The 52,504-nt window shown below is 72.0% G+C and carries 51 protein-coding genes, 3 tRNA genes and 2 pseudogenes; 27 read left to right on the forward strand and 29 right to left on the reverse strand.

The features are described 5' to 3' along the window. Nucleotides 1-699, forward strand: a 699-nt coding sequence (locus AB0O67_RS14790) for a hypothetical protein (RefSeq protein WP_365449876.1), incomplete at its 5' end; no start/stop codon positions are given. Beyond that, entirely contained in the window at nucleotides 696-1,574 is an 879-nt protein-coding gene (locus tag AB0O67_RS14795; protein WP_365449878.1) for a DUF6339 family protein, read from the forward strand. The genes AB0O67_RS14790 and AB0O67_RS14795, both read left to right, overlap by 4 nt. Nucleotides 1,575-1,592: 18 nt before the next feature. Here the strand turns inward: AB0O67_RS14795 and AB0O67_RS14800 are convergent, their stop codons facing one another. The 4 genes from AB0O67_RS14800 to AB0O67_RS14815 form a co-directional block, all read right to left on the reverse strand. Then, nucleotides 1,593-2,942: a DNA cytosine methyltransferase gene (locus AB0O67_RS14800; protein ID WP_365449880.1), complete on the reverse strand. Its 1,350-nt coding sequence runs from the start codon at nucleotides 2,940-2,942 to the stop codon at nucleotides 1,593-1,595. 11 nt (nucleotides 2,943-2,953) lie between these two features. Beyond that, entirely contained in the window at nucleotides 2,954-3,949 is a 996-nt protein-coding gene (locus AB0O67_RS14805; RefSeq protein ID WP_365449882.1) for a DNA cytosine methyltransferase, read from the reverse strand. After that, a complete protein-coding gene (locus AB0O67_RS14810; protein ID WP_365449971.1) occupies nucleotides 3,946-4,347 on the reverse strand; it encodes a very short patch repair endonuclease in 402 nt (133 codons plus the stop codon). Before AB0O67_RS14810 ends, AB0O67_RS14805 begins: the two co-directional genes overlap by 4 nt. A gap of 577 nt (nucleotides 4,348-4,924) precedes the next feature. Beyond that, the gene (locus AB0O67_RS14815) at nucleotides 4,925-5,941 is read right to left on the reverse strand and encodes an SEC-C metal-binding domain-containing protein (RefSeq protein ID WP_365449884.1); all 1,017 of its coding nucleotides are present in this window, start codon (nucleotides 5,939-5,941) and stop codon (nucleotides 4,925-4,927) included. A 259-nt stretch (nucleotides 5,942-6,200) separates the two neighbouring features. Here AB0O67_RS14815 and AB0O67_RS14820 point away from each other — a divergent pair, with 259 nt between their 5' ends. The 5 genes from AB0O67_RS14820 (at nucleotide 6,201) to AB0O67_RS14840 (ending at nucleotide 9,712) form a co-directional block, all read left to right on the forward strand. Then, a complete protein-coding gene (locus AB0O67_RS14820) occupies nucleotides 6,201-6,626 on the forward strand; it encodes a VOC family protein (RefSeq protein WP_365449886.1) in 426 nt (141 codons plus the stop codon). 114 nt (nucleotides 6,627-6,740) lie between these two features. Continuing rightward, entirely contained in the window at nucleotides 6,741-7,520 is a 780-nt protein-coding gene (locus AB0O67_RS14825; RefSeq protein WP_365449887.1) for a class E sortase, read from the forward strand. 49 nt (nucleotides 7,521-7,569) lie between these two features. Further along, nucleotides 7,570-7,887: a DUF6412 domain-containing protein gene (locus AB0O67_RS14830; RefSeq protein ID WP_365449889.1), complete on the forward strand. Its 318-nt coding sequence runs from the start codon at nucleotides 7,570-7,572 to the stop codon at nucleotides 7,885-7,887. Between the two features lie 113 nt (nucleotides 7,888-8,000). Continuing rightward, a complete protein-coding gene (yidC, locus tag AB0O67_RS14835; protein WP_365449891.1) occupies nucleotides 8,001-8,723 on the forward strand; it encodes a membrane protein insertase YidC in 723 nt (240 codons plus the stop codon). 131 nt (nucleotides 8,724-8,854) lie between these two features. Beyond that, nucleotides 8,855-9,712, forward strand: coding sequence for a fumarylacetoacetate hydrolase family protein (locus tag AB0O67_RS14840; RefSeq protein ID WP_365449893.1), 858 nt, complete (start codon nucleotides 8,855-8,857; stop codon nucleotides 9,710-9,712). A 64-nt stretch (nucleotides 9,713-9,776) separates the two neighbouring features. On the opposite strand, the gene AB0O67_RS14845 is transcribed toward AB0O67_RS14840, so the two are convergent. The 3 genes from AB0O67_RS14845 to AB0O67_RS14855 all read right to left on the reverse strand — a co-directional run bounded on the left by AB0O67_RS14845 (nucleotide 9,777) and on the right by AB0O67_RS14855 (nucleotide 12,343). After that, nucleotides 9,777-10,652 (reverse strand): LLM class F420-dependent oxidoreductase, encoded by an 876-nt coding sequence (locus AB0O67_RS14845; protein ID WP_365449895.1) that lies wholly within the window; start codon nucleotides 10,650-10,652, stop codon nucleotides 9,777-9,779. 93 nt (nucleotides 10,653-10,745) lie between these two features. Continuing rightward, complete coding sequence (locus AB0O67_RS14850) at nucleotides 10,746-11,261, reverse strand: heme-degrading domain-containing protein (protein WP_365449897.1); 516 nt, start codon at nucleotides 11,259-11,261, stop codon at nucleotides 10,746-10,748. Further along, entirely contained in the window at nucleotides 11,258-12,343 is a 1,086-nt protein-coding gene (locus AB0O67_RS14855; protein ID WP_365449899.1) for a Gfo/Idh/MocA family oxidoreductase, read from the reverse strand. The genes AB0O67_RS14850 and AB0O67_RS14855 overlap by 4 nt, the downstream gene beginning before the upstream one ends. A gap of 133 nt (nucleotides 12,344-12,476) precedes the next feature. On the opposite strand from AB0O67_RS14855, the gene AB0O67_RS14860 reads away from it, so the two are divergent. The 7 genes and pseudogenes from AB0O67_RS14860 to AB0O67_RS14890 all read left to right on the forward strand — a co-directional run bounded on the left by AB0O67_RS14860 (nucleotide 12,477) and on the right by AB0O67_RS14890 (nucleotide 18,345). Beyond that, a complete protein-coding gene (locus tag AB0O67_RS14860; protein WP_365449973.1) occupies nucleotides 12,477-13,565 on the forward strand; it encodes an ROK family transcriptional regulator in 1,089 nt (362 codons plus the stop codon). A 149-nt stretch (nucleotides 13,566-13,714) separates the two neighbouring features. Further along, complete coding sequence (locus tag AB0O67_RS14865; RefSeq protein ID WP_365449901.1) at nucleotides 13,715-14,587, forward strand: hypothetical protein; 873 nt, start codon at nucleotides 13,715-13,717, stop codon at nucleotides 14,585-14,587. A 31-nt stretch (nucleotides 14,588-14,618) separates the two neighbouring features. Further along, nucleotides 14,619-14,849 (forward strand): annotated as a pseudogene (locus AB0O67_RS14870) (GntR family transcriptional regulator); the annotation flags it as partial. A 217-nt stretch (nucleotides 14,850-15,066) separates the two neighbouring features. Beyond that, nucleotides 15,067-15,846, forward strand: coding sequence for an HAD-IIA family hydrolase (locus AB0O67_RS14875; protein WP_365449903.1), 780 nt, complete (start codon nucleotides 15,067-15,069; stop codon nucleotides 15,844-15,846). Nucleotides 15,847-15,978: 132 nt separating this feature from the next. Further along, nucleotides 15,979-16,545, forward strand: coding sequence for a hypothetical protein (locus AB0O67_RS14880; RefSeq protein WP_365449905.1), 567 nt, complete (start codon nucleotides 15,979-15,981; stop codon nucleotides 16,543-16,545). A 6-nt stretch (nucleotides 16,546-16,551) separates the two neighbouring features. Further along, a complete protein-coding gene (locus tag AB0O67_RS14885; RefSeq protein WP_365449907.1) occupies nucleotides 16,552-17,217 on the forward strand; it encodes a class F sortase in 666 nt (221 codons plus the stop codon). Nucleotides 17,218-17,310: 93 nt separating this feature from the next. After that, nucleotides 17,311-18,345, forward strand: a complete 1,035-nt coding sequence (locus AB0O67_RS14890) for a glycoside hydrolase family 6 protein (RefSeq protein WP_365449909.1) — start codon at nucleotides 17,311-17,313, stop codon at nucleotides 18,343-18,345. 8 nt (nucleotides 18,346-18,353) lie between these two features. On the opposite strand, the gene AB0O67_RS14895 is transcribed toward AB0O67_RS14890, so the two are convergent. The 4 genes from AB0O67_RS14895 to AB0O67_RS14910 form a co-directional block, all read right to left on the reverse strand. Continuing rightward, on the reverse strand, nucleotides 18,354-20,291 hold the full coding sequence (locus AB0O67_RS14895; RefSeq protein ID WP_365449911.1) for a kelch motif-containing protein: 1,938 nt from the start codon (nucleotides 20,289-20,291) through the stop codon (nucleotides 18,354-18,356). After that, nucleotides 20,288-22,207, reverse strand: a complete 1,920-nt coding sequence (locus AB0O67_RS14900) for a glycosyltransferase family 2 protein (protein WP_365449913.1) — start codon at nucleotides 22,205-22,207, stop codon at nucleotides 20,288-20,290. Before AB0O67_RS14900 ends, AB0O67_RS14895 begins: the two co-directional genes overlap by 4 nt. A 256-nt stretch (nucleotides 22,208-22,463) precedes the next feature. Then, complete coding sequence (locus AB0O67_RS14905) at nucleotides 22,464-23,177, reverse strand: FadR/GntR family transcriptional regulator (RefSeq protein ID WP_365449915.1); 714 nt, start codon at nucleotides 23,175-23,177, stop codon at nucleotides 22,464-22,466. 88 nt (nucleotides 23,178-23,265) lie between these two features. Next, nucleotides 23,266-23,339: transfer RNA gene (locus tag AB0O67_RS14910), tRNA-Lys, on the reverse strand. A gap of 207 nt (nucleotides 23,340-23,546) precedes the next feature. Here AB0O67_RS14910 and AB0O67_RS14915 point away from each other — a divergent pair. From AB0O67_RS14915 to AB0O67_RS14925, 3 genes are all read left to right on the forward strand, one after another. Then, entirely contained in the window at nucleotides 23,547-24,680 is a 1,134-nt protein-coding gene (locus AB0O67_RS14915; protein ID WP_365449917.1) for a peptidoglycan-binding protein, read from the forward strand. A 49-nt stretch (nucleotides 24,681-24,729) separates the two neighbouring features. Beyond that, nucleotides 24,730-25,860 carry an SPFH domain-containing protein gene (locus tag AB0O67_RS14920; RefSeq protein ID WP_365449919.1) on the forward strand — a complete coding sequence of 377 codons (1,131 nt, stop codon included), beginning with the start codon at nucleotides 24,730-24,732 and terminating at the stop codon, nucleotides 25,858-25,860. Nucleotides 25,861-25,956: 96 nt separating this feature from the next. After that, on the forward strand, nucleotides 25,957-26,562 hold the full coding sequence (locus AB0O67_RS14925) for a lytic polysaccharide monooxygenase (protein WP_365449921.1): 606 nt from the start codon (nucleotides 25,957-25,959) through the stop codon (nucleotides 26,560-26,562). A 54-nt stretch (nucleotides 26,563-26,616) separates the two neighbouring features. Here AB0O67_RS14925 and AB0O67_RS14930 read toward each other — a convergent pair. The 6 genes from AB0O67_RS14930 to ehuB all read right to left on the reverse strand — a co-directional run bounded on the left by AB0O67_RS14930 (nucleotide 26,617) and on the right by ehuB (nucleotide 30,819). Next, a tRNA-Lys gene (locus AB0O67_RS14930) sits at nucleotides 26,617-26,690 on the reverse strand. A 100-nt stretch (nucleotides 26,691-26,790) separates the two neighbouring features. Beyond that, on the reverse strand, nucleotides 26,791-27,549 hold the full coding sequence (locus AB0O67_RS14935) for an IclR family transcriptional regulator C-terminal domain-containing protein (protein ID WP_365449923.1): 759 nt from the start codon (nucleotides 27,547-27,549) through the stop codon (nucleotides 26,791-26,793). 205 nt (nucleotides 27,550-27,754) lie between these two features. Beyond that, nucleotides 27,755-28,543, reverse strand: a complete 789-nt coding sequence (gene ehuA / locus AB0O67_RS14940; protein ID WP_365449925.1) for an ectoine/hydroxyectoine ABC transporter ATP-binding protein EhuA — start codon at nucleotides 28,541-28,543, stop codon at nucleotides 27,755-27,757. Then, complete coding sequence (ehuD, locus tag AB0O67_RS14945) at nucleotides 28,533-29,183, reverse strand: ectoine/hydroxyectoine ABC transporter permease subunit EhuD (protein WP_365449927.1); 651 nt, start codon at nucleotides 29,181-29,183, stop codon at nucleotides 28,533-28,535. The genes ehuA and ehuD overlap by 11 nt, the downstream gene beginning before the upstream one ends. Then, entirely contained in the window at nucleotides 29,180-29,881 is a 702-nt protein-coding gene (gene ehuC / locus AB0O67_RS14950) for an ectoine/hydroxyectoine ABC transporter permease subunit EhuC (RefSeq protein ID WP_365449929.1), read from the reverse strand. Before ehuC ends, ehuD begins: the two co-directional genes overlap by 4 nt. Further along, a complete protein-coding gene (gene ehuB / locus AB0O67_RS14955; RefSeq protein ID WP_365449931.1) occupies nucleotides 29,878-30,819 on the reverse strand; it encodes an ectoine/hydroxyectoine ABC transporter substrate-binding protein EhuB in 942 nt (313 codons plus the stop codon). Before ehuB ends, ehuC begins: the two co-directional genes overlap by 4 nt. A gap of 119 nt (nucleotides 30,820-30,938) precedes the next feature. Between ehuB and AB0O67_RS14960 the strand changes: the two genes are divergently transcribed. After that, complete coding sequence (locus AB0O67_RS14960) at nucleotides 30,939-31,433, forward strand: DUF3830 family protein (protein ID WP_365449933.1); 495 nt, start codon at nucleotides 30,939-30,941, stop codon at nucleotides 31,431-31,433. On the opposite strand, the gene AB0O67_RS14965 is transcribed toward AB0O67_RS14960, so the two are convergent. Continuing rightward, nucleotides 31,414-32,817 (reverse strand): amidase, encoded by a 1,404-nt coding sequence (locus tag AB0O67_RS14965; protein ID WP_365449935.1) that lies wholly within the window; start codon nucleotides 32,815-32,817, stop codon nucleotides 31,414-31,416. The genes AB0O67_RS14960 and AB0O67_RS14965 overlap by 20 nt on opposite strands. A 17-nt stretch (nucleotides 32,818-32,834) precedes the next feature. Continuing rightward, nucleotides 32,835-33,782 (reverse strand): D-2-hydroxyacid dehydrogenase, encoded by a 948-nt coding sequence (locus AB0O67_RS14970; protein WP_365449937.1) that lies wholly within the window; start codon nucleotides 33,780-33,782, stop codon nucleotides 32,835-32,837. Nucleotides 33,783-33,991: 209 nt separating this feature from the next. Here AB0O67_RS14970 and AB0O67_RS14975 point away from each other — a divergent pair, with 209 nt between their 5' ends. The 3 genes from AB0O67_RS14975 to AB0O67_RS14985 all read left to right on the forward strand — a co-directional run bounded on the left by AB0O67_RS14975 (nucleotide 33,992) and on the right by AB0O67_RS14985 (nucleotide 36,771). Then, nucleotides 33,992-34,807 (forward strand): aspartate/glutamate racemase family protein, encoded by an 816-nt coding sequence (locus AB0O67_RS14975; RefSeq protein WP_365449939.1) that lies wholly within the window; start codon nucleotides 33,992-33,994, stop codon nucleotides 34,805-34,807. Further along, nucleotides 34,804-35,535, forward strand: a complete 732-nt coding sequence (locus tag AB0O67_RS14980; protein WP_365449941.1) for an aspartate/glutamate racemase family protein — start codon at nucleotides 34,804-34,806, stop codon at nucleotides 35,533-35,535. Before AB0O67_RS14975 ends, AB0O67_RS14980 begins: the two co-directional genes overlap by 4 nt. Nucleotides 35,536-35,640: 105 nt before the next feature. Beyond that, nucleotides 35,641-36,771, forward strand: coding sequence for an LLM class flavin-dependent oxidoreductase (locus tag AB0O67_RS14985; RefSeq protein WP_365449943.1), 1,131 nt, complete (start codon nucleotides 35,641-35,643; stop codon nucleotides 36,769-36,771). Here the strand turns inward: AB0O67_RS14985 and AB0O67_RS14990 are convergent. Next, entirely contained in the window at nucleotides 36,750-38,585 is a 1,836-nt protein-coding gene (locus tag AB0O67_RS14990; RefSeq protein WP_365449945.1) for an EAL domain-containing protein, read from the reverse strand. The two genes, AB0O67_RS14985 and AB0O67_RS14990, sit on opposite strands and share 22 nt — an antisense overlap. Nucleotides 38,586-38,922: 337 nt before the next feature. Here AB0O67_RS14990 and AB0O67_RS14995 point away from each other — a divergent pair, with 337 nt between their 5' ends. Further along, a complete protein-coding gene (locus AB0O67_RS14995; protein ID WP_365449947.1) occupies nucleotides 38,923-40,266 on the forward strand; it encodes a M6 family metalloprotease domain-containing protein in 1,344 nt (447 codons plus the stop codon). A 58-nt stretch (nucleotides 40,267-40,324) separates the two neighbouring features. On the opposite strand, the gene AB0O67_RS15000 is transcribed toward AB0O67_RS14995, so the two are convergent. The 7 genes from AB0O67_RS15000 to AB0O67_RS15030 all read right to left on the reverse strand — a co-directional run bounded on the left by AB0O67_RS15000 (nucleotide 40,325) and on the right by AB0O67_RS15030 (nucleotide 46,690). Continuing rightward, nucleotides 40,325-40,398 (reverse strand) — tRNA-Lys (locus AB0O67_RS15000). Then, nucleotides 40,389-40,970 carry a hypothetical protein gene (locus AB0O67_RS15005; RefSeq protein WP_365449949.1) on the reverse strand — a complete coding sequence of 194 codons (582 nt, stop codon included), beginning with the start codon at nucleotides 40,968-40,970 and terminating at the stop codon, nucleotides 40,389-40,391. Before AB0O67_RS15005 ends, AB0O67_RS15000 begins: the two co-directional genes overlap by 10 nt. A 165-nt stretch (nucleotides 40,971-41,135) precedes the next feature. Beyond that, complete coding sequence (locus tag AB0O67_RS15010; protein WP_365449951.1) at nucleotides 41,136-41,498, reverse strand: hypothetical protein; 363 nt, start codon at nucleotides 41,496-41,498, stop codon at nucleotides 41,136-41,138. Between the two features lie 99 nt (nucleotides 41,499-41,597). Beyond that, nucleotides 41,598-42,938, reverse strand: coding sequence for an AAA domain-containing protein (locus AB0O67_RS15015; RefSeq protein WP_365449953.1), 1,341 nt, complete (start codon nucleotides 42,936-42,938; stop codon nucleotides 41,598-41,600). Continuing rightward, nucleotides 42,935-44,581, reverse strand: coding sequence for a hypothetical protein (locus AB0O67_RS15020; RefSeq protein WP_365449955.1), 1,647 nt, complete (start codon nucleotides 44,579-44,581; stop codon nucleotides 42,935-42,937). Before AB0O67_RS15020 ends, AB0O67_RS15015 begins: the two co-directional genes overlap by 4 nt. Further along, nucleotides 44,572-45,786: a hypothetical protein gene (locus AB0O67_RS15025; RefSeq protein ID WP_365449957.1), complete on the reverse strand. Its 1,215-nt coding sequence runs from the start codon at nucleotides 45,784-45,786 to the stop codon at nucleotides 44,572-44,574. Before AB0O67_RS15025 ends, AB0O67_RS15020 begins: the two co-directional genes overlap by 10 nt. Then, on the reverse strand, nucleotides 45,737-46,690 hold the full coding sequence (locus tag AB0O67_RS15030) for a phosphatase PAP2 family protein (RefSeq protein WP_365449959.1): 954 nt from the start codon (nucleotides 46,688-46,690) through the stop codon (nucleotides 45,737-45,739). Before AB0O67_RS15030 ends, AB0O67_RS15025 begins: the two co-directional genes overlap by 50 nt. 204 nt (nucleotides 46,691-46,894) lie before the next feature. Here AB0O67_RS15030 and AB0O67_RS15035 point away from each other — a divergent pair, with 204 nt between their 5' ends. After that, nucleotides 46,895-47,491 (forward strand): histidine phosphatase family protein, encoded by a 597-nt coding sequence (locus AB0O67_RS15035; RefSeq protein WP_365449961.1) that lies wholly within the window; start codon nucleotides 46,895-46,897, stop codon nucleotides 47,489-47,491. Nucleotides 47,492-47,537: 46 nt separating this feature from the next. Here the strand turns inward: AB0O67_RS15035 and AB0O67_RS15040 are convergent, their stop codons facing one another. Continuing rightward, nucleotides 47,538-48,989, reverse strand: a complete 1,452-nt coding sequence (locus tag AB0O67_RS15040; protein ID WP_365449963.1) for a hypothetical protein — start codon at nucleotides 48,987-48,989, stop codon at nucleotides 47,538-47,540. Between the two features lie 280 nt (nucleotides 48,990-49,269). Here AB0O67_RS15040 and AB0O67_RS15045 point away from each other — a divergent pair, with 280 nt between their 5' ends. Beyond that, entirely contained in the window at nucleotides 49,270-49,686 is a 417-nt protein-coding gene (locus AB0O67_RS15045; RefSeq protein WP_365449965.1) for a hypothetical protein, read from the forward strand. A gap of 112 nt (nucleotides 49,687-49,798) precedes the next feature. After that, nucleotides 49,799-50,668 (forward strand): fused MFS/spermidine synthase, encoded by an 870-nt coding sequence (locus AB0O67_RS15050; RefSeq protein WP_365449967.1) that lies wholly within the window; start codon nucleotides 49,799-49,801, stop codon nucleotides 50,666-50,668. A gap of 39 nt (nucleotides 50,669-50,707) precedes the next feature. On the opposite strand, the gene AB0O67_RS15055 is transcribed toward AB0O67_RS15050, so the two are convergent. Further along, nucleotides 50,708-51,232: a hypothetical protein gene (locus AB0O67_RS15055; RefSeq protein WP_365449975.1), complete on the reverse strand. Its 525-nt coding sequence runs from the start codon at nucleotides 51,230-51,232 to the stop codon at nucleotides 50,708-50,710. A 129-nt stretch (nucleotides 51,233-51,361) separates the two neighbouring features. On the opposite strand from AB0O67_RS15055, the gene AB0O67_RS15060 reads away from it, so the two are divergent. Together AB0O67_RS15060 and AB0O67_RS15065 are read left to right on the forward strand one after the other, a co-directional pair. After that, nucleotides 51,362-52,066, forward strand: coding sequence for a response regulator transcription factor (locus AB0O67_RS15060; RefSeq protein WP_365449969.1), 705 nt, complete (start codon nucleotides 51,362-51,364; stop codon nucleotides 52,064-52,066). Next, a pseudogene (locus AB0O67_RS15065) lies at nucleotides 52,063-52,504 on the forward strand (two-component sensor histidine kinase); the annotation flags it as partial. The gene AB0O67_RS15060 and the pseudogene AB0O67_RS15065, both read left to right, overlap by 4 nt.

The following is a 52,504-nucleotide window of genomic DNA, read 5'->3' on the forward strand; positions in this document are numbered from 1 at the left end:
TGTGACAAGCAGGACGGCCGGGATTGGTCGGGCTCAGTGGAAGTGCTCCGAGACGACCACCTGGGGCGAGCCTCCCTCGCGGTGTACGCCGTCGGGACCGTGGACGGAGTACACGGTAGATCGATTGCCGAGACAGACCGGAGCTGGATCGTCGACACCGTCTCCGACGAGCCGGTCCGCGGTCTCCAACTGGACGTCCAGACGACGTCGTTCCGGAAGAGCTCCCGGGAATGGCTACAGGCCTACGCCGATGCGCCCTGGATCGTAGACGCGTCGGCCAGGGTCCCCACCGTGTTCGTCAACACCGATGTAGAGGGCGTCATCGATCTGTTGGACAGCAACAGCTCGGGTGTGGACAGCAAGGTGCGTGACCTCCTGGTCGCGCAGATGGCCACCGATGTGTGGACTGCGGTGTTCCACGGTGCCATCGGTGACCTGGAGGTGGAGCCCGGCGGCGGCCCTGTCTTCCCGACCGACTGGCAGGGCGAGGTGCTCCGGGAGATGCTTCCGGACATCGTTCCCGGCGTCCATGTCGAGGAGGCTCTGCGACAGGTCCATCGTCGGCGCACCGGGGACTCGGGCTGGGTCGAGCTCCAGACCCGTATCCACTACGCGGCGATCCGTCGTGCCGATGCCACCAAGGCGCTCGCCTATGTCATCCGCAGTCTGGAACAGATGAACCGGGAGAGCGAGACGTGATCACCCAACCGAACCACGTACCAGAGCGCCTGGCACTGCTCGCCACCTCGGCCGTAGATCCGTTCCTGACCGAGGAACTGCTCAAAGGCGAACAGGTCCACGGCGGCATCGATCTCGCCAAGGTCGTCGAGCCGCTTCCCGAGGACGACGCCAGGTGGTGGGTCGAGCCGCTCCGAAGCCTGGTGGAGGACGCCATGTTCGAGTTCCGGGAGGACCGTACCCGAGCCGACGCATGGCTCGCGCCACGTCTCCATGCCACGCTGCGCCTGACGCGGCGGGAAGCGGCCGACAAGCGTCTGTGGAACCACCTGGCCCTGGCGGTGGCCCCCGACTACGTCGCGTGGCGGCACTTGTCGGAGCCGACGGCGAGGAGGCCGGAAAGGCGCATCGCCGCGGAACGCTTCCGTGGCCCCGCGGACCGTCAGTGCTTCTCCCGTCTGTGGTGGGCGGCTGAGCTCTTCCGGAACGGACCGGACTATGGGTCGGTCGAGGCCGCCTGTGGGAACCAGGACCTCATCCACACGGTTCTGCGGATGGAGCTGATCGACCACCGACCTACCGCCCAGGCCCTGGTCCGCCTTCTGCAACGGGGGCAAGTCACCACCGGGCGAGAGATCTTCGGCCTCAGCGTCGCGATCAACGCGGCCGGCGCGACCCTGATCTACGACATCCTCGGGCCGGACGCGCCTCGTGATCCCGCCCATCTCCGGGATTGGATCGCGGAAGCGGAATCGGCACCCCCGGTCGAGCGGTACGAACTTCCGAAGGGGCCCGACGAGGACCCTGTCCCGGAGAAGTCCGTGGCCGCGCTCACCAGCTACTTCGCAGAGCTCTTCGAGACGGCGCCGGTCAGGGGGAGGAAGCTCGGCGATTGACCCGGTGCCTGGCTCGGACTACTTCGCTGACGTCTTCTTGCTCCTGGGTAGGCGCATGGATGAGGGCGGCGGCACCTGGTCCTTGGCCTGCGGGCACCTGTCGGTGCAGTTGTCGGCAGTCCCGCAGCCATTGCTTCGCAGCTTGGCCCGCTGCTCCTCCGTGGCCGGCTGCCAGGGCTTTCTCAGCGCCTCCGGAGTCGGCCTGGGGAGCCCGAGAGCGGCGCTGAGCAGGTGTGCACCGAAGAGGGGCGGTACGGCGTTGCCCACCTGTTGGGCCTGAGCCGTACCCGACCACGGGTAGTCCGGCGGAAAGCTTTGCAGCATCCCCGCTTCGTTCATGCTGAACCGCGGACCTTCGTAGACGATGTTGTCGTCGAGGTGCTCGAAGACCACGAAGCGGGAAATGCGGCCGGTGACGGTGGCGGCGGGCTGCCTGTCCGTGCGCACGCCGCGCCTCCCTGGGTTTCCGGAGCTCCCGTAGTTCGAGCGGACCAAGAAGGGAGTGACCCGCCCGGGGTGCGAGCCCACCGGATCCGAGAGGGCATCACGCATCGACCTCCAGGGGAGCCTGTTCTCGTCGTTCGCCGACATGTTGCCCTCGTCGAGGGTCGGCTGACGGACCTGGTCAGGTGCGCTCGTCCCGTTCTTCCGATTCCATTCCTTCGCATCGTAGGAACGGTGCGTAGGGGAGGGGAGCGAGGGCTCACCGAGCCCTTCGCGCCGAGCGATCAACACCGCGCGAGATCGCGTCTGCGGTACCCCGTAGGTCTCGGTGTCGAGAACATCGACGACAACCTTGTACTTGGTTCCGTCGGGAAGCCCTGTGTCGGCCAGCACCTTGGCGTAGTGCTCCCAGAGCGGGGCCACCGCTGGCACCTGTTCCAGGACGATGACGTCGTACGGTCGGTTCTCACGGCTCGGGCTCCGCGTTGCCTGGATCGCGTATCGGAGAGGTTCGAGCACCAATCCGGTACGTGGATCGGAGCCGGGCCTTCCGAGCTTTTCGTCGATCTCCTTGTCGAGGGCGCCGGCCATCAGCTTGTCGATGTACTCCTTGACCCTTTCCAAGGCTTGGCGGCCGGCACCGTGCCCGGCCACTGAGTACGTCTGGCACGGAGGACCACCGGCGAGCACGTTGATCTCCGGCGGCAACGACTCGAAAGCTTCATTGCGTACCGCGCTCACGTCGGCGTGAAGGGTGTCCAGCCCGGCAGCGTACCGGGTCAGACACGCGCTCCTGTCCCACTCGATACCGAGACTCGGGATGTCTAGCGAGTGACCGGCGACGTCCAGCCCGCCCGGACCTGCGAAGAGGTCAAGGACGAAAGGCTGGTCGAGGATGGGCTTGTGGGACGCCGTGCTGGTCATGTGGCGGAAGTCTAGCCAGCAGCGGGGACCGCTGGATCCGGAATCAGCGCTGCGGCGACAGCCCTGCCCAGTACCTCTCCCACCGGCGGTGGTGTCGCGTGCCCGACCTGGCGGTATCGGGCGGTCTTGCGCCCGGTGATCTCCCATGTCTCGGGGAAGCCCTGGAGCAGTGCGGCCTGCTCAACCGTGATCTTCACCATGTTGTCTCTGCCGAGCTGGGGGTCCCACAGGAAGTTGGCGTCGGGCACCTGGTCGCCCACGGTGTGACCGTTGACACCCATGGTGGCCCAGGTCCGCTTGGCGCCCGTCGGTCCCAGGTCGGCGCCGCCCCGGTTCTTCGAGCCGCCGACGAGGGTCGGTGCTGGTCGATCGGCCTGGGCGACCCAACGGGCGGCGTCCGGCCAACCCCGTGCGGCCATGGTCGGTCCCAGAACGGCACCGACCGTCGTGGGCTGCTCCACGGTTGGTGCCGGTGGCCGGAATGCCGCGGCCCACTGCCGCTCGATGGCGACGAGGACACCCTGCTTGCGGTTCTGAGGCACGCCATGGTCGACCGCGTTTACGACGAACCAGCTGAATTCATATCCCAGGTGGGCCAGTTCGGCTCGCGCGAAATCACGGAACTGCTGATATGCGTCCGAGTGCGCGAGCCCGGGAACGTTCTCGATGAGCACCGCGCGAGGCCTGATCGCATGAACGAGATAGACCGTGGCCGTCAGCAACCGCTCTTCGGTTCCCGAATCCGCCCGTCCGACGGTCGCACTCGACTTCACCCTCGGCAGGCCGGCCGAGAGGAGATCCACGTCGAGGCTCTCGGGATGCTCCGCCGGGTCGAAGTCCATCAGGTCGGCGTGAAGCACGTTCCAGTGCGGTCGGTTGACCCGAAGAGTGTTGACGGCGAGGTCGTCCTCGTCCAGTAGCAGGCGCGGCTCGAAGCCCGCCTGTTCCAGTCCCAGGGCGAGCCCTCCCGCCCCGGAGCACACATCGACGAAGGTCAGTCCGCTCATTCTCTTTTCCCCCGCGTCCCTTCCGCCCGATGCCGTTCCACGGCCGCCGCCACGCGCATGGCCACTTCGCCGGGAGCCTCATGCTCCCAGAAACGCAGCACCGTCCAACCCTCCGCGATGAGATGCTCCGTCGTCTCCCGGTCGCGAGCCATGTTCCGGTCCAACTTGCGGCGCCACCAGTCCGCGTTGGTCCTCGGCTGAGTGGCGTGCTGAGGGCAGCCATGCCAGAAGCACCCGTCGATGAGGATCGCGATCTTGGCCCGGGGGAACGCCACATCGATCCGCCTCCTGGACATGCCCGGCACGGGGTACTCCACGCGATAACGCAGACCGGCTGCATGCAGCAGGCGTCGCACGGCGAGTTCGGCACCCGTGTCCTTGCTGAGTTGCCTGCTCATGCGTGCCGAGACGGCTGGCGACAACGGCTTCATCGTGCTCAAGGCGACTGTGCCTCACGATCGTGACTCGGTCCGTTCGATTGACCGCCGCGTCCGCCAAGCCCGTCTCGACCCGCGATGTTCAGCCCCGGCCTGCCTGACCACATGGGACCGGTGCGCGTGGCGAGACCCAGCACCATTGCCAGCTGCGCGGATCGATCGAGCCTTGGGACTGCGGCTGCACGTCGATTCCACCACGGGGGCGAGCTCGATTGCATCAGGGTGTCGGAACGGTGGCCGTCGGGCCGCCCGCTTCTTGGTCAGTGTCGTGCTTCCGCGGTCCGCGTCAAGGGCGCTCCGCTGACGCTTCGCGTCGGCTTCGCCGATGGCCCTTCGGGCCACCCTTGACCCGGACCGCTCCAGCGCGGGGAAGAAGCGAGCGAGCGGCCCCGGGAAAGCGGGCCCAGAGGTAGCCGGCGCTCCAGCTCGTTCCCAGTGGGCCTGTGGAGCCGGGACGCGTCAGGATCTCGGGGCACGCCGGGTGGGCTTAGCGGCTGTCGGCCGGTGGACGGGGCAAGAAGGAGTGAGGGCGGTGGCCCTAGGCCTCCAGCCCGTGGCACTCCCCGTACGCCCGTCCCGACCCGCACCAGCAAGTCGCCGTCCCCTCCGGGGGCCAGGCCACCGCTCGGCCTCGGGCCGCCAGGGTCGTGGCGTACTGGGGGAGCAGGGTCGGGTCGTCCGGGGTCGTGCCCTCCGATGCCGCGAAGGCCTCGAAGGAGGGGACCGTGCCCGTGACCACGCCCAGGTTCGCCGTGCCGGAGGACGACAGTTCCCGCAGCGACGTCTCTATCGTCGTCAGGTGCTCCTGGTGGGACGGGTACTCCGCGGACAGGGCCGGGTACGCCGAGAGGAGTTCCGTCAGTTCGCCCTGCGGCCAGTGCAGGACCGCGACGGGGAACGGGCGGGAGAGGGCCTCCCGGTAGGCGCCGAGCTCCGCGCGCAGGCGCGAGATCTCGGCCTCCAGCTCCGCCGGGTTGTCCGAGCCCAGGGACCACACCCGCTTCGGGTCGTGGAGTTCGTCCAGGGAGACCGGCATGGAGTGCAGGGTGTCGGCCAGGGTGTCCCACTCGTCGTGGGGGAGGCCCAGCATCCGGCGCACCCGGTGGCGGCCGAAGAAGAGGGGGTGGGTGGGCTGCGGGGGCCGCGCACCGTCCGTCACGAGGAGCCGCGTGGCCTGCGTGAGGACCTCCTGCGCCGTCTCCAGCTCGTCGTGGGCCTCCAGGGCCTCGGCCACGATGACCCAGGGGGCCGCGTCGCGCGGGGACGCCGTGCGGATGCCGTCGATGATCGCCCGGGCCTCGGCCTCGTGGCCGTACTCCCAGAGGTTCGAGGCCTTCAGGGCCCGGACCAGATAGGGGTCCTCCAGGCTGTCGCCGGAGGAGAGCAGGCGGTCGTAGAGCGCGGTCGCGGCGGGGCGGTCGCCGGACAGTTCGAGGTGGGCCGCGGCCCGCAGCAGCAGGGCTTCGGCGTCCTCGGGGTACAGGCCGGCGGTTCGCTCCAGGCGGGCCGCCTCGGTGGCGTGGTCGACGTTTTCGGCAGGCGTGTCGGGGCGCATGGGGGACACCGTACTGCCGAGTGGTGACAAAGGAGAGTCCGTCCCACCCCAGGCCGTCCGGGGGGCGGGACGAGGGGAGCGCTGCGCCCCGGTCCGTCCGGCGGGCGGGACAAGGCGGGCCCCCGCGTTTCCGGCCGACGGGCGGGGTGAGGGGGAGCCCGGGGCTCAGGCCGTTCCTCCGGCGGGACGAGGAGAGCACTGGCCCGGACGTCCGGCCGCCTGGCAGGACCCGGTCGCCCCCCTGCGGCACAGTGAAGGTATGGATGACAGGGACACCGGTCTCGCCGGGGGCCGTCCGGCCACCCGGCTGCCCGCGCAGGATCTTGAGCGGGCCCGCCGCTTCTACGCCGAGAAGCTCGGTCTCGAACCCGTCGACGAGCGGCCCGGTGGGCTGCTGTACCGGAGCGGGGGCGTGGAGTTCGCCCTGTTCCGGTCGGCGGGAGCCTCGCCGGGGACCTTCACGCAGATGGGCTGGCAGGTCGACGACATCGACCGCGTCGTGGCGGATCTACGACGGCGCGGTGTCGTGTTCGAGGTCGTCGACCTTCCGGGGTTGCGGACGTCCGAGGACGGGATCGCCGACGTCGAGGGGCACTATCCGAGCAAGGGGGCGCGGGGGGAGCGGGCCGCCTGGTTCCGGGACAGCGAGGGGAATCTGCTCGGGATCGGGGAGCCCGTCGTGTGACCGGCCCTCCCGGGACGGTGTGCGAAAGGGGCCGCGCGGGTCTGGAGACCTCAGGCCCTGGCCCTTATCGTGCGGGCGGCCCGTCCCGTACGACGGTGGAGGAGGCGTCCGCCCATGCGTGTGCCCGTCGTGCAGCACACGGAACGGCGGCGGCGCGCCCGGCGCCGTCGCGCGCTGTGGACGGGTGCCGAGGCCCTCGTCACCGTCGGGGTCGTCGTACTGCTCCTGGTGGTCCACCAGCTGTGGTGGACCAACCGGCAGGCCAGGCACGGAGCCGAGCGGGAGCTGGAGCGGGAGTGGGGCGGGGCCGCCGGCCTCGGGCGGGTTCTGGAGGGTGATGTACCGACGGACAGCGGCGACGGAGACCTCCCGGCGCGGCAGCGCACCGGCGCCCCGCCCCCCGACGCCGCCTCCGCACAGGTATCCGCGTCGGCGCCCCTGCCCTCCCAGGCCTACGCCATCCTCGCCATCCCCCGCCTGAACCTCCGTGTCCCCGTCGCCGAAGGCATCAGCAAACCCGAGGTCCTCAACAAGGGACATGCCGGTCACTACCCGGGGACCGGACAGCCCGGTCGCGCCGGGAACTTCGCGCTCGCCGGGCATCGCAACACCCACGGCGAGCCCTTCCGGTACCTCGACCGGCTCGGCGACGGCGACCGGATCGTCGTGGAGACGCGGGCCGCGGTGTACACGTACGCCGTCGACCAGACCGTCCCGCGGACCTCCACCCGCGACACCGGGGTGATACGTCCCGTGCCGCGCAGCCTCGTCCACCCCGGGCGGGGCTACAGCGAGCCGGGGTACTACATCACCCTCACCACGTGCACCCCCGAGTACACGTCCAAGTACCGCCTGGTGGTGTGGGGGACGCTCCTTTCCCCGCGCCCGCGGTGAGGTATAAACGAGCGACAGTACTCATGCGTACGAGGAGGGGGGAGCCGCGATGATCCAGCGCTGCGCGAAGCCGCGCCCCGCCGTCCTGCTCCTGATCCTCTTCGTCTTCCTCGAATTCGCGCTGCTGGACGCCGGCACCCTCACCGCCACCGTCGCGCTCGCCGCGACCGCCGCGGCCGGGTCGGCGTTCGCCCTCTCCCTGCTGGTCGCCGCGCGCTGCGCGCCCGCCGTGCCGCCCACGCGGGTGCGTACGGCCATCCGCGACCGGGACCGGCGTACGGCCTTCCTGCCGCAACGCGACCCCGACGCCAAGGGGCGCACCCGCCCCCGAGCGCCCGGACACGCCCTCCTGACGACCGTCGCGTAGGGCACGCCGCTCCGAGCCATCTCGGCCGAGCACCTCACCGTGACCCCGCGCGGGTCGTCATGCCGCCATCCCATGTCCCGGCACGACGAGACCCACGACGGAGGGCTCACCCCATGTCCGTTTTCGCCAACGTTTTCGCCAACCTGGTCGAGCAGCTCGCGGAGTTGCTCCAGCCGTTGTTCCACGCCTCCGCGGCCGCCGCCGCGATCGTCCTGTGCACCGCGTTCGTACGACTGCTGGTGCTGCCGCTGTCGCGGGCGTCCGCGCGGGGGCAGAAGGCGCGCACCGCGTTGCAGCCGAAGATCGCCGAGTTGCGCGAGAGGTACCGCAAGAACCCCGAGCGGCTTCAGCAGGCCGTGCTGGAGCTGCACGCGCGGGAGAAGGTGTCCCCGCTGGCGGGCTGCCTGCCCGGTCTGATGCAGCTGCCCGCCTTCTTCCTGCTCTACCACCTGTTCTCGAACCCGACGATCGGCGGCGAGACGAACGCCCTGCTCGGCCATGAGCTGCTGGCCGCGCCCCTGGGGGGCCGGTGGCTGGACGCACTGGGCGACGGCGGGGCGTTCGGCGCCGCCGGGCTGGTGTACGTCGCGCTGTTCGCCGTCGTCGCGGTCGTCGCCGCGTTCAACTTCCGCCGTACCCGGCGCATGACGGCCGCCGGCCGTCCGGTGCCGGCCGACGGTGAGCAGCTGCCGGGGCTCGGCGCCGTCACCAAGGTCATGCCGTTCATGTCCTTCTTCGCGCTGATCACGGTGGCGGTGGTGCCGCTGGCGGCCGCCCTCTACGTGGTCACCAGCACGACGTGGAGCGCGGTGGAGCGGGCCGTGCTGTACCGGTGAGCGGAGCGCCTCCGCACGGTCCAGTACGTGAACGGGGTATTGCGGACTGGACCGCCACCTTGGAGGATCGACCAGTCCTCCGATGGCTGCACACGTCGGGAGGCGCCCCACGATCGAGGGAGATTGTGACCATGAAGCTGCTGCGAGTCGGAACGGCCGGGTCGGAACAGCCCGCGCTGCTCGACGCCGAGGGCGTGTTGCGGGACCTGTCCGGACTCGTGCCGGACATCGACGGCGCGCTGCTCGCCGACGACGCGGCGCTCGGGCGGGTCCGTGCGGCCGCCGGCGCCGGGGAGCTCCCGGTGCTGGACGGGGCGGGGCTGCGCATCGGGCCGCCGCTGGGGCGGATCGGGAAGGTCGTGTGCATCGGCCTGAACTACTACGACCACGCCCGCGAGACCGGGGCCGAGCCGCCCGCCGAGCCGGTGGTCTTCTTCAAGGCGGCGGACACGGTGGTCGGCCCGAACGACACGGTGCTGGTGCCGCGGGCGTCCCGCAAGACCGACTGGGAGGTGGAGCTGGCGGTCGTCATCGGCCGCACGGCCCGCTATCTGGAGTCGGCCGAGGAGGGGCTCGCGCATGTCGCGGGGTACGCGGTGGCGCACGACGTGTCCGAGCGGGAGTTCCAGATAGAGCGGGGCGGGACCTGGGACAAGGGCAAGAACTGCGAGACGTTCAACCCGCTGGGCCCGTGGCTGGTGACGGCGGACGAGGTGCCGGATCCGCAGAACCTGTCGTTGCGGCTGTGGGTCAACGGCGAGCTGAAGCAGGACGGGTCGACCGGCGAGCAGATCTTCCCCGTGGGGGAGGTCGTGCGGTACGTGAGCCAGTTCATGACCCTGTACCCCGGCGATGTGATCAACACCGGTACGCCCGCCGGGGTGGCGATGGGGCGGCCGGAGCCCAAGCCGTACCTGCGGGCCGGGGACGTGGTGGAGCTGGAGATCGAGGGGCTGGGGCGCCAGCGGCAGGAGCTGAAGGACGCCTAGAAGGACGCCTTGGGCGCGAACGCCGGGAGGGCGGCGCCGCCGCCGCCCTCGCCGGACGCCGCCGTCACGCCAGCAGGCCCGCCAGCCTTCGCCATTCCTCCCGCGGGAGTGTGTCGCCGGGCTCGGTGCCGACCACTTGGAGCGCCACATGGTCCGCGCCCGCCGCGTGGAAGGCGGCGACGCGTTCGCGGATGTGGTCCTCGTCGCCCCAGGCGTACACCGCGTCGATGAGGCGGTCGCTGCCGCCGTCCGCCAGGTCCGACTCGGTGAAGCCGTGCCGGAGGAAGTTGTTCGTGTAGTTCGGGAGCGCCAGATACATGGCCAGGTAGTCCCGGGCGGCGGCGCGGGCCCGGTCCGGGTCCCGCTCCAGGACGACCTTCAGCTCGGGGGCCAGAATCGGCGCCTCGCCCAGGATCTCGCGGGCGTAGGCGGTGTGCTCCGGTGTCACCAGGTAGGGGATCGCGCCGGCCGCGCGGTCGCGGGAGAGCTCCAGGGTCCTGGGGCCGAGTGCGGCCAGCAGGCGGCGCTCGGCGGGTACGCCGGCGGCGTCCAGCCCGTCGAGGTAGTCGACGAGGGCCGTGTACGGGCGCCGGTATTCTTCCGTGAACTTCGCGTGGCTGACCCCGAGGCCCAGGACGAAGCGGCCGGGGTGGGCGGCCTCCAGGTCCGTGAAGGCCGCCGCGCTGTCCTTGGCCTCGTACTGCCAGATGCTCTGGATGCTGGTCCCGACGGTGATCTCCGAGGTCGCGCCGATGAGGAGGGCGGCGTGCCGGGCGGCGCTGCTGCCGCCCAGCCACAGGGCGCCGTAGCCCAGGTCCTCGAGTTCGGCGGCGGCATCCGTCAGCTCCCCGCGCACGGCCGGGTCCTCGGAGCGCAGGCCGCTGCTCCAGATGCCGTACCGTCCCAGCCGTTCCTTCAACGAGGCTGCGGGGTTGTCCATGAGTGCGATCCCTCCGGTTGCTGTGACGGCCGTTACACCGATGTGTAACCGGAGGGCCGCTCGGGCTAATCCCGGGAAGCGGAATCCCGGGAATCAGACCTGATCGCCCAGGAAGTGCTCCAGCGCCTCCACCACCATGCGGTGGTCCTGGAGCTGGGGCAGGCCGGACACCGTCACCGAACCGACGACGCCCACGCCCTCCACGGTGATCGGGAAGGAGCCGCCGTGGGCGGCGTAGGCGTCGGGGTCCAGCCGGGAGGACTCCTCGAACGTGGTGCCCTTGGCCCGGAAGCGGGCGCCCACCAGGTACGACGCGGAGCCGTAGCGCTCCACCACCCGGCGCTTGCGGGCGATCCAGGCGTCGTTGTCCGGGGTGGAGCCGGGCAGGGCGGCGTGGAAGAGCTGCTGGCCGGCGCGGTGGATGTCGATGGCGACCGGGGCCTGGCATTCCCGGGCCAGCTCCACCAGCAGCGAGCCGAGCGCCCAGGCGTCGTCGAAGGTGAACCGGCGGAACACCAGACGGCGTTCCTGGGCCTCCAGCTCCTCGATGCCGGGCGTCAGTTCGGGGGTGGACTTCTCGGGCGTCGCGGTCGTGTGGCTGTGCGTCACAGGGTCACCGTCACTCCGTCGCGGGCCGAACGGCGGGCCGCTTCCAGTACGTCGAGGGCGGCGGCCGCCTCCAGGGCGGTCACCGGGTTGGGGGCGCCGTCGCGCAGGGCGGCGGCGATCTGGGCGTAGTACGCGGGGTAGTCGCCGGCCAGGGTGGGCACGGGGCGGCCGCCGCCGGTCAGGGGGGACTCGCCGGAGCCGAGGCGGCCCCACAGCGACTCGGGCTCCGTGCCCCAGCCGGCGGTCGTGGCGGGGAGCTGCCCGTCCTTCAGGGCCGCCTCCTGCGGGTCGAGGCCGTACTTGACGTAGCCGGCCCGCGAACCCAGCACCCGGAAGCGCGGGCCGAGTTGGGCGGTCGTCGCGGAGACGTAGAGGTGGGAGCGGACGCCGTTCGCGTGCGTGAGGGCGATGAAGGTGTCGTCGTCCGTCTCGGCGCCCTGGCGGCGGACGTCGGCCTCGGCGTGGACCGAGGCGGCGGGGCCGAAGAGGACCAGGGCCTGGTCGACCACGTGGCTGCCGAGGTCGTAGAGCAGACCTCCGATCTCTGCGGGGTCGCCGGACTCGCGCCAGCCGCCCTTGAGCTGCGGCCGCCACCGCTCGAAGCGGGACTCGAAGCGCCACACGTCGCCCAGTTCGCCCTCGGCGACGAGGTGGCGCAGCGTCAGGAAGTCGTTGTCCCAGCGGCGGTTCTGGAAGACGGAGAGGAGCAGGCCGCGCTCCTCGGCGAGGGCCGCCAGCTCGCGGGCCTCGGCCGCGGTGCCGGCGACCGGCTTGTCGACGACCACGGGCAGGCCGGACTTCAGGGCGGCGGTGGCGAGGGGGACGTGCGTCTTGTTCGGGGACGCGATGACGACGAGGTCCAGGTCGTCGGCCCGCTCGAACAGCTCGTCCGGGCTCGCGGCGACCCGCACGCCGGGGTGCTCGGTGCGGGCCTGTTCCTGCCGGTCGGGGTTCGAGGTGACCACCGTGTCCAGGGCCAGGCCCTCGGTGGTGGCGATCAGCGGGGCGTGGAAGACGGAGCCCGCGAGGCCGTAGCCGACGAGGCCGACACGGAGGGGCGAGCCAGGGGGTGTGCGAGTCATACGTCCACTTTCGCAACGCTGTTGCCAAAGTGCAAGCGGAGGGGACAATGGCAGAGTGAACAGGACGAACACCACCAACGGAGCGGGCGCCGGACCTGGCGCGCGGGGCGCGTCGCAGGGCACGCGTCACGACGTGCCTCGGGGGGCGAACCTGCTGGCGGTGCGCAGTCACAACGCCGCGCTCGTCCTCGAACTCCTGCGCAGGGCCGGGACGGAGGGCGTCAGCCGGCTGGAGCTCGCCGAGCGGACGGGGCTGACGCCCCAGGCCGTCAGCAAGATCACCGCGAGGTTGCGGGACGAGGGGCTGCTGGCGGAGGCGGGGCGTCTGGTGTCCACGGGGGGCAAGCCGCGGACGGTGCTGCGGCTGGTGCCGGGGGCCGGGCATGCCGTGGGCGTGCACCTGGACCGGGACGAGCTGCGCGTGGTGCTGGTCGACCTGGCCGGGACGGTGGTGGCGGAGCGGCGTACGGCGATGGACCTGGGGGCGGGTGCGGAGGCCGTGGTGGGGGACGTGGCCGGCCTCGTCGGGGAGGTCCTCGGCGGGGACCCGGCGGCCGGGGTGCGGTCGCTGCTCGGGGCCGGGGTCGCGCTGCCCGGGCCTCTCGACCACCTCCACGGGGTGCTGCACCGGGTCACCGGGTTCCCGGAGTGGGACGGGTTTCCGCTGCGCGACGTGCTGGGGCGGCGGCTGGGGGTGCCGGTGGTGGTCGACAAGGACACCAACGCCGCCGCGCTGCGGCTGGCCGTCGCGGGCGGGGGCGGATCCTTCGCGTACCTGCACTTCGCGGCGGGGCTCGGATGCGGGCTGGTGATCGGGGGCACGGTGCACCGCGGGGCGCGGACCGGGGCGGGGGAGTTCGGGCACCAGGTCGTGCAGCTGGACGGGCCGGTGTGCGGGTGCGGGAATCGCGGGTGCGTCGAGGCGCTGTGTCTCGACGCGGTGGCGCGCGGGGACGTCGAGGAGGCGGCGCGCGTCCTGGGCGTGGGCGCGAGCAACCTGGTCGCACTTCTCGACGTCGACCTCGTGCTGCTGGGCGGCCGCCTCGTCGCGACCGAGCCGGAGCGGTTCGCCCAGGGAGTCGCCGGGGTCCTCGCGGAACGCGCCCGGCGCACGGGGGAGGAGGCGGTGCCGGTCCGGATCGCGGAGGGCGGGAGCCGCGCGGTCGCCGAGGGCGCGGCGCAGCTGCTGCTGGCGCCGTTGTTCGGGCGGGGCGGGGCGTGAGGGGCCGGCCTGTGTGCCGGTGCCCAGCCGTCCGGTGAGTGTCTCCCTGTCTCACCGGACCGGCTCGATCTGCCCGATCGGGCGGACCTGTTGGGCCGTACGGCGCGGTGTTCTCGCGGAGCGGCGGGCGGGTGGCGCGCAATGGAGGCATGCGACTGTGCACGCCCGTCTCCCTCAGCCTCGCCGCAGCCGCCGCCCTCCTCGGTGGAGCCGCGTCGCCCGTGCACGCGGCCCCCGCGCACGCCGTGCACGCGGTTCCCGCGCACGCGTTGTACCCGGCCCTTGGGCACGGCGTGCACGCGGTCCCCGCGCGTGCCCTGCACGTGTCCCCCGTGCCTGCCGGGCGCGCGGCCGCCGCGTCGCCGTGCGCCGGGTCCGACGACCGGCAGTTCCCGATCACCACCCGCATCGTCGACGGCCCCGGCTCCTACGACGCCGGCGGTGGGTACGGGACCTGGTCCATCGAGCTCACCAACACCACTCGCAGCGCCTGCACCGGCATCCACCCCGTCGTCGTGCTCGTGGACGGTGAGCGCGAGCTGAAGCCGTCGCAGCCGCGGCTGGAGTTCTACGAGGGGGCGCGGCCCCGCGCGGTGCGGTTCGAGCGGACCGACCAGGACGAGCTGGTGGGCGTCTTCGACGACGGGTTCGCGGGGTTCACCGTGCAGCCGGGGCAGACCCTGACGGTGCGGGTGCGGCTGGCGCTGACCTCCGACGCCGTACCGAACGACATCACCGCCAACGCGGCCGTCGTACAACGGCGTGCGGACGACGGCGACTGGATCGGGCAGTCGAACGACTACCGGTTCCGGGTGCGGGCGGCCTCGGAGCCGGAGGGCACCGCCGAGCCCGGCGGCGACGACCCTTCCGCCACCGCGTCCCCCGCCCCCGACGGCCGCCTCTCCTTCGCCGACGAACTCGCCCGCACCGGCCTGACCACTCCCCGCGGCGCCCTCGCCGCCACGTCCTTCCTGCTGGTCGTGGCCGGCACCGCCCTGGTCATGGTGCGGAGGCGGCGCTGAGCCGGTGCGCCGCCCGTGCGACGATCCCTGGGTGGACTACCCGAATGACCAGGCCCCCGGCGCCCCCGTCCGCCACGGCATCCCGGAGCGCGGCCGCATCCCCAAGTAGTACGCGGTCAAGGCGCGGCTCGACCGCTTGATCGAGGACCTGGGGGAGGGCGGGCTGCTGCACACCGAGCGGGAGCTCTCCGAGCGCCACGAGGTCGTCCGCGAGACCGTCCGGCAGGCGATCCGCGGGCTGGTGCCGGAGGGCAAGCTGCGGCCGGATCCCCGGACCCGTCCCGCAAGGTGGCGGCCTGGATCTGGGGCCTGCCCCCGGTCGCCCTCCTCGCCCTGTCTGGAAGTCGGCCACCGGCAGCTGAGCCACCCCGCACCGAGGAACACGCAACGCCGAGTCCTGATTAGGCTGGGGGCGTCGGTACGCCGCGGTTCCGGCGCCCCAGCTCTTTTCGCACGTACGCCAGGAGTGATCGACGCACATGGCAGACCGCAAGCCCATCGATTCATGGCTGACCGACATGGACGGGGTCCTGATCCACGAGGGCGTCCCGATCCCCGGCGCCGACGCCTTCATCAAGAAGCTGCGCGAGTCCGGCAAACCCTTCCTGGTGCTCACCAACAATTCCATCTACACCCCGCGCGACCTGCACGCCCGGCTCAGCCGCATGGGCCTGGACGTGCCGATCGAGAACATCTGGACGTCCGCGCTGGCCACGGCGAAGTTCCTGGACGACCAGCGGCCGGGCGGCTCGGCCTACGTGCTCGGTGAGGCGGGCCTGACCACCGCGCTGCACGACATCGGGTACATCCTCACCGACCACGAGCCGGACTACGTCGTCCTCGGTGAGACCCGGACGTACTCCTTCGAGGCCATGACCAAGGCCGTACGGCTCATCCTCGGCGGCGCCCGCTTCATCTGCACCAACCCCGACGAGACCGGCCCCTCCGCCGAGGGCCCGCTCCCCGCGACCGGCGCCGTCGCCGCGCTGATCACCCAGGCGACCGGCCGCAAGCCCTACTTCGCGGGCAAGCCGAACCCCCTGATGATGCGCACCGGCCTCAACGCGATCGGCGCCCACTCCGAGACCAGCGCCATGATCGGCGACCGGATGGACACCGACGTGCTGGCGGGCATGGAGGCCGGCATGCAGACCTTCCTGGTGCTGACCGGCCTGACCCGCCCCGGGCAGGTCGAGGACTTCCCGTACCGGCCCTCCAAGATCGTCGACTCGATCGCGGACCTCGTGGACCGCATCTAGCTCTAGCCGCGCTGAAACCACGCCCCGGGCGGATCGGGGTGAAACCCACCCGTTCGGAGCAGTCCCGCCCCTGTTGAGGATGCAGGGGCGGGTCAGGCGGGGGAGTCTCCAGGAGTCTGGAGGTTCACCACGATGGGTTCACTGCGACTCACTCTCTGTACGGGCGTACTGGCGGCCACCGCGACCCTCGCTCCGGTGGCACACGCGGCGGACGGCGGCGTCTCGGTCAGCCCCACCTCCCCGGCCCCCGGCGGCGAGCTGGGGCTGCGGGTGACCGGCTGCACGGGAAAGGCCGGCGTCGCCAGCTCGGCCGCGTTCGTCACCGAGGCCCGGCTCAGCGGCCTGGGCGGCACGCTGACCGGCGAGACCCGGATCCGCTCCGCGCTCCGGCCGGAGCGGTCCTACGAGGTCAAGGTCACCTGCGCCGGCGCGGACGGCCCGAAGTCGATCACGGCGCCCCTCACCCTCGCCGACGGCTCCGCGGCGTCGCCGGGCGTTCAGCACCCGTCCGGCCACGCCTCCCCGATCGCCCCCGTAAAGGCGGGCGGCGGCGGCACCGCGCACCTCGCCGCCGGGGAGGAGGACGCCCGGGCGACCGGCCCCAACGCGGCGCACGCGGTCACCGGACTGGTCCTGGCCGGTGCGGCCGGCGTCGCCGTCAAGGTGCTCGGCGGCCGCCGGAGCCGCAGGACGGGTTGACCGATCATGTCCGACCGGGAACGAACCACCGGCACGGGACGGCTGGTCACGGGCATGGTCTGGGCGGTGCTGCTGCTCGGGCTGTGGCTGTGGGGCCGCGAGGTGACCGACGTACGGCACGGAACGACCGCGCCCGCCACGGGTGACATGGCGGCGGCGGGCCGCCCGCCCATCGCCGCCCTGCCGCCCCCCGCCAAGCCCCTGGCCGGCGCGCGGCCCCAGCGCCTGGACATCCCCGGCCTCGCCGTGCAGGCGCCGGTCGTGGCCCGCGGGCTCGACGCGCAGGGCGCGGTCGACCCGCCGCCGTACGACCAGCCGGGCGTCGTCGGCTGGTACGGGGCCGGCGCCGAGCCGGGCACGGCGGGCACCGCGCTGATGGTGGGCCATGTCGACACCAGGACCCGCCCCGCCGTCTTCCACGGGCTGAGCGCCCTGCGCCCCGGCCAGACCGTCCGGGTCGTCCGGGACGACGGCAAGGTCGCCGAGTTCACCGTGGAGGACGTCACGGTCCTCAGCCGGGACCGCTTCGACGCCCAGCAGGCCTACGGGCAGCGGGAGTCGGGGCGCGCCGAGCTGCGGCTGATCACCTGCGGCGGCACCTTCGACCGCGCCACCGGCAGCTACACGGCGAACGTGGTCGTCTCGGCGTATCTCACCGGAACCGCTCTGTAACAGCTCCCGGCCAAGGCCCTTCGCCACCTCGTGGGAGCAACGCGGCGTATGTCAGGATTGGGCCCTGGACCGTTGCACCCAAGGGGGAGTTGGATGTACGGCAGCAGGGGGGCGGCCGGAGTGCGGGCGACCGCGGTGGTGCTGGGGGCGGCACTGCTGATCGCGGGCTGCACGTCCGGTGACGGAGACGGCGACGGTGACAAGGGCGGTGGCGACACCGGCGCCCGGATCACCCAACTACCCAAGGACGCCGCGCCGTTCTGGGTCAACCCGCACGGGAACGCGGCCGAGCAGGTCGCCGACTACGCGCGGGACGGCAGAGAGACCGAGGCGGACCAGATCCGCAAGATCGCGCACCAGCCGACCGGTGAGTGGATCGGCCCGGAGAACCCGGAGCAGGAGGCACGCGGCTTCACCGAGGCCGCCGCCGAGGCCGACCGTACGGCCCTGCTCGTCCTCTACAACATCCCGCACCGCGACTGCGGCCAGTACTCGGGCGGCGGCGCCGCCGACGGCGACGCCTACCGCGCCTGGATCGACGGCGTGACCCAGGGCATCGGCGACCGCTCCGCGACGGTGATCCTGGAACCCGACGCACTGCTGCACCTGGTGGACGGCTGCACGCCACAGGAGTTCCACGAGGAGCGGTACGCCCTGCTCACGTACGCCGTCGGCAAGCTCAAGTCCCTGCGCAGCACCACGGTCTACCTCGACGCGGGCAATGCCGGATGGGGCCACCCCGACCAGATCTTCGACCCCTTGAACAGGGCGGGCATCGCCGAGGCCGACGGCTTCTCGGTCAACGTCTCGAACTTCTACTCCACCGAGGACTCCCTCGCCTACGGCAAGGACCTGTCCGCCAAGGTCGGAGGCAAGCACTTCGTCATCGACACCAGCCGCAACGGCAACGGTCCCTACACGGAGGGCGATCCGGACGAACGCTGGTGCAACCCGCCCGGCCGCGCCCTCGGCGAAACCCCGACCACCAGGACGGCCGACCCGTCGGTGGACGCCTATCTCTGGATCAAACGCCCAGGGGAGTCGGACGGCGAGTGCAAGGGCGGCCCCAAGGCAGGGGCCTGGTGGCCGGCCTACGCCCTGGCCCTGGCACAAGCCACCACCCCCTAGGGGCGGGGCTATGGCACTCTCACCCACCGCGCCCGACTGGGCGTCCCTTCCCCGTCGATGACGAACAGCATGTACCACCCCGACTGAACCAGATTCCTGTTCCGCGGCACCGTCACCGTGACCTCGTCCCCGGTCACGGTGAAGTCCAGCGCTACGGACCGCTGGTCCACGTCCGTCACGTGCGTGGAAGCGCTCGGCCGGATCAACCGCACGTCCTTCACCGACGACGCCTGCCGCGAGGTGAACGTCCCCGACTCCCCACGCGCGATCGTCCGCGGCCCCCCGCTCAACGAAGGCCGGGCCCCCCGGTACAGATACGGCGGCGTGTAGACCTCCACCCGCTGCTCGAACTCCCCCGGCTTGGTGTTCGCCGCGTCCCCGAACAGCGAGTCCGACCCGAAGAACATCACCCGCCCGTCGGGCAGCAGAAGGGATCCGGAGTGATAGTTCCGTCCCACCAACGGGTCGGCGACCCGCCTGAGTTCATTGGTCGACGGGTCGTAGAGCCGCGCCTGAAGGATGTCGGAGTCACCGCGCCCGCGATAGTCCCGCGAGCCCCCGGCGATCAGCACGCTGTCGTCCGGCAGGAGCGAGGCCTGCGGATAGCGGGTGCCCGTGCCCAGCGACGGCCCGTCGACGAAGCGTGGCTCGCGGGCCGACAGATCGACGATCCGCGTCTTCTCGCTGGCCAGCCTGGACTCCCCGACCCCGCCGCCCCCGATCACCATGTACTTCTCGTCCTGGGCGGGCGGCAGCAGCACCGTGTTCGCGGTCTCCAGCATGTTCGCGTCGCTCAGGCCGGGCACCTCGGTGAAGCCGTTGGTCTCCACATCCCAGATCCCCGGCTCGCGGCCCACGTCGTCCGGCCCGTACCCCGCGTTCGCCCCGGAGTAGAAGATCCTTCCGTTCTGCATCAGGAACAGCGCCGGATACGTGGGGAACTGCCGCTCCTTCGCGGTGTAACTCCACTCCTTCGTCCGCGGGTCGAAGACCTCGTTCTTCCCCGGCACCAACTGCCCGATGTCGTCCAGCCCGGAGACACTGAGGACCTTCCCGTCGCTCAGGGTGGTGAGCGTCGGATACCAGCGGGCCTCCTTCATCGGATCGACCTTGATGTACCTCTCGGCGACGGGGTCGAACTCGTAGGCGTCCCGGATCCCCTGGAAGTCCTTCTTGTCCAACGCCAGTTTCTGCGCGATGCCGTACGTGTTGCGGGCGTCCGGGCCGGTCAGCCCCTGGACGCGGTAGTTGTCCTGGGTGCCGGTCTCGTACTTCGCGCCTTCTCCGGCGGCCTCGACGTAGATCCGCCCGAATCCGGGATCGTTGCGCAGGAAGCGCCCGGTCGCCTTGTCGAAGACCTTCTTCGCGCGCGGCACCAGCACCGGGTCCTTGGAGACGAACGTCCTGCCGTTCTCCTTGCCGGTGAACCGGGTGCCCGCGGGCACGGTGATCGGCTTGTCCGGGTTCTCGTTGTAGACGATCATCAGGCCCCCGGCCTTCTTCACATCCCCCTGGAGCTTCTCGTACCGCTTGGTGCCGCCCGCGATCAGCAGATTGCCGTTGCCCAGCTGCGTGTGCCCGGTGCAGAACAGGTCGTTGGGCGTCGGCACCTTCTTCACGGTGCCCTTGACCGGGTCCCAGAGCCGGGTGTCGAACTTCTTCGCGTCGAAGTTGTCCTGGTCGTTGCCCGAGCCCGCCACCAGCAGCACCTTGCCGGTGTGCAGCAGCGCCGCGTGAATGGTGTTCTGGCGGTACTCCTCGGGGAATTCGACGATCTCCCAGCGGCCGTTCTCCGCTTTGTACCCGGCCCTGTCGATCCGGTACTCGTGGTACTTCTCGGAGCCGACCCGGTAGAGCCACGGCCCGTTCATCCCGGCCACCGCGAGGACCACCGCCGTGCCGATCGCGAACCGGCGGACACGGCGGCGGCCGGCACGCTCGGTCATTCGGCCACCCCGTGGGCCGGCGTCGCCGCGGGCACCCCGTGCGCGGGTGTCGGGACGGGCACCCCGTGCGCCGGGGTCGGCGGGGGCACGGCGTCCTGCGGTTCGGGTACGACGGCGGGCCGCTTCCTCGCCTGCCGCAGCTCCCAGCGCCAGGCGAGCACCGGCGTGGCGGTGACCAGCATCGCGAACGACGCCCAGACGACCATCGCCGGGTGGGAGTGGCCGAACCGGTGGCCGGCGGCGATCGAGGCACCGAAGACCAGGATGAAGTACCAGTGGTAGCGGAAGGTCCCGAACCACCGGTCCGGGCTCGCCGAGTCGCCCTTGGGCGTGACCACGAACCTGCTCCGGCGCCGCAGCGCCGCGTCGACCAGCGCCTTCGCGTACAGCGGCGCCGACAGCGCGGACATCACCATGCCCGCCACACCGCCGGAGCCCTCCGGCTCGTGCGGCGAGACGTTGTGGCGGCGGTTCCAGACGTACAGGCCGATCTGGAGGGCGGAGGCGTTGCCGTAGAGCATCAGCCAGACCGCCGGGTCGATGTTCACGCCCGAGGCGCCGAGCCCCAGGAACAGCGCGCAGCTCAGCGCCGCGAGTATCCAGTTCAGGGCCGACATCGGGTAGAAGATGATCATCATCGTGTAGTTGAAGAGCTTGGTCGGCGGCAGCGAGTACCAGCCCTTCCAGTACTGCTTGAGGATCGTCTCGTAGGTCCCGCGCGACCAGCGCATCTGCTGGGTGAAGAAGTCCGTCCAGGCGCTCGGGCCCTCACCGACCGCCAGGACGTCCGGGGTGTAGACCGAGCGCCACTTCCTGCCGGTGACGGGGTTGCGGTGGCGGTGGATCTCGAAGCCGGTCGCCATGTCCTCGGTGATCGAGTCGTACAGGCCGCCGATCTGCTTCAGCGCCTTGATCCTTACGGCGTTGGAGGTGCCGACGAACATCGGGGCGCCGTAGCGGTTGCCGGCCCGCTGGATCAGCGCGTGGAAGAGGAACTGCTGCGACTCGGCGGCCTTGGTGACGAAGGTGTCGTAGTTGCCGTAGACCTGTGGGCCGATCACGAAGCCGATGTCCGGGTCGCGGAAGAAGCCGAGCATCCGCTCCAGGTAGTTCGGCAGCGGTACGTGGTCGGTGTCCACGGACGCGAAGAAGTCGTAGGCGTCGCCGTGCGCGTCGAGCCAGGCGTTGTAGTTGCCGTGCTTGGTCCTGGCGCGGTGCGGGCCCTTGGCCTGGTTCCACCTCGCGACGCCCTTGCGGGAGAAGTGGTGCACGCCGAGGCGGGCGCAGACCTCCTTGACCTCGGGGTCGTCGCCCTCGTCGAGCAGCCAGACGTGCACGAGGCCCCGGTGGCGGATGCGCACCGCCGCCTCCAGGGTCCTGGTCACCATCTCCAGCGGTTCCTTGCCGGGCACGAAGGAGGTGAGGAAGGCGACTCTCGTGCCGGCCTCCGGCACCACCGGGACCGGGTCACGGGCGACCAGCGTGGCGTGCGCGTTGGACAGCACGTTCATGCAGCGGAAGAACTCGATCAGACCGATCGCGACCAGCATCACGACGTCCAGCGCGGGCAGGAAGGCGTACGCCGGGTGGTCGCGTTCGGTCCAGTGCGCCGGTTGCAGCAGCCAGACCAGCAGGACCAGCGAGAGCAGGGGAGCGGCCGCCAGCATCAGGGCCACCCGGACGCGGTGCGGCTCCTGCGAGATCAGTGAGCGGTACCTCACCCGGTACGGCCTGCTCGGATCAGGTTCGGTGAGGGGCCCGGCCAGTCGGCTGTAGTGCTCGTAGTCGTACCGCGGCAGGGTCTTCCTGAGCCGGCGGAACGTTCCCGTGTGGCCGGTCCGGTGCGAACCCGCCCGGAGCCGCGTGGTCTGTGACGGGTCGGAGTTCTGCCGGGCGCCCGTCGGCGTCGACGTCATGAGTCATCCCCCCACACGCGGGTCGGCACCGCGTGTCTGTCGGTCCCTTCACCCGCTCCGGCCCCCCTCGGCCGTCGCAGGCGCGCGTCCGGTCGCGTGATGCCCCCCTCGGCATCGCCTCATGAACGGGGCCCCCTCCCCGCAAGACCGGCAACCGGTTCCTGTCCCCCCAATTGGCGCGTGTCCGCAGCCGCTTGAGGCCAGGGTTCTACGCCGTTCCGCATGATCGCAAGATGGGATACACGGTATTTACCCGTTATACGGGCTCATTCGGACGCAAGTTGGCGTCGGCTGGGGCGCTTGAGCGCAGTCGTGTACGAAGGTGGCGGAAGTGGTCCCTAATGGCCTGCTCGGCGCGGAGCGAGTCGCCGGAGCGCACCGCGTCCAGGATCTCCCGGTGCTGCCGGCAGGTGATCCGCGGATCCTGCGGCACCTCGACGAGGTCCCTGCTCACCCGGTGGAAGGCGTCCCAGAACGCCTCCAGCACCTCGCTCAAAAGGACGTTGTCCAGTCCCCGGTAAAGGGTGGCGTGGAAAGTCCGGTCGGTCTCGGCGAGGCCGGCCCCCCGCGCGGCCCGCTGGTCCATGCCGTCCACGAGCGCTTCCAGCTCGGCGAGGTCGGACTGCGGGAGCCGCCCCGCGAGCCGGGACACCAGTCCCGTCTCCATCGCCTCCCGCAGATCGAGGAGCTGGCGCAGGCTGTCCTCGCCCCGGTGGTGCCCGGCGACCGTGCGGAAGGCGAGGCCCTCGATCATCGGTGCGAGGGACATCCGGCCGACATAGGTGCCGAAGCCATGCCGTATCTCGACGATCCCCATCGCCTGGAGCGCCTTGAGCGCCTCCCGGACCGAGTTCCGGCTCGCGCCGAGGAACGTCATCAGCTCGGGCTCGGTCGGCAGCGGTGCCCCGGAGGCCAGCCGGCGGTCGACGATGAGTTTCTTGATCCGTTCCTGGAGGTCACGCGCTGCCATGGCCAGAGGGTAACCGGCCATAACCGGGGAGGACCCTCCTCCGCCCATGCAAAAGGCCCCTCACCACTATGAGGGGCCTCGCTGTCGGTGCGCCGCCAGGGACTCGAACCCCGGACCCGCTGATTAAGAGTCAGCTGCTCTAACCAACTGAGCTAGCGGCGCCTGCTGACGTCGTTAACTCTACATGACCTCCCGGGGTGCTCCCGACCACCGGAGAGGGGTCGGACGGGCCCGGGGCGGGGCCTGGGGCGAGGGGCCCGGGGGGTGTACATCATTCGGACCGTCAACATGCGCGCCCGGAAGACAGTTGTGAAACTGATCAACGTGCATAGGCCCGGAAATTCTCGGCAGGAGTGTGAGGGGAATCGCATGGAGACTCCGGTATTCGAGGAAATCGATCCCGTGAGCGACTGTGACTGCCCCGGATGCGCCCACTGGCGCCGCGTCCTTCCGCACTCCACTCCGCACCGCCCCTCCGCCCATCCCGCCGCCCGGCGCGCCCTCGCCCTTGCCGCGCTGACCTCCGCGACCCTCGGCGTCGGCCACACGGCGCCCGCCCTCGCGGCCGCCCACGCCCCCGTGCGGCCCGGCGTTCCCGCAGATGAGGAGCCTGAGACCCCCCAGGGCGGGACGGCTCCGCTGCACGGTCCGGCCGGGACGCCGGGCAAACCGTCGGACGCCGGGAAGACGCCCGAGACGACCCGCGAGGAGATCATCAGGCGGGCCCAGAAATGGGTCGACGCGAAGGTGCCGTACAGCATGACCTCCTACTGGTCGGACGGTTACCGGCAGGACTGCTCGGGCTATGTCTCGATGGCCTGGGGCCTGCCGCAGAACGAATGGACGGGCTCGCTCCACACCTTCGGCACCCGTATCGCCAAGGCGGAACTCCAGCCCGGCGACATGCTGCTGTTCCACAACCCCGACAACCCGGAGAACGGCTCGCACGTCGTCCTCTTCGGCGGCTGGACCGACCACACCCGGACGTCCTACATCGCCTACGAGTCGACCCGCCCGCACGCCCGCAGGGCCGTGACCCCGTACGCCTACTGGAGCAACTCCGCCCGGTACGTCCCGTATCGCTACAAGGGCGTGGTGGAGACCCCGCCCGCGACCCCACCGGAGACCCCGCCCGTGACTCCTCCCGAGACCCCGCCCGCGACGCCGTCCCAGACCCCGGCACTGCCCTGGACCGACCCGAGGCGGGGCGGCAGGCGGGCCGCCGCACCCCACGCGGGGGCCCAGGCGCCCGCCTCGCACGGAGTGCCGGGCTATCCGGGCCGCGCGATGTTCCGGCCCGGCGCCGACAACCCGCACGTCACCCGGCTCGGCAGGCAGCTGGTGAAGAAGGGGTTCGGCAGGCACTACCCGAACGGGCCGGGCCCGCGCTGGAGCGAGGCGGACCGGCGAGCGGTCGAGGCCTTCCAGCGCACCCAGGGCTGGCGGGGCGGTGCCGCGGACGGCTACCCGGGGCCCGAGACCTGGCGCCGGCTCTTCTCCTGACCTGCTGTTCCCCCCACGAACGCATCTGGCGCGGAGGCTGGAGACACGCATGACCACGACCACTCCCCAGACACCCGACCCTGGGGGAGCCGAGCAGACCCCACCGCCTCCGGCCCGGTCCACCCGGGTGATCCACAACGAGGCGACCACCGAGATCCCCGTCCATCTGCTGTTCCGTGACGACCCGGACCCGGTGTCCGTGCAGCTGCGGCCGGCCGTCGTGAACCGCCGGCAGGGCACGGGCGAGCAGCCGCGGCTGCGCCGTCCGGTGCCCGCGCGGGCCCGTCCGGTGCCGCAGGTCGACCCCGATCTGGTGGAACGGCCCGCGCGGGTGCTGCCCGCCTCGGTCGGGGTGCTCGCCGGGGCCGCGGGGGCGGCCGGGGGCGTGCTCACCTCGTGGTGGGCGGGTGCGATGCCGCCGGTCGTGGCCACGGCGCTGGGGCTGCCGGCCTCGGCGGGCGCCGGTCCCGGTCCGGCGCAGTGGGCGGCGTACGCCGGGGCCGGGGCGCTGGGACTCTTCGGGTTCGGCGGGCTGGCGCGGGGGCGGACCGGGCGGGCCTGGGTGCTGGGGATGTTCGGCCGCTACCGGGGGACCGTCCGGCGGACCGGTCTGATGTGGGTGAACCCGCTGCTGCTGCGCCGCCGGGTCGACGTACGGCTGCGGCACTGGCGCAGTGAGCCGATGCCGGCGGCCGACGGGAGCGGGGTCGCGCTGCGGGTCGTGGTCCTGGTGGTGTGGCGGGTGCGGGACACCGCGCGGGCGGTGCTGGCGGTGGAGGACCACGAGTCGTATCTGCGGGTGTGCGTGGAGGCGGCGCTGGCGCGGGTGCCGGTGGAGATGCCGGGCGCGGCGAAGCCCGCGGTGGACGCGGCGGCCGACGCGTTGACCCGGCTGGTGGCGGCGGACTCGACGCCGGTGGGCCTCGAGGTGTTCTCGGTGCAACCGGTGCGGGTCGAGTACGCCCCCGAGGTGGCCGCCGCGATGCACCGCCGCCGGATCGCCGCGCTGGACGCCCAGCATCGGAACAGCGTGCTGACCTCGGTGGTGGACTCGGTGGAGGACACCGTGACCCGGCTGACCATGCGAGGGCTCGTGGCGCTGGACGACAACGAACGCAAGGTGCTGGTCAAGGACTTGACGGTGGCGTTCTGCGCGGGCCGGGGAGAAACCGGTCCGTGATTGGTGTGGACATGTTCAACTAACGGCAATAAACTCAGGCTTGGTCTAGACCTGCAAGCTCAGTGAACTTCCCCCACGTTCTCCAGGAGCGGCAGTATGCGCAAAAAGACCAAGTTGTCCGCCGTGATGGTGGGTATGGCGACCACCGGTGCCCTGGTGCTCTCCTCCGGCGGAGCCAGTGGTCACGGCTACACCGACCTGCCCATCAGCAGGCAGAAGCTGTGTCAGAACGGCAGCGTGACCAACTGCGGCAACATCCAGTGGGAGCCGCAGAGCGTCGAGGGACCGAAGGGCTTCCCTTCCTCCGGCCCGGCCGACGGGCGGATCTGCTCCGGCAACAACGGGCAGTTCGGCCAGCTCGACAGCCCGCGCACCCCCTCGGGCGCCGCATGGCCGGCGACCAAGGTGAACGGCGGCCAGAGCTACTCGTTCCGCTGGCAGTTCACCGCCATGCACTCCACCACCGACTTCAAGTACTACGTCACCAAGCCGGGCTGGAACCAGAACCACAACCTCGCCCGGTCCGACCTCAACCTGACCCCGTTCCTCACGGTCCCCTACAACAACCAGCGTCCGCCACAGACCCTCTCGCACAGTGGCACCCTGCCGTCCGGGCTCAGCGGCCGGCACGTCATCGTCGCGGTGTGGACGATCGCGGACACGGCCAACGCGTTCTACGCCTGCTCGGACGTCACGTTCTGAGTGTGCCGGACACGCGAAGGAGCCCCTCGCTTACCGCGAGGGGCTCCTGCGTTGTGCGCCGCCAGGGACTCGAACCCCGGACCCGCTGATTAAGAGTCAGCTGCTCTAACCAACTGAGCTAGCGGCGCATGACTCCCGCCGTCCGCGTTCCGCGGCCGACGACGTAGAAAATAGTACCCGGTCCGCGCGGGTGCTCCTGACCACCGCCCGAGGGAGCCGGGGCGGACCCTAGAGCGCCAGGGAGAGCAGAACCGGGGCCGCGTTGCGGTTCAGGGTGTCGGCCGCCTGGCGCAGCCGGTGGGCGTGCTCGACCGGGAGCGACAGGGCCAGACAGCCCACCGCGGCGCCGGCGGTGATCGGGACGGCCGCGCAGACCGTGCCGATCGCGTACTCCTGGAGGTCGAGCACCGGCACCGTGGGCGGCTGGGCCTCCAGCCGGGAGAGCAGCACCTTGTCGCTGGTGATCGTGCGCGAGGTGAGGCGGGCCATCTTGTGCCGGGCGAGGTGGTCGCGGCGGCCGTTGTGGTCCAGCTGGCCGAGCAGGCTCTTGCCGACCGCCGTGGCGTGCGCCGAGAAGCGGAAGTCGACCCACTCGTTGACCGCCGGGGTGGCCGGGCCGGCCGCGTACTGGGTGACCCGGACCTCGCCGTCGACGTAGCGGCTGATGTAGACGGCCGCGCCGACGGAGTCCCGCAGCCGGTCCAGGGCGCGCTGGAGCTGCTCGCGCAGGGCCTCGTCGTGGTGGTGCGCGGAGCCGAGGCGGGCGAGCGCCGCGCCGGTGACGTACGCCCCGTCGGCGTCCTGGTCGACGTACCCTTCGCGGCGCAGCATCCGCAGCAGTCCCGTCAGCCGCTCCGCGCGCAGGCCCGTTCGGCGGGCGATCCCGGTGACGGTGACTCCGGCGGAGTGCCGTGCCACCGTCTCCAGAACGCGCAGCGCGTCCTGCGCCGAGTGGTACGGCACGGTCGGCTCGTGCTTCAGCGCCACGGTCTCCCCCTGCGCTCGCTCGCTTCCGTCCTGGGCCTGCTCTCGCCCTCCACGATAACCGGCAAGAGGCCGGTAGTGAGCGGCAGTTGACGAGATGACGACCCCCCTAGCAGGGGCGTAGCCACTTGGCATATGCCGACGGAATGCCCCGCCGCCCCGACCTCGGGTGATGGTACCGGCGCGTAGTGTGACGGACCGGAAAAAATCACAGCACCGCGCTCAGGAACTCCCGCGTCCTCTCGTGCTCGGCGTCACCGAAGATCTTCTCCGGCGGGCCCGACTCGATGACCCGCCCCGAGTCGAACATCAGGACCTGGTCGGAGATGTCCCGGGCGAAGTTCATCTCGTGGGTCACGCAGAGCATCGTGATGTCGGTGCTGCGCGCGATGTCCCGCAGCACGTCCAGGACGCCCGCGACCAGCTCCGGGTCCAGCGCGGAGGTCACCTCGTCGAGGAGCAGCACCTGCGGGCGCATCGCCAGGGCCCGCGCGATCGCCACCCGCTGCTGCTGCCCGCCGGACAGCTGGGACGGCTTCGCGTCACATTTGTCGGCGAGGCCCACCAGGTCCAGCAGCTCGCGTGCGCGCGCCTCCGCCTCGTCCTTCGACAGGCCGAGCACGGTGACCGGCGCCTCGGTGACGTTGCGCAGCACGGACATGTTCGGGAACAGGTTGAACTGCTGGAAGACCATGCCGATCTTCTTGCGGACCTCACGGATCTGCTTCTCCGGCGCGGGGAAGAGCTTGTCCCCGTCCACGGTGATCGTGCCCTCGTCGGGCTTGATCAGGGTCATCAGCATCCGCAGGATCGTGGTCTTGCCCGACCCGGACGGGCCGATCAGGGTGACGTGCCGACCCGCGTCGACGGAGAAGTCGAGGTGGTCGAGGACGAGGTTGTCGCCGAACCGCTTGCTCACCTGCTCCAGCCGGATCAGCTCGGCGGTCTTGCTCGTGACGGGGTTCTTCTCCGGGTTGGGGAGGGTCTCAGTGGGCAAGGCGTCGCTCCAGGGCTCGCAGAACAAGGGAGGCCAGATAGGAAATGACGATGAAGGCCACGCCGATCACCGTCAGGGGCTCGGTGAAGCGGAAGGTCTCCTGGGAGAACAGCCGGGCCTCGCCGAGCATCTCCAGCACCGTGATCGCCATCAGCATCGGCGTGTCCTTCAGCATGGAGATCACGTAGTTGCCGAGGGCGGGCACCACCCGGCGGACCGCCTGCGGAAGGATCACCGCCGTCCAGGTCCGCCTCAGCGGCAGGTTCAGCGCCGTCGCGGCCTCCCACTGGCCGACGGGCACCGCCTCGATGCCGGCCCGGTAGACCTGCATCGTGTACGTCGAGTAGTGCAGCCCGATGCCGATCACACCGGTGGTCAGGGCCGAGGCCGTCACGCCCCACTCGGGCAGCACGTAGAACAGGAAGAACAGCTGTACCAGCAGCGGGGTGTTCCGGACGAACTCGGTGACCACGCCGACGGGCCAGGTCACCCAGCGGCTCGGTACCCGCATCAGCAGGGCCCACACCAGGCCCAGGACGAAGGAGATCAGCGAGCCGATCACCAGGATCTGCAGGGTGACCAGCAGACCGTCCCAGAAGTGCGGCATGAAGTCCGTGACCGCGTTCCAGTCCCAGTTCATCGGACCCCCTCCACCACGGCCGGCTCAGGCGTTCGGGCCTTGCGCTGCGGCGCCTTGCCGACCCCGGCCTTCAGCTTCTTCTCCAGCCCGCGCATCATCCGGGTGAGCAGGAAGGCGATCACGAAGTAGATGAGCAGGATGTACGTGTAGATCTCCGCGCTCTCCTGGAGGGCGAGGCGCACCAGGTTGCCGCTGAAGGCCAGGTCGCCCATGCCCATGATCGACACCAGCGCGGTGCCCTTGAGCAGCTCGATCAGCAGGTTGCAGAACGGCGGGATCATCTCCGGCACGGCCTGCGGCAGCAGGATCAGCCGCATCCGCTGCCACGGGGTGAAGCTGAGCGCGATCCCGCCCTCCCGCTGCGCCGGGTCGACGGCGTTCAGCGCGCCGCGCACGATCTCGGAGCCGTACGCCCCGTAGGTCAGACCCAGCGCCAGGGTGCCCGCCCACAGCGGGACCAGCTGCCAGCCGAAGGCGGGCGGCAGCACGAAGAACACCCAGAAGATCATCACCAGCGCTGAGGTGCCACGGAACACCTCGGTGTAGAGGCCCGCGAGGAAGCGGACGATCCGCAACCGGTGGGTGCGCGCCATGCCGACCGCGAAGGACACGGCGGTGGCCAGCAGCGTGCTGAGGACGAGCAGCTGGATCGTGACCCAGATGCCCTGAAGTACGAGTTCCCACAGTCCCGAGGTCATCCGCCGCACAGCTCCTTCGCGGTCAGATCCGTCATCTCTTCCTCGGTGAACCCGAAGGGCCTCAGGATGCGCAGCAGTTCGCCGCTCTCCTTGAGCTTTCGCAGCTCCCGGTTGAAGGCGTCCCGCAGCCCGGTCTCGGTGGGCCGGAAGGCGAAACCGCCGCCGTCGACGTGCGGCCTGCCGTCGACGATCGGCTTGAAGGGCTCGGTCGTCTCGGCCTTGGCGGACTTCTTCACCACCTCGCGGGTGGTCAGCGCCGTCCCGGCGAACACGTCCACGCGCCCGGCCTCGACGGCGTTCAGCCCGGCCACCTGGTCGGGCACGATGAGGATGTCGCTCTCCTCGTAGCCCGCCTGCACGGCGTACTCGATCTCGGCGTAGCCGGTGCCGGTGGCGAACCTGGCCTTCTTCTCGACGACGTCCCGGTAGTCGCGCAGCCCGAGCGGGTTGCCCTTGCGCACGATGAAGGAGTCGAGCATCTGGTAGTCGGGGTCGGAGAAGATGACCTGTTCGCAGCGCTCTGGGTTGATGTACATCCCAGCGGCCACGACATCGAACTGCTGGGAGTTCAGGCCCGGAATGAGCGAGCCGAACTCGGTCGGCACGGGCTGCACCCGGTCCACCCCGAGCCGCTTGAAGATCACCCTGGCCAGCTCGGGCGCCTCGCCGGTCAGTTCGCCGTCCCTGTCGATGTACCCGAACGGGATCTCGCCCGCGATGCCCAGGCGCACGACACCGGCGGCCTTCAGCCGGTCGAGCAGGTCACCGCCCTGCGTGCCGGACGCGGTGGCCACCCGGCTGCAGCCGGCGGCGCCCAGCGCGCCGAGCGCCGCGACCCCCGCGAGCAGCGATCGGCGGGTGGGCCCGAAGAGGCGTCCCGGGACGGGTTCGGATATGTGGTCGGTGTTTCTCGTCGGGCTTCTGCGTGGTGGAGCCATGGGCGCGCGGCTACCCGACCGCACGCGGGTTATGCCGATCTTTTCAAGCCCCGCACCCTCCGGGGCCGGGTGCGCGGGCCCCCTTGACCGCGCCGCCGCCGGGCACTCCCATGGAACCCATGGCTGATCGCTACATCGAGGTCTCGCTGGACAAACGCGCCGTCACCTGCACGGCCAGGCTGCTCGACGAGCGGGCGCCGATCACCTGCGCGGCCGTCTGGGACGCCCTGCCGTTGTCCGGTGACGTCTACCACGCCAAATACGCCCGCAACGAGATCTACGGCCTCTTCCCGCCCTTCGCGGCATCCGAGCCACCACTGGAAAATCCGACAGTAACTCCCATTCCGGGTGATCTGTGCTATTTCGCCTTCGCCGGTACGGAGTTGGGCACGAAGGCCTACGGCTACGACCGCGAGGTCCGCGCCGGTACGACCGTCGTGGACCTCGCGCTCTTCTACGAACGCAACAACCTGCTGCTCAACGGCGACGTCGGCTGGGTCCCCGGCATCGTCTGGGGGCAGATCGTGGAAGGCCTGCCCGCGATGGCCGAGGCCTGCAACGACCTGTGGCGGACCGGCGCGGCCGGGGAGACGCTCAGCTTCCGGCGGGCCTGACCCCGGCGGCGGCACCGGCCTCGTACAGCGCGTGCGCGGCCCGCAGGACCAGGTCGTCCCGGTGCCGGGCCGCCACCAGCTGCATCCCGATCGGCAGGCCGTCCCCGTCCGTCCCGACGGGCACGGTCGCCGCGGGCTGCTGCGTCATGTTGAACGGGTAGGTGAACGGGGTCCAGCCCGTCCACCGCCGGTGCCCGGACCCCTTCGGCACCTCGGCGCCCGCCTCGAAGGCCGTGATCGGCAGGGTCGGGGTGACCAGCAGGTCGTAGGTGTCGTGGAAGCGGCCCATCCGGCGGCCCAGATCCATCCGGACGTCCACCGCGGCCAGATAGTCCAGCGCCGTGTACCGGGCTCCCCGCGCGCAGATCTCCCGCAGCCCCGCGTCCAGCAGCGCGCGCTGCTCCGGCCCGAGCCGCTGGGTCACCCGGGCGGCCCCGCTGAACCACAGGGTGTGGAAGGCCTCCACCGGGTCGGTCAGGTCGGGATCGGTCTCCTCGACGTACGCGCCGAGCTCCGCCAGCCGCTGCACCCCCCGCCGTACCGCCGCCGCGACCGCCGGCCGTACCGCCACCTGCCCGCCCAGCGACGGCGAGTACGCCACCCGGAGCCCGCGCACGCCGGCCGCCAGAGCGCCGGTGAAGGCCGTGGCCGTCGGCGGCAGCCCCGACCAGTCGCGGGAGTCCGGGCCGCCGATCACATCCATCAGCAGCGCCGCGTCCGCCGCGTCCCGGGTCATCGGCCCCACGTGCGCCAGCGTCCCGAACGCGCTCGCCGGGTACAGCGGCACGCGCCCGTACGTCGGCTTCAGCGCGAAGATCCCGCAGAACGCCGCCGGGATGCGCACGCTGCCGCCGCCGTCGGTGCCGAGCGCCAGCGGTCCCGCGCCGAGCGCCACGGCCGCCGCCGCGCCCCCGCTGGAGCCGCCCGCGGTGCGCGTCAGGTCGTACGGGTTGCGCGTCACCCCGGAGGCCGGCGAGTCCGTGACGCCCTTCCAGCCGAACTCGGGCGTCGTCGTCTTGCCGAGGAACACCGCGCCGTGCTCGCGCAGCCGGGCCACGGAGGGGGCGTCCTCGTCCCAGCGGCCCTCGGGACCGACCGTCCGCGAGCCGCGCAGGGTCGGGGCGCCGCGCAGCAGCAGGATGTCCTTCACCGTGACCGGCACCCCGTCGAGCAGCCCGTCCGGTGCGCCGCGCCGCCATCGCTCCTCGGACTCCCGGGCCCGGCGCAGCGCGTCCTCGGCGGTCAGCCGGACGAAGGCGTTCACCTCCGGCTGGATCGCCTCGGCCCGCTCCAGCGTCGCGCGGGCCGCCTCCACCGGGCTGAACTCGCCCTTGCGGTAACCGTCGAGGAGCCGTACGGCGGTCAGCTCGGTGAGCTCGGTCATCCACCCTCCCAGGAACGTCAGTGTCCGGGTACATACCCACGCTGTTTGTCCACCACGTTCGGCAGCGGCCGCCCCGCCTCCCACGCGTCGTACAACTCCACGAACTGGGCGCCGAGTTCGTCCCGCCAGCCCACGGTGTCGCCGCTCATGTGCGGGGACACGATCAGGTTCGGGACCTGCCACAACGGGCTGTCCGGCGGCAGGGGTTCGGCGTCGAAGACGTCCAGGGCGGCACCCGCGATCCAGCGCTTGGCCAGCGCCTCGGCGAGCGCCTCCGCGACCACCAGCGGCCCGCGGCCGACGTTGACGAAGCGGGCGGAGGGCTGCATCATCCCGAAGCGGCGCGCGTCGAACATGCCGTGCGTCTGCTCCGTGAGCGGCGCCGCCGCGATCACCCAGTCGGCGCGGGCCATCAGCCGGTCCAGGTCGTCGGGGCCGTGCACGCCGGTGCGCGGGGTGCGGCCGACCAGGGCGGTGGTGACGCCGAGCGCCTTGAGGGTGCGCACGATCGCCCGTCCGATCGGCCCGGAGCCCACCACGACCGCCCGGCCCCCGCCGACCTTCTGCGACTCACGGTGCCGCCAGATCCGCTCCCGCTGGAACTCCAGGGTGCGCGGCAGGTCCTTGGCCATCGCCAGCACCAGGGCGGCGACGTACTCGGCGATCGGCTGGTCGAAGATGCCGCGCGCGTTCGTCACCACGGTGTCGCAGGCGGCGAGTTCCGGACACATCAGGTGGTCCACACCGGCGCTCGCGGTGTGCACCCAGCGGGGCCGTGGCCCGTCGCCCGGCCATGCCGCGCGCACGGCGTGCGAGGTGAAGTCCCACACGAGCAGCACATCGGCGTGCGGCAGCCGCTCGGCGAGCCCCGCCGCGTCCGTGTGCTCGATCCGGGCACGGCCGGTGAGGCGGCCCAGCCGGGGGAGGGGTTCGGCGTCCAGGACGAGCAGGGTGGGAGTGGGCATGAGCAGCCGTTTCTCCAGCCGTTCGCGGGGGGCGGCCGACCGTGGGGGCGACGGCCGGTGACGACGTGTCAACGGGGTTCAACCGCGTGTTGACCTGGGAGTGATCCAGGCGGATTGACCACGCTCGCACCCGAACCTACCGTCGTCAACACGGGCGTTCCCCACGATCCGTTGCCCACTCGTCTCCGAGCGTGAGGCCGGTGCCTGCCATGGACGTCGCTTTTCTCGGCGGACCGGCTCCGCAACGCGGAATCGGTGTCGTCGCCCCCTTCGACTTCGCGCTGGACCGCGAGCTGTGGCGCTGGGTGCCGGACGAGGTGTCCCTGCACGTCACCCGCACCCCGTACGTGCCGGTGGAGGTGAGCCTGGACCTGGCCCGCCTGGTCAGCGAGCACGAGACGCTGAGCGAGGCGGTGCGCACGCTGAACGCGGTCGAGCCCGAGGTGATCGGCTACGCCTGCACCTCGGGCAGCTTCGTCGGCGGCATCGTCGGCGAGCGCGCGATGTGCGAGGCGATGAGCCGGGCGGGCAACGTGCCGGCGATCACCACGTCGGGCGCGCTGCTGGAGGCGCTGGTCGAGCTGGACGTACGCCGGGTGGCGCTGGTGACCCCGTACACGGTCTCGGTGACGCGGGCGTTGGAGAGCTACGTCGCCGAGGCCGGCGTCGCCGTCACGGGCTGCGCCTTCATGGGGCTGACCCGGCACATCTGGAAGGTGCCCTACCGCGAGGTGGTGGACATGGCCCGGCGGGCGGTGCGGGGCGCCGCCGACGCCCTGTTCATCAGCTGCACCAACCTGCCGACCTACGACGTGATCCCGCAACTGGAGGCCGAGCTGCGCATACCGGTGATCTCGGCCAACCAAGTGACGATGTGGGCGGCACTGCGCCGACTGGGTACCCGTGCGGTGGGGCCGTATCAGGCGCTGATCGATCCGGCGGCGCGCACCGGTCCCGTCCTGTCGGGGGAGACCCCCGGCGCCGTAGTGCCGGAAGAAGAGCAGCAGCAGGAAGGCTGGACATGACAGCACTGGGATTCCTCTACCCGGGCCACTCCGCCGAGGACGACTATCCGCGCATCGAACAGCTCCTGGGCAGCGACATCCGGGTACACCTGGTGCACACCGACATCGGTGAGGACGCCCACCGGGTGGACGCCCTGCTCGAAATGGGCGCCCCGGCCCGCCTCGCCGCCGGCGTCCAGGAGCTTCGGCACGCCGGCGCCGACGCCGTGGTGTGGGCGTGCACCAGCGGCAGCTTCGTGCACGGCTGGGAGGGCGCCCACGAGCAGGTGCGCACCCTGGCCCAGGCCGCGGGCATGCCGGCGTCCTCGACGTCCTTCGCGTTCGTGCACGCCGTGCGGGAGGTCGGCGCGGGGCGGGTCGCGGTCGGGGCCACCTACCCCGAGGACGTGGCCCGGCTCTTCGTGGACTTCCTCGGGGCGGCCGGCATCGAGGTGACCGGCGTACGCAGCTCCGGGATCACCACGGCGGCCGAGGTCGGCACCTGGGGCGAGGCCGAGGTCTTCGCGCTGGCCCGTGCGGCCGACGCCCCCGACGCCCAGGCCGTCCTCCTCCCGGACACGGCGCTGCACACGGCCGCCCACATCCCGGCTCTGGAGAAGGAGCTCGGCAAGCCGGTCCTCACCGCCAACCAGGTCACCGTCTGGGAGGCGCTGCGGCTGGCGGACCGCCGGGTGAACGCGCCGCGGCTGGGGGCGCTGTTCACCAGGGAGCCGATCGTGCAGGTGTGAGGGAGCCGGCGGACACCCCGCGGACGCCGCCCGACGGGAATAAGCGGGGACCGTCTCCTGTTAGCGGCCTGAGGACACCGCACGGCCGAAACCAGGAGGCACCCCATGCCTTACGACCAGCACGACGAGCACGAAGAGCGCGGCGGGCGCGACGAGAACGGGATCCGCGGCACCGCACTCGGCACCGCTCCCGTCCCCCTCTCCGTACTCGATCTGGTCACCGTCGGCGCGGGCCGCACCGCCACCGACGCACTGCGCACGAGCGTCGCCCTGTCCCGGGTCGCGGAGGCCCGCGGCTTCCACCGGTACTGGGTCGCCGAGCACCACTCCATGCCGGGCGTCGCCTCCTCGTCCCCGGCCGTGATCCTCGCCCATCTCGCCGCCCACACCGAGCGCATCCGGCTCGGCTCGGGCGGCGTGATGCTGCCCAACCACGCCCCGCTGGTGATCGCCGAGCAGTTCGGCACGCTGGAGGCGATGGCCCCCGGCCGGATCGACCTGGGCCTCGGCCGCGCCCCCGGCACCGACGGCGCCACCGCGGCGGCCCTGCGCCGCACGGACCGTCTCAACGAGGGCGCCGACGACTTCCCCGAGCAGCTCGTCGAGCTGACCCGGTTCCTGGACGACGACTTCCCCGACGGCCACCCCTACCGGCGCATCCACGCGGTCCCCGGCCCCGTCCAGGCCACCTCGCCCGGCGGCGTGCAGTCCCCGCACCGCCCGCCGGTCTGGCTGCTCGGCTCCTCCGGATTCAGCGCCCGGCTGGCCGGCCTGCTCGGCCTGCCCTTCGCCTTCGCGCACCACTTCTCCGCGCAGAACACCATCCCCGCGCTCGACCTCTACCGGGAGTCCTTCAAGCCGTCCGCCCTCCTCGACGAGCCCTACGCCCTGATCGGCGTCTCCGCGCTCGCCACCGAGGACGAGAGGGAGGCCCGGCGCCAGGTCCGCGCCGCCGCGCTCAGCATGATCCGGCTGCGCACCGGACGGCCGGGTCTCGTGCCCACTCCGGAGGAGGCCGAGGCGCACGAGTTCAGCCCGCTGGAGGAGGAGTTCGTCACCTCCTGGAACGCCAACGTCATCCACGGCACACCGGACGAGGTCCGCGCGGGCCTCGACGGCCTCCACAAGCGCACCGGTGCCGACGAGTTGATGCTCACGGCCAACGCGCACACCGGCGAGATCCGGCTCCGTTCCTACGAACTCGTCGCGGACGCCTACGGATTGCCGACCGCCTGACCGGACGGACACGCCAGCAGTTCCGAGATGCGATCCGGCGGCACCGGCCGGGAGTACAGCCACCCCTGCCCGGTGTCGCACCCGATCCGGCGCAGCCGGCCGGCCTGCGAGGAGGTCTCGACGCACTCCGCCGTGACGGTCAGCCCCAGCCGGTGCGCCAGCTGGATCATCGCCTCGACGATGACCTCGTCGGCCGGACTGGCGTGGGTGCCCGCGTCCTCGTACTGGAAGCCCCGGACGAAGGATCCGTCCAGCTTCAGCACCGACACCGGCAGTCTGCTGAGGTAGGCGAGGTTGGAGTAGCCGGTGCCGAAGTCGTCGATGGCGATCCGGACACCCATGTCGCTGAGTGCCTGGAGTGCCTGCAACGGGCGGCCGGCGGAGCCCATCACCGCGGACTCGGTGAGCTCCAGCTGGAGCAGCTGCGGGGCGAGGCCCGTCTCGGCGAGGATCTCGGCGACGTCCGCGACCAGGTCGGAGTCCCATACCTGACGCACGGCGACGTTGACGGAGACGAACAGGGGTGGTTCGTCGGGACGTTCGAGCTGCCAGCGGCGGGCCTGGCGGCAGGCGGTGGCGAGCACCCAGCGGCCCAGCGGGACGATCGCGCCGTCCTCCTCCGCCAATCCGATGAACCGATTCGGCGTCAGCATGCCGAACTGCGGATGATTCCAACGGACCAACGCCTCGACCCCGCTGAGCCGCCCGTCCGCCATCCCGACCAGCGGCTGGTACTCCAGGACGAACTCGCCCCGGTCGATGGCCGGGCGCAGTGTGGAGGCGAGTGCCTGGCGGGTCATGCGGTGCGCGTTGCGCTCGGGGTCGAACAGCGTCCAGCGGGACTTGCCGTCCGCCTTCGCCCAGTACAGCGTGGTGTCGGCGGCCTGCATCAGACCGGTCGCGGTGGTACCGGCCGCCTGTCGCTCGACGACGCCGATCGACGCCGACAACGACAGCCGCTGACCCGCCAGATCGAAGGGTTCCTGGAGGGCCGTGAGCACCGACTCGGCCAGCTCCGCCAGTTGCTCGGTGCCCGTGGAGTCCTCGACCAGCAGCGCGAACTCGTCGCCGCCGAGCCTGGCCACCAGTGGCGCGCTCGCCCTGGCGAAACCGGCCTCGTCCGCACAGCGGCCGAGGCGCTCGGCCACGGCGGCGAGCAGCCGGTCGCCGACCCGGTGGCCGAGGGTGTCGTTGACCGCCTTGAAGCCGTCCAGGTCCAGGTAGCACAGGCCGATCCGGCCGGTGCCGCCCCGCTCGTACGACTCCACGTCGAGGGCGGCCGAGAGGCGCTCGAAGAACAGCGTGCGGTTGGGCAGCCGCGTCACCGGGTCGTGCATCTGCAAGTGCCGCAGCCTGCCCTGGAGTTCACGCCGCGCGCTGATGTCGGCGGCGGTCAGCAGCACGCCCCGCGCGCCGTCCGGCAGCGGGGCGACGGTGACCTGCACCCAGACGCTGTGCCCTTCGGGGTGCTTCAGCCGCCGGCTGCACCGCAGCTTGGCCTCCCGCCCGCGCAGCACCTCGCGGTACGCGTGCCAGGTACGGGCGTCGGAGGCCAGGTCGACCAGGTCGGCGGCGATCCGTCCGGTGAGGTCGCCGGGACCGGTGCCGAGGAGGTCGGCGAGTGCCGCGTTGGCGCTGACCACGAGGCCTTCGCGATCGACGACGGCCATCGCCAGTGGTGCGGCGGCGAAGGCGGATCGGTAGGAGTCGGAGGCGTCGACCCCGGTACTTCGCGACGCCTGCTGATTACTGTCTGTGACGGCCGGCCCGATGAGGTCTGCCGCGGGCGTCGGCCCTTCGGACGTTCCGCTCACCGCTCGCTCCCGCAGTGCACTCGATCTGCTCGATCTCTGCTCGATCTCTGTCCGGGCAGGAAAGGGTCAGGAAAGTGTGCCGATCATAGAGGGCCGCTCCCGCCGCTCGCAGCCCACTGTCCAGTGTCGCGGAACACGCGCGGAACGGCCCGCCCTCCTGACAGATCGTTTCTGCCCGCCTGAGGCCCGGTTCCCCCGCCCCTCGACCGATTGTGACGGACCGTGAGCGGTTCGGGGGTGTCGGCCGGTTTGGTGACCCCGTTCGGCCTCGGTGCCCTCACTCGTCCGGTGCAGGCAAACAGGGCATACAACAATAAATTCACACAGTCTGGATGCGGTGTCCCGCGAACCGCATCCGGAGGTCCATGTGCCGCGCCAGCTGCCCTTGGGGGAACGCACCCGTGAGGCCCTCCAGGGGCTCGGACGCGTCGCCGCCCGCCCCCGACTGCGCAGCACCGCGGCCGTGTTCACCACCCTGACGGCGGTGGCGGCGACCTCCCTCATCGCGTGCCCCTCGGTAGCGGAGCCCTTCGCGGCGGCGCCCTGCGCCCTGACCCGCACCCAGGCCCACCACTCCGAGGGCCTGGACACCTGGAACGCCGCCTACCCGCGGCCGGCCGGCACGCTGGACGCGGTGATGGTCTTCCTGTCCTTCCCGGACGCCCGCCCGCTGACCTCCCCCACCGAACTGGCCGCCGACCACTTCCCGGCCACCAGCCGCTACTTCGAACGAGCCTCCTACGGCAAGTTCCGACTCCGCTCCCACCCGGTGCGGCACTGGATCAGCATGCCGCGCCCCTCCACCGCCTACGCCATACAGCGTGACTGGGGCGCCGCCCACCGGTCCGCCTATCTGCGGGACGCGCTCGCCGTCGCCGACGGCCACGTCGACTTCTCGCGCTACGACGTCGTCTACTTCGTCGCCGACCCGCACGCCCCCGGCGTCGACTCGGACGCCACGAAGGTCGTCAACCTGGACACCCCGCTGCGCGCCGACGGCACCGACATCCGCCGGGTCGTCACGGTGTTCGAGAACCACCCGCCGGACCGGCTCGTCCTCGCCCACGAGACCGGCCATGTCTTCGACCTGCCGGACCTGTACCACCGCCCAGACGACGGAAAGGGTGACTGGGACACCCATGTGGGTGACTGGGACCTGATGGGCAGCCAGTTCGGACTGGCCCCGGATCTGTTCGGCTGGCACAAGTGGAAGCTGGGCTGGCTGGAGCCCCGGCAGGTGGTCTGCGTCCGGGGCGGCCCGCCCGTACGGCTGACGCTGGAGTCGCTCGGCGCCGCCCCCGGGCTGCCGTCCACCGCACCGGCCGGCGCCCCCGCGTTCGGGCTGGGCCGCGGTACCAAGCTGGCGGTGGTGCGCACGGGGTCCGACAGCGCCCTCGCCATCGAGGCCCGTGGCTCGGTCGGCAACGATCAGCAGAGCTGCCGCCAGGGTGTCCTCGTCTACCGCGTCCACGCCGGCGCCGAGTCCGGCGGCGGCCCGGTCCAGGTGATCGACGCCCACCCGCACACGGAGGCGTGCTGGGAGGGCTCGGTGTACCCACCCCTCGCGGACGCACCGGTCGCCCTCGGCGAGAGCTTCACCGTGCCGGGCACGACCGTGCGGCTGGACGTGGAGGGGCGCACGGCGTCCGGCGGGTGGACGGTGAAGATCGCCAACGGATAGCGGCTGCGCCCGGGCATGAGAAAGCCCCCCGCGTAGGCGAGGGGCTTTCTCGGTGTCGTGCGCCGCCAGGGACTCGAACCCCGGACCCGCTGATTAAGAGTCAGCTGCTCTAACCAACTGAGCTAGCGGCGCCTGCTGACGTCGTAGACCTTAGCATCCAGGTCGGGGGGAGGAAAAATCGATATCCGCACCGTTGAGCGGGCCGCTCGGACCGCCGCCCAGAGCAGGATTTCGGGGCCCGGGAGCCAGGGGTGACGGGTGTCGGGGGCGACGAGCCAGCGGGATCCGGAGGCCTGCTCGGACTCCGCGGCGGCGGGCGCGGGGACGGTGACCGCGTCGCCCGTTCCGTGGCAGAGGAGGGGCGGGATCGCGGCCGTCCGGCCGGGGGACGCCGGGGCCGTGGACCCCCACTCCTCCCACTCCAGCAGCGACGGCAGCCGCTGTGCCGTACCCGGGGTGGCGAACAGCAGCATCCGGCCCCGGAACACCGCGACCGGCCCCGAGCCCGGTCCGTCGTCCCACAACCGGTCCAGCATCCGGCGTCCGAAGATCGCGGGCGCGCTCACGATGTCGAAGGCGGAACCGCACGGCAGCACCACGGGCGCGTCCGGCTGCTCCTCCCAGAAGGCGAGGGTGCTGCGCGGATACGTTCCTGCCGAGGCGAGCCAGGCGGCGCCGTCCGAGGTCACTGTGCTGCTGCTCATGGCACCTACAGGTACCGGGAGTGAACGTCACGTTTCCAAGGGTTGCCGGAAACCGAGACAGGAGCGGCGGGAAGGGGTACCTTGCCCGGCTGGCATATGCCGAAAGGGTGGTCGTGGGGGCGGCATGAGCGACATCCGGCGGCCCATGGCCTCCGCCTCCGTCCCTCAGACGGGATCCGGGCCCCGCGCCTCGACGCCCCGCAGCAGATCCCGGCCGAACTCCACCATCTTCTTCGCGTAGTCCTCGGTCCACTCGGCCTGCTCGGCGATGTCCGCCGACGTCAGCCGGTCGAACCGGCGCGGATCGGCGAGCTGCGCCGCGGCCATGGCCTGGAACTCCACCGCCCGGTCCGCAGCGGCGCGGAACGCCTGTGTCAGCTCCGTGGCCCGTGCCAGCAGCGTCCGGGGGTCGTCGATGGACTCCAGGTCGAAGAAGTGCTCCGGATCGGAGGCCGCCTCCGCGGGCTCGAAGAGCAGGGGCGCGGGGCGTAGCCGCGGTTCGTTCCGACGCGGCGTGGGCTCCGCCATGTCCTCATCTCCTCCTCGTACGTTTCCGACGGCACCACCCGTCCAGGGTGGACCACCCTCAATTCTCTCGCGCCCGCGCAAGGGGGCCCCTGAGCCCGTTCACGGTGTCCAGCTGACCCGGTGCTCGGCCAGATGCGCCAGGACCGCGTGGTTGGCCTCCCACCCGTCGGGAAACTTGACCAATGTTCCCAGCTGGACCGGCTCCGTCGACGGGTAGTCGTCCAGGAGGTCGCTCACTCCCGCCCGGCAGACCACGATGCACGCGTGCCGGTGGCGGGACGCCAGGACGCACAGGCGGCCCGTCTCCAGGTGGAACGCGGTGGCGTCGGGGCGGCCGGAGAGCGGGTGCAGGACGACCGTGACGTCGTACTCCCGGCCCTGAAGCCGGTTCGCCGTGTCGACCGTGACCTCGCGCACGCCCAGCTCGGCGAGGGCCGCCCGGACGGCGGCCGCCTGGTCGCGGTGGGCCGTGCCGACGGCGATCCGGTCGGCGGTCAGCGGCGTCGGCCCGGGGGAGCGCTCCGAGGTGGCGGCGCCGCCCCGGTCCAGCAGCCGCCGCACCACCGACGCCACCGCCCGCACCGCCTCCGGATCGGTGCGCGGCGTGTGCCGGGCGGGCAGCTCCAGCAGGCCCCAGCCCGACTCCGCCGCCTCGTCGATCACCCGGTCGGGGCCGGAGCCGTCCGACGGCACACCGAAGGCGAGCCGCCGGTCGCCGTGACCGGTGCCGCTGCGGAACGGCGTGTACGGGTAGAACGCGTCCGAGACCAGCGGCGCCGCCGAGGCGGGCAGCCGCCAGGAGACCGGCAGCCGGTGCTGCGGCAGCTCGGGGTTGTGCGCGAGCAGGGTCGTCACGGCGGACGCCGAGGGGTCGTACGACAGCCCCGCCCACTGCTCGCTGCCCACGATCGCGAACGGGTCCAGCTGCCCGGGGTCCCCCACGAACAGCGCCCGCTCGAACAGCCCGGCCACGGCCAGCAGCGAGTCCGACCGCATCTGGTACGCCTCGTCGACGATCGCGTGCCGCCACGGCTCGTCGGCCTTGACATGACCCCATTTCGCGGCGGTGGAGATGACCACGGGCAGCCCGGTCAGCTCCCCCGCCTTCGCCGACTTCCGTACGTTGGGCAGGTCGTCCAGGGCCTTGTCGTACGGGTCGGCGTCACTGCTGTGCAGTCGGCCCACCGGCAGCTCGGGGTTCTTCTCGGCGAGCCGCAGCACCAGGTCGTCGACCTGGGCGTTGGTCTGCGCGACGACCATCAGCGAGCGGCCCGCCTCGGCCAGTTCGAGTGCCGCGCGCACCACCAGCGTGGACTTGCCCGCGCCGGGCGGGGAGTCCACGACGACACCGCGGTGTGGGCCGCGCAGGGTGTCGCGGAGGATCGCCTCGGTCGCGCGTGCCGCCGCGGCACCGGGGTCGAAGGTGGTCTCCGTGGTCACAGGACGTCCTCCTCGGTGACGGGATCGGCGGGCTCCGGGTCGGTCCGCCCACCGGGCGGCCCGCCGTGCGTCCACGGCGTCTCCTCCGGGTCGGGCAGTTTCGCGCCGCCGCGCTGCTCGTGCTCGAACAGCGTGAAGCACAGGGTGTCGCCCTTCTCCGGCACGGACCCGGCCTCGGGCTCCTTGCCGCGGCCCATCTTGTCGAGGATCCGCAGGACCACCAGGGTGCCGCCGGTCAGCACGCCGGCGTCCTGCGCGCCGCCGGCGCCCTGCGGCGCCCCCTCGCCCTCGTACCCGACGAACTCGGCGGCCTGCGGTTTTCCGCCCAGCGAGCGGTACACCTTCGCCCGCTCGCCCAGATGGGGCCGGTCGTCCGTACGGACGGTGACCAGCGGGCGCGGGCTGGGGCGCCTGCCCTCGTTGTACGCCATGACCACGTCGGTGACCTCGCCCGCGAACGCCTCCCCGGACAGCCGCCGCCCGGCCATCACCAGCGGATCGTCGAGAGCCTCCTGGGCCTCCAGACGCGCCTGTTCGCGCTCGCGCGCGGCCAGCTTGTTCGCCGCCGTCACCGCGTCGTCGCGGCGCGGCTGCGGGGGCTCGCCCGCCAGCACCCGGTCCCGATGTCCGGTGAACGACCAGCGGTCGCGCGTCCACCGCTCCTCGACCCGGGCCCCCTCGGGCAGCTCCCGCAGCAGGTCCAGGCCCCGCCAGACCGCGTCCCAGGTCGGGCGGGTGACCCGCTCGACCAGGGCGCGGATCTCTCGCTCGGCGGCGGTGGTGTCCCCGAGCCGGTCGTCCGCCTCCAGACCGTCCTCGGCGGCGGCGAGGGCCGTACGCGCGCGGTCGTAGCGCTCGATGGCCGGGGCGAGCAGCTTGTTGTCGAACGCCGGGTCGGTTGCCGGTCCCGCCGGTGGCCACAGGAGCTGGCCCTGTGCGTCCCGGTCCAGCTCGGCCCGCAGCGCGGCCTCGGCGCCGGTGGCGCCGTCCGGCGGGTCGATCCAGGCGAGCAGCGCGCCCAGGTGCTGGTCCTCCAGGCTGGACTGGCCGGTCGCCCAGTGCCGGGAGAGCACGTCCGTCATGGCCAGCAGCAGCGAGGAGCCGGGGACCCGGGCGCGCTCCCCGTAGTGCGTCAGCCAGCGGCCGAGCAGTGGCACCCGCGGCGGTGCGGGGTGGGGGGTCTCCGGGTCCTGCTCCGCCGTACGGCGAAAGCGCATCGAGCGCCCGAGCAGCCGTACGAGGTCGACACCCGGGCGGCTGGGCACGATCAACTGCGGGGCGTCCGCGCACAGTTCGACCTCGACCTTGACCCGCTTGCCGGTCTCCGGGTCGGTGTCGGTGCGCTCGGCCGTCTCGACGCTCTCGGCGTGCGCGTCGATGTACGGCAGGACCACCTCCGCCAGTTCGGCCAGGAAGGTGAATCTGAGGTCGCGGTCGCGCGGCTGCGGCACGGCCAGCAGGCGGGGCGCGTCCCGGTCGGTGCCGACCAGCGCGCCGAGTGGGGCGCCGGCCTCACCGGCGGTGGTCAGCGGCACGAGGACGAGGGGGTGCTCGGACAGATGCCGGTGCCGGACGGTGGCGGCCGGCTGGGCACGGCCGGTGTCGACGGCTTCGAGGCGCGCGAGGGTGGAGATCAGTGACACCGGGCCGCCTCCGGAGACTCGGCGCGCCGGTGGGGTGCCTCGGGGTGCTGGGGTTCGGCCGTCCTTGGGCCGTGCACGCCGGGTGTCCCGGGCCGCTGCCTGCCCAGTGCCTCGGCGCGCAGGTGGGCCGCCCGGCGCAGGGCCGCCACCGCCGGGTCGTCGGGGTCGCCGGTCTCGCCGCGGGACGCCGCGAGGATGTCCTCGACGGTGGTCAGGCCGCCCAGCTCGGCGCGGAGTGAGCGGCCGAGCGAGGTCACCGCGCCCCGCGCGCGGGAGCGTTCCCGGCAGTGGAAGGCCAGCTCGCACGCGGACAGGCACTCGGGCGCGTAGGTCGCCGGTACCGACTCGACGGCGGCGGTGAGCCGGTCGTGGGGCAGCTCGGGGGAGAAGCACGTGCCCTCGGGGAGCGTGTCGGCGATGTCCTCGATACGGGTCAGGCGGCTCAGCTGGCGCCGGGTGACCGCGCGCTGTTTGCGCACGTCGACGGCGGAGGCGGTGGGGAGGTTGGAGAAGTCCTTCGGGCAGACCAGCAGGACCTGGTGCCGTACCGGCGGGGCGGGGTCCATACGGGCGGCGACCTCCTCCAGCGCCAGCACGTACACCGCCGCCTGCCGCGCGGCCGCGCCCACCTTCGCGGGGTCCGCCGAACCGTCCAGCATGGGGAACGACTTGATCTCCACGACCGTCCAGCCGCCGTCCGGGTGCACGACCACGGCGTCCGGCTCCAGGAACGCGGGAGAACCCGCGACGTCCAGCGCGAGCATCGGATGGTCGAGCAGCGTCCATCCGCCGGCCTCGACCGCCTCGCGCAGTGCCAGCGCCGTACGCGCGGCACGGCCCTCGGGGCCGATGGCGGACAGCTCCGGCACGCGCGCCCGCGCCGGAGGCTCGGCGCCCGGGTCCAGCCTCTCGTGCGCCAGCCGCAGCAGATCCGCGCCGCCGTCCGCCTTGACCCGCGCCTCGAAGGCGTTGCCCCGCATGAAGGCGAACTGCGACTGCCCGAACGCCGACGGCGAGCCCAGCGCACCGGCCAGTGCCGCCTTGTTCACCCCGGCGCCGTCGAGGATCGCGCGCCGTCTGCACCCCGGGTTGGCGGCGAGGGCCGCGAGGGCGCGGGCGTCCAGCGCCTTGGCCGGTACATCGGGACCGCGCAGCTCAGCGAGCCGGTGCCGGAGCGCCGTCCCCCGCGTCCGAGGGGGAGGCACCTGGCTCGGCTCCCGCTCCGAACCGCGACTCGCGCTGCCGTGGAATTCGTTCACCCGCGGAAGTCTGACATCCACCACTGACAATCGAGGCCCGAGCGGCACGAGAGCCCGCCGTGGCCGGTGCGGTGCGCGCGCTCAGCGACGTCCGCACGCGGTTCGCGGCCAGCGTCACATGCGGTGCCAGCAGCAGTCCGGCGCCCATCACGGCGGCGCCCGCGGCCGCGTCGAGGAAGTAGTGGTTCGCGGTGCCCATCACCACGATCGTGGTCACCAGCGGATAGGTCACGCCGGCGACCTTGGCGAGGCGCGTACCGCCGTACCGCCACAGGATCACCCCGCACCACAGTGCCCAGCCGACGTGCAGGCTCGGCATCGCGGCGTACTGGTTGGTCATGCCGCCCAGTCCGCGCGGCGCGCTCGCCTCGCCGGCCCACCAGCCGTACGTGCTGTACTGCGCCATCGTGTCCACGAAGCCGTACCCGGCGGACAGCAGCCGGGGCGGGCAGGTCGGCATCAGCGTGAACCCGATGAGGCCGATGAAGGTCGAGGTCATCAGCCAGGTGCGGGCCGCGCGGTACTGCACGGCCCGGGACCGGAAGAGCCAGACGAGCAGCGCCGGGGTGACCAGGTAGTGCAGCGAGGCGTACCAGAAGTCGGCCGGTATGCCTATCCACGCCTCGCGCGTGAACAGACGGTTGAGCGGGTGCTCGGCGTTGAGGTGCAGAGCCTTCTCTATGCGCAGTATCGCCAGGCCGTGGTCGACGGCGGTGGTGACATCGCCCCGGGCGAACAGCCGGCCCGCCGAGTAGCAGGCGTACACCAGCAGGATCAGCGGCAGCTCGGACCACCAGCGCAACCGCGGGCGTGGAGCCGCCTCGATGCCCGGTGTTTCGGCGTGCGGCATCCGATCGCCCTCCCCCTTCTCCTCGCGGCGCCCCTCGGCCCGGCGGCCGGTCGAACCACTTTACGGTGTATGTGCCGTCACCCTACGGGTGCCCTTCCGGCCCTGATAGACGCCGAGATCGCCCCCCGGGTTGCCCCTGGACGGGGTGCGCGATGATGGAGAGGTTCCCGCCCCGTTCTTCTCCAGGAAAGGTCCCGTCCCCTCATGGCACCGCGCATCCTGCTCGCCCGGCACGGGCAGACGGAGTGGTCGCTGGCCGGAAAGCACACCGGCAGGACCGACATACCGCTCCTCGACGAGGGGCGGCGCGGCGCGAAACTCCTCGGTGAACGCCTGCACCAGGCGCCGTACGCCGGGCTCCCCGGCATCGAGGTCCGCACCAGCCCCCTCTCCCGCGCGCGGGAGACCTGCGAGCTGGCCGGCTTCGGCGCCCGCGCGAGCACCTGGGACGCGCTTCTGGAGTGGGACTACGGCGCATACGAGGGGCTGACCCCCGGCGAGATCCAGGCCCTGCGCCCCGGCTGGCTGATCTGGCGCGACGGCGTCCCCGAGGGCGAGAGCCTGGCCGAGGTGACCGCCCGCGCGGACGAGGCCGTCGACTGGGCCCGCGCACAGGACCGCGACGTCCTGATCTTCGCCCACGGCCACATCCTGCGTTCGATCGGCGCCCGCTGGCTGAACCTCCCCCTCGACTTCGCGGCCCGTATCCGCCTCAACCCGACGTCCCTGTCCGTCCTGGGCTGGGCCTACGGCGAGCCGGCGATCGAGAGCTGGAACGACGTGGGCCACCTGGCGGGCTAGCCGGCGGGAGGCGCGATGCCGGGCGCGGCGGCACCCCCGGTCCGCCTCACACCAGGCGCGGTGCCGAAGCATGCCGTTCCAGGAACTCCGACACCCCGGACGCCCGCCTGTGCGGCAGCAGCACCCGCGCCGTCCCCGCCACCATCGCCTGGATGCGCGACGACTGCACCTCGTCCAGCAGGTCCAGCACCCGCATCCCCGCGGCGGCGGCCTCGTCGGGCCGGCCACCGCGCGCGAGGTCGTCGGCGAGCTCCGCCGTGTACAGCGCGATGTTCCGGGTGAAGTGCGGATCCTGCAGATGCGCCGCCCGCCGCGCGTGCCGGGACGCCCGCGTCCAGTCACCCAGCGTCGACCAGCACTGCGCCTCCAGCGCCTCCAGCTCGGCCTCGCCGTAGAAGGTCATCCACTCGGGGTCGGCGTCCGAGGGACCCCGGTCGTAGAAGGCGTGCGCGCGCGTCAGCGCCTGTGCGCACCCGGTGGTGTCGGCGAGCCCCGCCCATCCCCCCGCCTCCCGCAACGCCAGCAGCGACATCAACCGGGCCGACCCCAGGGGCCGCGCGATCCGCTGCGCGGCCTGCGCCGCCCGCACGGCCTCCCGCGGCCGCCCGGCGTCGCGCGCGAGGAACGCCGTGTTGCAGAAGGCGTGCGCCTCCAGTCCCGGATCGCCGGTCATCCGCGCGGTCGCCAGCGCCTCCGCGTAGTGCGAGCGCGCGTCGTCGAACCGTCCCGAGTCGTGCGCCAGCCACCCCACGGAGATGGCCAGTTCACCGGCGCCCGAGTGCAGCCGGTCGGCGGTCGCCTGCCGCGTGGCGCCGGCGTCCAGCAGCGCGTACGCGGCGCGCAGGGGAGCCGCCGCGCGCCGGTACAACCCGTCCGCGCCGTGCCGGTCGTCGAGCAACCGGATTCTGCGAACGGCCTCTTCGAGTGCGCCCGCCTCGCTCGTCCCGGCGCGCCGCACGGGGCGTTCCACCGCCGGGGCGTCGAGTGCGAGCCCGAAGGGACCCAGCGAGGCGGTGGCCACGGTGGCGCCCCCGCCGGTCATGAATGCGCGACGCAGCACGTCGCTCTCCTCGTAGTTGATGTGCGTGTCGTACGGGTTCTGCGTGGTGTCATACGGCTCGCCCGCCCCGCGTGTCTCACTCGTGATCTGCGCCGGGCTCTGGGAGTGCGCGGGGGGCGTGTCCTCGTCCGTGAGCGCCCCGCGCCCCCGTCCGCGAACGGACGAGCGGGGTGCGAACCCCAGGTCGGTGAGCGTGCGTCCGGGGAACATGTGCAGGAACACTCGCTCGTAGGCGTAGTTGGGGCAGCGGATCTCGCCCGCCTCCACCCGGCCGATGTAGCGCGCGTCACAGCTGACCCGCTCGCCGATCTCGCGGGCGGCGCGCCGCACCGCCGCGGCGAACTCGGCAGGTGAACGCCTGCCGCGCAGGCGCCTGAAGGCGAGGTTCGGCCGCGGTGGCCGGTTGGGCTGGGACGAGGTCACGCTTGACGACGTCATGGCCGGGTCCTCTCGTGCGAACCGTCGAACCATGCCGGACCGGGGTGAGTTGAACTGCCCGTCCAATGTGACGCCCTGATTCCGGCGGGCAAGAACGTACCTGCTGTGACGGGTACGGCACGCTGGGTTTGGCTACAAATCGGATATCTCATCCGGGATCTGCCATGAACTGCCATCCTTCGCGGCGCACTTCCGCCGTAGCCGTTGACGCCCTCCGGCGTTGAACTTCGTGGACCGGGAGCCGCCCGACTCCCGACCTGCTCGCTCAAGGAGGGGTTCCGTGGTGGAGGCCGGGATGGAGACCAGCCGGAGCATCGATTCGTGTACGCCGCTGCCGGCGTGCGACCTCGTGACGGTTCCCGCCCGGCAGGGGCTGGAGGCGGTGGACATCCTCCGGCGCGGTGAGATCGAGGCCGTGGGCCCGGTCCTGCACGACGACGACTGCGACACCCTCTGCTTCGTGGTCCCGCCCGGTACGGCGGCGGCGTGGGACATGCCCGGCAGCACCTGCACGGAGACCGACGGACGCGGACTGCGGCTGGCCCCCGAGCCGCCGGCCGACGGACCCGAGGCGCAGCCCGGCTCGGCCTGGCTGCTGCCGCCCGGTGAGGCCGAGCCGGCGACCGACCCGGCGGTGCTGCGCCGGGCGCTGGGTCAGGCGGCACGGACGATCGAGGCGGCGGACAACTGCCGCTGACGGTCACCCGCCGCACGGCCGACGGCGCGGTCCTCGGGCAGCGGCGCCGACCACCGCCACCTGTGCCGACGCCGACTGACCCGATGCCGCCCTACCCGCCGATAATGGTCGCGTGGGAAAGTCCAGAAAGCCGCGGCGGGCGCAGGCCGCACTCGCAGCCGTCGAAGAGACCGTCGACGGCGGCCTCGCCCAGCTGATACCGGACCGGGACCGGGCGCGGGCCTGGACCCTGTTGATCGACGGGGCCCCGCAGTCGCACGTGGATCTGGACGACCCCGCGTATCTCTCCTTCGAATACCAGCGGCGCCTCGGCCACGTCATCGACCTCGCCGCCCCGCCCGGAAAGCCGCTCCAGGCCGTGCACCTCGGAGGCGGCGCCCTCACGCTCGCCCGTTACGTCGCCGCCACCCGCCCCCGCTCCACTCAGCAGGTCGTCGAACGCGACGCGTCCCTCGTCGAACTGGTCCGCCGCGAATTGCCGTTGGCGCCGGGCGCGCGCATCCGGGTGCGGTCGGCGGACGCCCGTGAAGGGCTCGCCAAGGTGCCGGACGGCTGGGCCGACCTGATCGTCGCCGACGTGTTCAGCGGGGCCCGTACGCCGGCCCATCTCACCTCGACCGAGTTCCTCGACGAGATCCGCCGGGCGCTGCGGCCCGGTGGGCTGTACGGCGCCAACCTCGCCGACGGCCCGCCGCTCGCCCACCTGCGCGGCCAGATCGCCACGGCCGCCGCCCGTTTCCCCGAGCTCGCCCTCATCGCCGACCCGGCGGTGCTCCGGGGAAAGCGCTTCGGGAACGCGGTCCTCGTCGCCGGCGACCAGCCCCTCCCGATCGCCGAACTGACCCGCCGCGCCGCTTCCGATCCGCACCCCGGCCGCGTCGAACACGGCACCAGGCTCGCCGACTTCACGGGAGGCGCCACCCCGGTGACCGACGCCGCGGCGGTCGCCTCACCGGCACCGCCGCCTTCGGTCTTCCGCTGAACGCAGGGCGCGGGCAAGGGCGTTGAACGCGGGGGCGCCCTAGTAGGTACCGATCTCCACCCGTGGCGGCCCGTCGTGCCACGTGCAGAACACCGAGACCCGCTCGGCGCCCGCGGCGAACTCCACCCGGATCCACGTCTCCGTCTTCCACACCTGCATCGACCAGCCCGCGTCCGGGGTCGCCGACACCAGCGTCGCGGAGGCCTCGCCGAGGTCGAAGACGGCCCGGCCGCCCTCGGTGGCGTAGCTCTCGACCTGCCCGGACACGCGAGCGGAGGCGGGAGCGCTCGGGCTCGGGGAACTGCTCGGGGAGGCGGAGGGGGTCGGCTTCCGCGCGGCCGGCGAGGAGCTCGGGCTCCGCGCCGGTTCGGGCCGGCGCGTGCTCGCGGCGGTGGACCGCGGCTCCGGCTCACGCGTGCTCGCGTCGGCCGCGGTGACGGGCAGGGCACGCGGCGGGTCGTACACCGTGCCCGCCATGACCGAGTGGACACCCCACCACGACAAGGTGGTCGCCGCGCCCGTGGCGAGCGACCAGGCCAGTACGTGTACGAGTCCTCTGAGCATCGCGGGCCATACTGCCTCACCCACGCCACCGCTGTCCCATCGGTCACGGTGGACGACGAGTTGTCCACAGGCGCCAGGTTGTCCACAGGCGCCGGTCCCGGCTCTCTCGTATGGCGTACGGTGCGGCGCATGGCAAGTGTTCTCGTGGTCGAGGACGACCAGTTCGTACGCTCGGCGCTCATCCGGCACCTGACCGACGCCTCGCACACCGTGCGCAGTGTCGGTACGGCGCTGGAGGCGCTGCGCGAGGTCGCCCATTTCCGATTCGACGTGGTCATCCTGGACCTCGGCCTGCCCGACCTCGACGGATCCGAGGCCCTGAAGATGCTGCGCGGCATCACGGACGTCCCCGTGATCATCGCCACCGCGCGGGACGACGAGACGGAGGTCGTCCGGCTGCTGAACGACGGCGCGGACGACTATCTGACCAAGCCCTTCTCCGTGGAGCACCTCTCCGCCCGGATCGCCGCCGTCCTGCGCCGCTCCCGTGCCGCCGCCGGCGACGCCCCGCCGTCCCCGGTGCTGCGGGTCGGCGGACTGACGGTGGACCCGCTGCGCCGCCAGGCCGAGCTGGACGGCGTCCGACTGGACCTCACCCGGCGCGAGTTCGACCTGCTGGCCTTCCTGGCCGGGCGGCCCGGGGTCGTGGTGTCCCGCAGGGAGCTGCTCGCCGAGGTGTGGCAGCAGTCCTACGGCGACGACCAGACCATCGACGTCCATCTGTCCTGGCTGCGCAGGAAACTGGGCGAGACGGCCGCGCGGCCGCGCTATCTGCACACCCTGCGCGGCGTCGGTGTGAAGCTGGAACCGCCGGGAGCGGAGGCGCGGCCATGAGGTGGGCACTGGTCAAGGTCTCGCTGGCGGTCACCGCCATGGTCGTGGTCGCCTTCGCGGTGCCGCTCGGGCTGGTCGTCAAGGAGAGGGCCCGCGACCGCGCGTTCTCCAACGCCGAGCGCGACGCGGCGGAGATCGCCCCGGCGCTGTCCATCACCACCGACCGCGCCCAACTCGAACGCGCGGTCGCCGCCGCGGGTTCGGGCGACATGATGGCCCTGCACATACCGGGCGGCGAGGACGCGCAGGCCGTCGGCGTCGGGCGGCAGCGGGCCGCCGACGCGGACATCGAGGCCACCCGGGAGATGGGCCGTGCCTCGACGGCCGCGGCACCCGGCGGGTCGGCGCTGCTCCAGCCAGTGGCGTTGAGCTCGGGCAAGTTCGCCGTCGTCGAGGTGTTCATCCCCGACGCGGCCGTCACCAAGGGCGTGGGCACGG

The organism is Streptomyces sp. NPDC086077, from assembly GCF_040686175.1.
In the GTDB taxonomy this organism is placed as follows: domain Bacteria; phylum Actinomycetota; class Actinomycetes; order Streptomycetales; family Streptomycetaceae; genus Streptomyces.

Coding starts and splice junctions, on each gene's coding strand:
- AB0O67_RS14965 (WP_365449935.1), bottom strand. CDS start 32,817: ATGACCGAGCTCACCGAGCTGACCGCCGTACGGCTCCTCGACGGTTAC.
- AB0O67_RS14815 (WP_365449884.1), bottom strand. CDS start 5,941: ATGCGCCCCGACACGCCTGCCGAAAACGTCGACCACGCCACCGAGGCG.
- AB0O67_RS14905 (WP_365449915.1), bottom strand. CDS start 23,177: ATGGCAGCGCGTGACCTCCAGGAACGGATCAAGAAACTCATCGTCGAC.
- AB0O67_RS15040 (WP_365449963.1), bottom strand. CDS start 48,989: ATGACGTCGTCAAGCGTGACCTCGTCCCAGCCCAACCGGCCACCGCGG.
- AB0O67_RS14805 (WP_365449882.1), bottom strand. CDS start 3,949: ATGAGCGGACTGACCTTCGTCGATGTGTGCTCCGGGGCGGGAGGGCTC.
- AB0O67_RS14855 (WP_365449899.1), bottom strand. CDS start 12,343: ATGACTCGCACACCCCCTGGCTCGCCCCTCCGTGTCGGCCTCGTCGGC.
- AB0O67_RS15035 (WP_365449961.1), top strand. CDS start 46,895: ATGGCACCGCGCATCCTGCTCGCCCGGCACGGGCAGACGGAGTGGTCG.
- AB0O67_RS14895 (WP_365449911.1), bottom strand. CDS start 20,291: ATGACCGAGCGTGCCGGCCGCCGCCGTGTCCGCCGGTTCGCGATCGGC.
- AB0O67_RS14810 (WP_365449971.1), bottom strand. CDS start 4,347: ATGAGCAGGCAACTCAGCAAGGACACGGGTGCCGAACTCGCCGTGCGA.
- AB0O67_RS14830 (WP_365449889.1), top strand. CDS start 7,570: ATGATCCAGCGCTGCGCGAAGCCGCGCCCCGCCGTCCTGCTCCTGATC.
- ehuD (WP_365449927.1), bottom strand. CDS start 29,183: ATGAACTGGGACTGGAACGCGGTCACGGACTTCATGCCGCACTTCTGG.
- AB0O67_RS15060 (WP_365449969.1), top strand. CDS start 51,362: ATGGCAAGTGTTCTCGTGGTCGAGGACGACCAGTTCGTACGCTCGGCG.
- AB0O67_RS14900 (WP_365449913.1), bottom strand. CDS start 22,207: ATGACGTCGACGCCGACGGGCGCCCGGCAGAACTCCGACCCGTCACAG.
- AB0O67_RS14960 (WP_365449933.1), top strand. CDS start 30,939: ATGGCTGATCGCTACATCGAGGTCTCGCTGGACAAACGCGCCGTCACC.
- AB0O67_RS14915 (WP_365449917.1), top strand. CDS start 23,547: ATGGAGACTCCGGTATTCGAGGAAATCGATCCCGTGAGCGACTGTGAC.
- AB0O67_RS14985 (WP_365449943.1), top strand. CDS start 35,641: ATGCCTTACGACCAGCACGACGAGCACGAAGAGCGCGGCGGGCGCGAC.
- AB0O67_RS14890 (WP_365449909.1), top strand. CDS start 17,311: ATGTACGGCAGCAGGGGGGCGGCCGGAGTGCGGGCGACCGCGGTGGTG.
- AB0O67_RS15055 (WP_365449975.1), bottom strand. CDS start 51,232: ATGCTCAGAGGACTCGTACACGTACTGGCCTGGTCGCTCGCCACGGGC.
- AB0O67_RS14800 (WP_365449880.1), bottom strand. CDS start 2,942: ATGACCAGCACGGCGTCCCACAAGCCCATCCTCGACCAGCCTTTCGTC.
- AB0O67_RS14875 (WP_365449903.1), top strand. CDS start 15,067: ATGGCAGACCGCAAGCCCATCGATTCATGGCTGACCGACATGGACGGG.
- AB0O67_RS14925 (WP_365449921.1), top strand. CDS start 25,957: ATGCGCAAAAAGACCAAGTTGTCCGCCGTGATGGTGGGTATGGCGACC.
- ehuC (WP_365449929.1), bottom strand. CDS start 29,881: ATGACCTCGGGACTGTGGGAACTCGTACTTCAGGGCATCTGGGTCACG.
- yidC (WP_365449891.1), top strand. CDS start 8,001: ATGTCCGTTTTCGCCAACGTTTTCGCCAACCTGGTCGAGCAGCTCGCG.
- AB0O67_RS14970 (WP_365449937.1), bottom strand. CDS start 33,782: ATGCCCACTCCCACCCTGCTCGTCCTGGACGCCGAACCCCTCCCCCGG.
- AB0O67_RS14865 (WP_365449901.1), top strand. CDS start 13,715: ATGCGACTGTGCACGCCCGTCTCCCTCAGCCTCGCCGCAGCCGCCGCC.
- AB0O67_RS14975 (WP_365449939.1), top strand. CDS start 33,992: ATGGACGTCGCTTTTCTCGGCGGACCGGCTCCGCAACGCGGAATCGGT.
- AB0O67_RS14840 (WP_365449893.1), top strand. CDS start 8,855: ATGAAGCTGCTGCGAGTCGGAACGGCCGGGTCGGAACAGCCCGCGCTG.
- AB0O67_RS14845 (WP_365449895.1), bottom strand. CDS start 10,652: ATGGACAACCCCGCAGCCTCGTTGAAGGAACGGCTGGGACGGTACGGC.
- AB0O67_RS15010 (WP_365449951.1), bottom strand. CDS start 41,498: ATGGCGGAGCCCACGCCGCGTCGGAACGAACCGCGGCTACGCCCCGCG.
- AB0O67_RS14825 (WP_365449887.1), top strand. CDS start 6,741: ATGCGTGTGCCCGTCGTGCAGCACACGGAACGGCGGCGGCGCGCCCGG.
- AB0O67_RS14880 (WP_365449905.1), top strand. CDS start 15,979: ATGGGTTCACTGCGACTCACTCTCTGTACGGGCGTACTGGCGGCCACC.
- AB0O67_RS14885 (WP_365449907.1), top strand. CDS start 16,552: ATGTCCGACCGGGAACGAACCACCGGCACGGGACGGCTGGTCACGGGC.
- AB0O67_RS14820 (WP_365449886.1), top strand. CDS start 6,201: ATGGATGACAGGGACACCGGTCTCGCCGGGGGCCGTCCGGCCACCCGG.
- ehuB (WP_365449931.1), bottom strand. CDS start 30,819: ATGGCTCCACCACGCAGAAGCCCGACGAGAAACACCGACCACATATCC.
- AB0O67_RS15005 (WP_365449949.1), bottom strand. CDS start 40,970: ATGAGCAGCAGCACAGTGACCTCGGACGGCGCCGCCTGGCTCGCCTCG.
- AB0O67_RS14920 (WP_365449919.1), top strand. CDS start 24,730: ATGACCACGACCACTCCCCAGACACCCGACCCTGGGGGAGCCGAGCAG.
- AB0O67_RS14980 (WP_365449941.1), top strand. CDS start 34,804: ATGACAGCACTGGGATTCCTCTACCCGGGCCACTCCGCCGAGGACGAC.
- AB0O67_RS15030 (WP_365449959.1), bottom strand. CDS start 46,690: ATGCCGCACGCCGAAACACCGGGCATCGAGGCGGCTCCACGCCCGCGG.